The following is a 56,573-nucleotide window of genomic DNA, read 5'->3' as shown; positions in this document are numbered from 1 at the left end:
TCGGGCTTCTCGCCGCCGAGCTGCTCCTTGCCCCACGGGCCGATGCCCTCGGGGAAGTCCGGGCCGATGTCGAACACGCCGACGGGCTTGACGCCGAGGGCGACGACGACGTCCTGGTCGCTCCAGCCGAGCGTGACGACGCGCTTCGGCGCCTCCTTCACGGTCGCGTCGCCGAAGGCCCCTCCCGTCACGGTGACGGGGAAGGCGGACGACGATGCGCGGCCGCTCGGCGCGGCCGCGTCGGAGGACTCGTCGTCGGAGCCGCAGGCCGCGAGGGCCAGGCAGGCGGTGAGCAGGAGCGCCACGAGCAGCGCAGTGCGTGCACGGAGCAGGCGAAGTGGGAGCGACACGGAGGACCTCGGTTTCGGGGGTCGACCCCGGGGACGACCCGGGGAACGAAGACGGAGGGCACCCTAACGGACGACGGCACCCTTGGTAGGGCCACCGAACTCGAGGGGCCGAAGCCCTCCGACGAAGGCGCTTTCCGGCCCGGGCGGCCCCGCGCCGGCGGCCCTACGCCACGCCGGGTGCGGCAACCGGCAGCGGCTCGGCCGCCACCCGCCGCCGCGCCGCGGGCACCACGAGCGGCGTCCCCGTCTCGGGATCCGGGATCACGCGGCAGCGCAGGCCGAAGACGCGCTCGACGAGCTCGGCGTCGACGATCTGCGCCGGGTCGCCCTCGGCGACGACCTCGCCGCCCCGCATCGCGACGAGGTGGGTCGCGTAGCGGCAGGCGTGGTTGAGGTCGTGGAGGACCGCCACCATCGTGCGGCCCTGGTCGCGGTGCAGGTCGGCGCAGAGGTCGAGGACCTCGATCTGGTGCGCGATGTCGAGGAACGTCGTCGGCTCGTCGAGCAGCACGATCGACGTCTCCTGCGCCAGGACCATGGCGAGCCACACGCGCTGGCGTTGACCGCCGGAGAGCTCGTCGACGGCACGGGAGGCGAGGTCGGTGACGCTCGTGGCCTCCATCGCGGCGGCGACGGCGCGCTCGTCCTCGCGGGACCACTGGCGCAGCAGCCCCTGGTGCGGGTAGCGGCCGCGCGCCACGAGGTCGGCGACGGTGATCGCGTCCGGGGCGATGGAGCTCTGCGGCAGCAGCCCGAGCCGGCGCGCGACCTCCTTCGACGGCAGCTCGGTGATCTGGCGGCCGTCGAGGACGACCTGCCCGGCACTCGGCTTGAGCATGCGGGCCAGAGCGCGCAGCAGCGTCGACTTGCCGCAGGCGTTCGGGCCCACGACGACCGTGAACGAGCCGTCCGGGATGGCGACGGAGAGGTCCTGGGCGACCTGGCGCTCGTCGTAGCCGAGCGTCAGGCCGTCGCCGTGCAGCCGCGGACCGCCGTCCTGCCGGTCGTGGTCGGTGTGCTTCATGCTCGTCCGTCCCTCCACTCGTGGTACAGCAGCCAGATCAGGTACGCCCCGCCCGCGACGCCCGTGACGACGCCGACGGGCAGCTGGCTGTCGGCGAAGACGCGCTGGGCCGCGAAGTCGCCGCCGATGAGCAGCACCGCCCCGGTCAGCGCGGCGCTGCCGACGCCCGGCCCCGTCGCCCGGGTCAGCCGCCGGCCGATCTGCGGGGCGGCGAGCGCCACGAACAGCACGGGCCCCGCGGACGCGGTCGCGACCGCCGTCAGCGCGACGCCGATCGCCAGGAGCCCCCCGCGGGCACGCGCCACGGGGACGCCGAGCGCCACCGCGGCGTCGTCGCCCATCTCCATCATCCGCAGCTCGCGGCTCATCAGGGCGGCCAGCGGCAGCAGCAGCGCGAGCGCCAGGCCGACGGGCACGACGTGCTCCCATCCCCGGCCGTTCAGGCTGCCCGTGATCCAGACGTTGGCGACCGTCGCCTGCTCGAGCTTGGCGTGCGTGAGCAGGTAGTCGCGCACCGCGAAGAGCACGAAGGACAGGCCGATGCCCACCAGCACGAGGCGGTAGCCCTGGACGCCCTCGCCGCCGCGGAACGCCAGCAGGTAGACGAGGACCGCCGTGACGACGCCCCCGCCGAGCGCGCCGCCCGCCACCGCCGCCGCACCGCCACCGAAGAGGACGATCACGGTCAGCGCGCCCGCGGACGCGCCGGCGGTGAAGCCGATGACGTCCGGGCTGCCCAGGGGGTTGCGGGTGATGCTCTGGAAGATCGCCCCCGCCGCGCCGAGGGCGGCGCCGACGAGGATCGCGGTGATCGCACGTGGCAACCGCAGCGTCTCGACGACGAACTGCGTACCCGCGTCGCCCCCGCCCAGGAGCGTCGCGACCACGTCGCCCGGCGGGATGGAGTACTCGCCCGTGCCGACCGCGAGCACCAGCAGGACGAGCAGCAGGCCGACGAGGACGCCGGCGACGCCGATCGCCCGGGGCTCGACGCGGAAGCTGATGCCGCCCGGCAGCCGCACGGTCCGGCCCAGGCCGTCCGGGCGCACCGGATCCGCGGACCGCGGCGGCCGGACCGGCGAGGAGGGGCCGCGGGGCGGCGAGGCGACGGGGGGCGCGGCGCTCACAGCTGGGCGATGCGCCGGCGGCGCACGATCGCGATGAACACGGGGGCGCCGAGGACGGCGGTGACGATGGCCACCTGCAGCTCACCCGGCCGCGTGACGATGCGGCCGACGATGTCCGCCACGAGCAGCAGGATCGGCGCGAGCACGATGGAGTACGGCAGCACCCACCGCTGGTCGGGACCCGTGATCGCCCGGGCGACGTGCGGGACGGTCAGGCCGACGAACCCGATCGGCCCCGCCGCGGCCACGCTCGCGCCGCACAGCAGCGTGATGGCGAGCGCGCCGAGGAACCGGGTGCGGGCGACCTTGGCGCCGAGCGCGCGGCTGACGTCGTCGCCGAGGGCCAGCGCGTTCAGTGGCCGCGCCAGCACGAGGGCCAGGAGGACACCGACGAGCACGAACGGGGCGACCTGGCCGACGACGTCGGCGTCGTGGCCGCCGAGGGAGCCGACGGCCCAGTAGCGGTACTGGTCGAAGACCTTGGGCTGCAGCGTGGTGATGCCCTGCACCACGGAGTACAGCGCGAACGTCAGGGCGATCCCGGCCAGCGCCAGGCGGACGGGTGTGGCGCCGGAGCTGCCGCGCGCGGCCACCCCGTAGACGAGCAGCGTGGCCAGGCCGGCGCCGACGAACGCGACCCAGACCTGGATCTGCGGCCCCACGCCGCCCGTCAGCGCCATCACGACGACGACGGCCGCGGCGGCGCCCGCGTTGATCCCGAGGATGCCCGGGTCGGCCAGCGGGTTGCGGGTCAGCGCCTGCATGAGCGCACCGGCGAGCCCGAGGGCCGCGCCGACGAGGAGCCCCAGCAGGGTCCGCGGCACCCGCAGCTCGCGCACGACGATCGCGTCGTCCGAGCCGTCGGGGTGCAGGACGAGGTCCCACACGCGATCCAGCGGGATCTGCCGCGAGCCGATGCTGATGCTCAGGAGGACGACGAGCCCGAGGACGGCCAGCGCCACCAGCAGCCCGACCGCCCGGATCGACCGTGGGCGAGCGGCGGCGGCCGGAGCGGCCGGCGACTCGGGGACCGGCGCGCGGGTGGTGGTGGCGACGCCCACGCCTACTCGACGTCGGCCGGGGTGTCCCGGTGCTTCCAGTAGCCGATCGCCTGCAGCGGGCCGATCGTCAGGCCGCGCTCGCCCTTGAGGTGCTCGCGCAGCCGCCGGACCACGAGCGACTCCCCCGCCACCCAGACCTTGCCCTGGCCCTCGGGCAGCTCGGCGGCGCGCACGGCCTCCTCCAGGCGCGTGCAACGCCCCGGGGCCTCGCCGTCGCGGTGGATCCACTCCAGCGTCAGGTCCGCGGCCGACCACAGGGTCGTGTGGCAGCTCGCGTCGGCCACCTCCACGAACACGCGGGTCGGGTGGCCGGCGGGCAGCCGCTCGAGGGTGGCGCTGATCGCGGGCAGCGCGGTCTCGTCGCCCGCCAGCAGCGTCCAGTCCGCGTCGGGCTCCGTGATGAAGTGGATTCGCGGGCCGGCGAAGCCGAGCACCTGCCCGGGCCGGGCGGCGGTGGCCCAGCGCGACGCCGCGCCGTGGTCGCCGTGGAGCACGAAGTCGATCGTCAGCTCGGGACGCGAGCGGTCGTAGGACCGCACGGTGTAGTTGCGGCAGTGCTGCTCCGGGCAGCCATCGGGGAACTTCCAGCCGGCGGCGGGCAGCACGGGCTCGTCGCGGCCCTCGGCCGGCCAGATCAGCGTGATGATCTCGCCCGGCTCCTCGTCGGGCAGGTCGCGCAGATCCTCGCCGCTGAAGACGATGCGGGCGACGTTCGGCGTCGGGCGGGCGACGTGCCGGACCTCGATGCGTCCCGTCCGCAGGGGGAACGGCCGGTCGCGTGCCCGGGCTGCGGCCGGGGAGAGCTGGGCCTGCGCCATGTAGGCCACCCTAAAGCATCCGGCGGTGATCGTCCGCCTCCCCGTGCCAGACTCCCTGGTGGATGCAACGACCGTCGCTCCAGGCCGCCGGCGCCCGCCGCTGGGGTCTGCTCCTCCTGACGACGGCGGTCGCGGGTTTCGGGGGCGCGGCGGTCGGGGTGCCCTCCCCCGCGCTCTTCGCCGGCCTGTTCGTCGGGTTGGTCTTCGCCCTGCGCACCCCGTGGGGCCTCGACGTGCCGGGCCCGGCCGCCCGCCTCGCCCAGGGCGTGCTCGGCGTCTCGCTCGGGGTGCTCGTGCAGTCGTCGACGCTGACGGAGATCGGGCAGAACGCCGGGCCGATCGTCGGTGTCACCCTCGCCACCCTGGGCGCCACGGTGCTCGCCGGACTGGCGATGAGCCGGCTGACCGGCCTGGACCGGCCCACGGCCTCGTTCGGCATGGTCGCCGGCGGCGCCTCGGGCATCGTGGCGATCAGCCGCGAGCTCGGCGCGGACGAGCGGCTCGTCGCGGTCATGCAGTACCTGCGGGTGCTCGTGATCGTCGTGCTCGCGCCCGTCGTCGCCGGGATCGCCGGGGGCGGCGGAGGCGGACGCCCGGTGGCGGACGGGGTGGCCGGCGGCTGGGTCGAGGGGACGGTCGCCCTCGTGCTCTGCGTGGTCGTCGGGGCGGGTCTGGCCCGGCTCGTGCGCCTGCCGGCCGGCTCCCTGCTCGGCCCCCTGCTCGTCGCCGCCACGCTCGCGCTGCTCGACGTGTCGCTCATGGCCCCGGTTCCGCCGGCCGTCCTCGAGGCCGCCTACGTGGCGATCGGGCTCTCCGTCGGCCTGCGGTTCACCGTGGCGAGCCTCCGCCACGCCGCCCGGATCCTGCCCGCGACGCTCGCCATGATCGCCCTGCTGATCCTGGTCTCGGCCGGGCTGGGTCTGCTGCTCGTCCCGCTCACGGGCGTGGGCGCGCTCGACGCCTACCTCGCCACCACGCCGGGCGGCCTCTACGCCGTGCTGGCGGCCGCCGCCACGAGCGACGTCGACGCCACCTTCGTCCTGGCGGTCCAGGTGCTGCGGCTGTTCGCGATGCTGCTCGCCGCGCCGCTCCTGGCGCGGTGGCTCGCCGGCCGCGAGGGCGCGGCGCCCCCGAGGGACGCCGCGCCACCGCCCGCGGGGTAGCCCCTACGCCCGCGGCGGGCCGTCGACCCGCTGGGGCACGAGCCGGACGGGCCCGAGCAGGCCGGAGGGCTCCGGCCCCCAAGTCTTCGGGTCGAACGGCTTGTAGTTGATGTTCACGATGTAGAAGCGGTCCCAGACCTTGCCCTTGAGCGAGAGGTCGCGGACCGCGTTGGCCGCGAGGTTCGTGACCTCGAGCTCGAGCACGTTCTCGCCGCGGCGCAGCCCGTCCTCGATCGTGACCTCGAACGGGATCCGCCACGCCGTCTCCAGCTCGCGGCCGTTCAGGCGCACCCGCACGGACTCGCGCACGTCGCCGAGCTCGAGCAGCCACTCGTCCGCCCGACCCTTCGGCGCCTGGAACCGCAGCGTGTAGCGCGCCGTCCCGGAGAACGCGGCCGCCTCGGCGCCCAGCTCCGTCCACGAGACGAGCTCCGGGAGCGTCCGCGGCGCGCCCGGCTTGCCGTCGCCGTCGAGGAACCGCAGCTCCCACGGGCCGGTCAGGTCGACGGCGCGGCCGGCGTCGCGCGGCAGCGCCCAGCGCAGGCCGTGGACGCGGCGGCTCGTGAACGTCCGCACGAACAGCGAGTCGCCGGGCTCGAGGCGCAGGCGCACCTCGGTCCGGCCGCCGCGGCGGCGCAGGTCCGCGACGCCCGAGGCGCCGTCGGAGGGATCGAGGATCGCGGCCGAGCGCGCGTCGTCGGCCAACGGGAGCCAGCCGTCGACGGGCTGGGCGCCGAGGTTCGTGACGAACAGGTGGCGGCCCTGCGCGTGGCGGCGCCGCAGCACGCGGACGCCGAGGTCGGCCGCGGCCTCGCGGCGCGCGCCGGCCTCGACGAGCCCGGCGTCGACGTCGCCCGTCACCACGAACCGGCCGCGGCCGATGCGGTGCTCCGTGCCGATCCGCGTGCGGCGCTCGGAGCGGCGGATCTCGGTGAGCAGGCCCGCGAGCTCCTTCCGGCGCGCCTCGAGGTCGGCCAGGCCCGGGACGTCCTCGGGGAGTCCGCCGCGGAAGACCACGGTCGCGCCGCCCGCGGCGAGGTCGCGCAGGCGCCGGAGCGTGGCCAGCGGGACGATCTTCGCCCCCGGGACGAGCACGGTCGCGTAGTCGCCACCCTTCGTGTGCACCGCGCCGTTCCGCCCGGCCGAGATGCCCTCGAGCATGCGGTCGGAGACGTAGTCGAACTGCCAGCCCTTGGCCTCGAGTCCGACGGTGACCTCGCCGAAGCCCGTCGGGTGCTCGTGCAGCCACTCCTCGGCGCCGTGGACCGTGAACTGCGGGACGAGCGGATCCTTCGCCGTGTGCCACAGGTCGTGCTGCGGGAAGTACACGAGCACGTCGTTGTCGTGGGTCCCCTCCTGCAGGAGCGACTGGGCGCGGGTGACGTAGTCCGTCAGCTCGGGCAGGTCGCGCCAGAGCGGGTTCTGCGGGTTGAGGTCCGTCGACGCGTAGAAGTTCAGCCCCGGGAACGGCTCACCCGGGGGCGAGTACGTCGTGCCGTGGAAGAACACGTGGTTGATGCCGGCGGCGAAGAGCTGATCGAGCTCGGGCTTCATCTGCGCGAGCGAGACGTGGAAGTGCTCGCCGAGCCACGTGCAGCTCTCGGAGGACGCCAGCGGCTTGCCCTCCACGTGCGCGGCGGAGGACGCGAAGCGCATCACGAGCGGGTCGGGCCGGCCGAAGTCGTCCGTGGAGTAGTTCTGGTCCGCGCGCAGCCCCGGGATCGGGAACGCGCTGGGGCCGAAGCTCTCCGTCTCCGGGATGTCGACGCGGGCGTAGAGGTCCAGCAGGTTGGCCGGGGAGCCGTGCGCCTGGTTGCGCGTGAGCCAGCCGTGCTCGTGGTTCCAGTCCGACCAGCGGCTCGTGAAGCGGGTGAGCAGCAGGTCGGCGAACGTCTCGCGCACGTCGGAGCGCACGCGGGCGCGGGTCTCCTCGTCGCCCTGACCCGTGACCTCGGGGAGGAACGGCACGAGGTCGTAGCCGCGGAGCTCCCGGAAGTCCTCGAGCATCGTGTCGGTCCAGTTCGCGGCCCCGACCTCGTAGGAGTCGTGGAACATCGACCGCAGGCCGTGCGAGCCCTTGCCGAGCGCCTGGTCGAACCGCGCGAGGTAGTTCGGCAGCGAGCGCTCGCTGATGTAGTCGATGACGAGACCCTCGCTGCCCGGCGCGGCGCGCTTGACGGCCATGCGGACGCGGCCGACGAAGACGGCGGTCAGCTCCCAGCCGCCCTCGGGGGCGACGGCGTCGAGCGTGCCGTCGGCGCCGACCTTGTCGGTCAGGTCGACGGTGGTGCCGTCGGGGGCGCGGGCGACGATGCGGTCCAGTGGCGGGATCGGCTTGTTCGCCGGCGGGTTCTTGACCCGGACGGGCTCGGCCAGGCGCCCGCCGGCGGCGAGCGTCCAGCGCTCCGTGAGCACCTTCGCCGCGCTGTCGTCGTCGGCGACCCACGGGCCGCCGAAGGGCCAGCCCGAGCCGGTCGTCATGTCGACGCCGAGGCCGAGGTCCTTCGCGATCCGACTGGCGCTGTCGACCGCCTCGACCCACGACGGGCTGAGGAACGGGCGGTTCTTCGCCTCGTCGCCCTTCGCACCGTAGATCGCCTGGATCTCGACGCCGCCGATGCCGGCGTCCCGGTACGCGCCGAGGTTGGCCTTCAGGCCGGCCTCGTCGACGTTGCTGCCGAGCCACCACCAGCGGGTCCACGGCTTGGCCTGGCTCGTCGCCTGCGGCCAAGCCAGCGGGGCCGGCGTGCGGCCCGGCTTGGGACCGCGGGTGGCGCGGGCCGCTCCGGGCCAGGTCGCGAGCGCACCCACGCCCACGGCCGTGGCCGATGTCCTCTGCACGAACTCCCTGCGACGCATCTCTGCTCCTGAACTTCGGGGGACGGCCGCGCGGGGGGAAGCGAGACCGGCCAATGTTCGAACCTGGGCGTTTTCACCATGTGCGGGGCAAACCGCTCATGGATGCCCGGGTTCGACCAGTGGCGCTACGACCTTAGCGTGCTCGCAGTCACAGTGCAGGTCTTTGCGGGGTGGCGACGGGGTTGCAGCGGCGCCCCGGTCGGCGCTGCCGTCACCCGTCACCAGGCCGCGTCGGCCCCGCCCGGGATCGTGCGCGGAGTCCCGCCGCCGTCGAGCGGCACCCGCATCGCGACGCGGCGGGTGCGGGAGCGGCCCTCCCCTGAGGACCAGTCGACGCGGACGACGGCGCTGCGGCTCGCCCGCTCGTAGCCGAGGACCCGGAACTCGGACGCGTAGTCGAAGGACCCCGCATCGGGCAGCGCCTCGATGAGGTTGCGTGCCGTCGCCGAACGACCGCCCACCTGCACGGCCCGGGGCCGGCCGTCGTCGCCCATCGTCGCGAGCACCCCGTCCGGGGCGAGGCTCGCCGGATCCTCGAAGGCGAATCCGACCCAGCCGCCGTCCGAGCGGCCCAGCCTCGGCACGAACGGCCACCGCGGAACACCACGGATCCGCTTGCGAGCCGTGCCGTCGAGATCCCTCCGGGGGATCCGCACGCGCGGCGCGGGTCCCGTACGTGCCTCCCCGTTCGGGGCCACGGTGAGCAGCCGCGGGCCGCTGCCGCGCTGGGCCAGCCGGATCCGTCCGTCCGCGCGGCGTCGCACCCGGGTGGTCAGCGTGTACCGGAGGGCGAGGGCTCCCGACGGGCCCCCGGTCAGCCCGAGCGTGTAGGGCAGGCCGTCGGCCGCGCGGCCGACGAACCGGCCGACGGTGCGCGGCACCACCCCCTCGATGTGCGTCGCCGACACCCGGGTCGCTCCGTGCAGGTTCCGGACGAGGCGCCCGTCGGCGCCGCCGGGACGGACCCAGTCGGGCCTCGGCGTGTCGCTGATGCCGGCGAAGAGGTACTCAGCGGGGAACAGCGAGAAGGGCGAGGAGCTGACCAGCGCCCCGCCGGGCACGCCCACCGCGCTGCCGGCCGGCCCGGGGAGCTCGGCGCAGACCGCCGACGCGACTGGACAGCGCAGCGCCGTCCACGTGAGCGTCGTCTCGTCGGCGTCGTCCGGGCGAGGCGTCGACCGTGCTGCGTCGCCGATGATCACCTCGGATCCGTCGGGCGTCCACGAGAGCTCGGAGTAGGGCGGCGCCGCCGCGACGTTCGTGGGCATCGTCAGCGGCACCAGCGGACCCCCGGCGCTGGCGACCACGTACGCCCGCCCCTCCCCGTTTCCGTCGTCGGAGGGCAGCACGAGGAGGTGACGTCCGTCCGGCGACGCCACGAGCCCGCTCGGCGCCTCCACGGTCGTGAACGGGCCGAGCCTCCGCTCCGCACCTGCGCCGTCCGTCACCGTGATGCGCACGGTGCTGGGCTGCCGCGGGTCGTTCGGCTCGTCCACCGCCATGCGTGCGACGTCGGCTGCCGCAGGTGCGGCGCCGGCGAGCAGCGCTGCGAGGGCGAGCGGAACGGCCCGCCCCCCGACGAGGAGGGAGGACGCGGCGGGACCGCGCGACCGGGACAGGCGGGACATGGGACTCCAGGGGACGGCCCCACCGCGCGGCGGGGCGGACGGGGGACGCCCCGCACGCTACCGCGGACCGCGTGGGGCTTTGTGGGTGCCCCGAGCCGTGCCGCAGTCCGACGCGGCCCGGCCCGAGAAGCTCGGGGCGGGGCCCGCCCCCCATGCGGGTGCCCCGAGCCCTGCCGCAGTCCGACGCGGCCCGGCCCGAGACGCTCGGGCGGGGCCAGCCTGGGTTTACTTCGCGTCGACCCAGGTCTTGCCGATGCCGCCCTCGACCTTGAGCGGCGGGTCCTGCGTCCACGGCGAGACCATCTCCCGCTCCACGAGGGCGCGGACGCCGTCGGGGCCCTCCATCTCGCTCGCCGGGCCCTCCACGAGGAGCTCATCGTGGATCGTGAGGACCATGCGGGAGCGGACGCCGGCGTCGTCCAGCGCGCGGCGGACGTTGATCATCGCCAGCTTCATGATGTCCGCGGCGGTGCCCTGGATGATCGTGTTGACGGCCAGGCGCTCGCCCAGGCCGCGCATCTGCGGGTTGCGGGCGCGCAGCTCGGGGATGAGCCGGCGGCGGCCGAACATCGTGCGGACCTCGCCGGCCTCCTTCGCCTGCTCGATGGTGGAGTCGATGAAGCGCTTGACGCCGGTGAACTGGGCGAAGTAGGCGTCGATGACCTCCTTCGCCTCCTCCCGCGGGATGTTCAGCCGCTCGGCGAGGCCGAAGTCCGTAAGGCCGTAGGCGATGCCGTAGTTGACCATCTTCGCCTTCGACCGCAGGCCGGCGTCGAGCTCGTCCTCCCCCACGCCGAAGACCGTCATGGCCGTCGCGGTGTGGACGTCGCGGTCCTCGCGGAAGGCGTCGCGCAGCGTCTCCTCCTCCGCGTAGAAGGCCAGGATCCGCAGCTCGACCTGGGAGTAGTCGCAGGACAGCAGCACGGTCTCCTCCTCCGCCTCGAAGCAGCCGCGGATGCGGCGGCCCAGCGCGGTGCGGACGGGCACGTTCTGCAGGTTCGGGTCGGTCGACGAGAGCCGGCCCGTCTGCGCGACGGTCTGCTGGAACGTCGTGTGGATGCGGCTGCGCGGGTCGGCCTGGGCGAGCTGCGGCAGCACGTCGAGATACGTCTTGGCGAGGGTCGAGAGCTCGCGCCAGCGCTCGATGAGCGGGATGACCTCGTGCTCGTCGCGGATCTGTTGGAGCACGCGCGCGTCGGTGGAGAAGCCCGTCTTGCCCTTGCGCTTCTTCGTCAGCCCGAGCTCCTCGAAGAGCACCTCGCCCAGCTGCTTGGGCGAGCCGATCGTGAACTCGCGGCCGGCGTGCTCGTGGATCTTGGCCTGCAGCTCGAGGATCTCGGCGTGGACCTCGTCGCGCACCTCGCTCAGGCGCGGGACGGACAGCCGCACGCCCTCGCGCTCCATCTCGCGCAGCACGTCGACCAGGGGCAGCTCGACGTCGCGCAGCAGCTCGGTGAGCCCGGCGTTGTGGACGAGGCCCCGCTGGTGGACGGCCAGCAGCGCGACACGCCCGGCCGTGGCGGCGGCGAGGTCGCCCACGGTGTCGGCGACGGCGACGTCGGCCTCGTCGGCCAGCTCGTCGAGCGGGTAGCCGCGGCGCTGCGGCTCGAGCACGTAGGCGGCGAGCAGCGTGTCGTGGGCCAGACGGGGCGCGGGCGGACGGTCGGCCGCCGCGCCGCGGTCCGGGTCGCCGCCCTCGGCCAGGGCCTTGCCGTCGTGGCAGACGAGCGGGCGGCCCTCGAGTGCCGCGAGCACGTCGGCCGAGCTCGCGCAGCCGCCGGCGAGGAGCTCGACGGGCCGGCCGCCGTCGTCGAGCCGGGCGACGGCGAAGCGCAGCGGCAGGGCGGGCGTGGGTGCGGCTCCGGCGTCGCCGGGCACGTCGAGGGCCAGTTGCCCGGGGTCGCCCTCGCTCGCGGCGTCCGCATCCTCGGCGGGTGCCTCGACCGTCGTGTCGGGGTCGAAGAGCTGCCCGGACTGCTCCTGCTCCGCGGCGACGGGTTCGACCACGGCGACGGCGACGGGGAGCGGCGCGGCGCCCTCGGGCGCGGCCGCGTCGGCCTCCTCCAGGATCCCGCGCAGCTCGTCCAGGGCCACCTCGCGCAGCGGCGCGTCGACGACGCTGGCGGTGACGGGGCCGTCGCCCGCCTTCGCGGACGGGCGGCCGTCGGACTCGAGCAGCGGTTCGAGGCGGCGCCACGGGTCGCGCAGCTCGAAGCGCATGAACGTCTCGCGCAGCGCGTGGGCGTCGGGCTTGGCGACGAGCAGCGCGTCGAGGTCGTAGTCGACGGGGACGTCCGTATGGATGCGCGCCAGCTCGCGCGAGATGCGGGCGTTCTCGGCGTGCTCGGCCAGGTTCTGCTTCCGCTTCGCGCCCGAGATCTGGTCGATGGACGCGAGCACCGTCTCGAGGTCGCCGAACTGCTGCAGGAGCTGCGCGGCGGTCTTGTCGCCGATGCCGGGGACGCCCGGGATGTTGTCCGACGTGTCGCCCTTCAGGCCGTAGAAGTCGGGGATCAGCTCGGGCTTCAGGCCGTAGCGATCGATGACGGCCTGATAGTCGTAGACCTTCGTCTCGGTGATCCCGCGGGCGGTCGCCATCACACCGACCCAGTCGTCGGGGTCGATGAGCTGGAACTGGTCGCGGTCGCCCGTGACGATGACCGTGCGCAGCTTCCGCTCGCGCGCGTGCAGGGCGAGGGTGCCGATGACGTCGTCCGCCTCCCACCCCTTCGAGGACACGTTGGCGTAGCCGAAGCCGGCCGAGATCTCGGAGAGGAACGGCCACTGCTGGCGCAGCAGGTCGGGCTTCTTCGCCCGCTGCGCCTTGTACTCCGGGTAGACCTCGGTGCGCCCCGACATGCCGGCGTCCCACACCACGGCGGTCGGGACGGGGCCGAGGTCCTGGTAGAGCTTGACGAGCATCGACGCGAAGCCGAAGAGCGCGTTCGTCGGCTCGCCCGTGGAGGTCGCGATGGACTCCGGGAGCGCGAAGAACGCCCGGTACGCGAGCGAGTTGCCGTCGATCAGGAGCAGGGCGGGTTCGCGCGAGGCCACCCCGGCACCATAGCCCGCCGGGCGGCGCGGACCGGGTCCGCGAAAGCCGCCTCCGGGGTGAGGACTCCGGCGGAGACGAACGGCCCGGGCACCGGTGCTTGCATACTACGAACGGCCCGCAAACCCGCTCCAGCACTGGGGACTTGCATACTAGGTCGGCCCTCCGGCGGCGCTCCTGCGTACTACTGTTTCGCCGCGTGAGCGTCACGCCGTCCGCGCAGTACTCCATCGTCGTCCGGGTCGAGATCGACCACCGCCCGGGGGCCCTGGGCGAGGTGGCCTCGGCCATCGGCCACGCCGGAGGCGTCATCGGCGACGTCGCGCTCGTATCGGTCTCGGGCGACACGCTGATCCGCGACATCACGGTCTCCGCGGGCGCGCAGGCGGCGTGGGACGAGATCTCCCGCGCGATCACGGAGCGGGCCGGCGCACGGGTCCTGGCGGTCACCGACCGCACGTTCCAGGTGCACGAGGGCGGCAAGCTCGAGACCACCCCGAAGCACCCGCTCAAGACGCGCGACGACCTGGCGATGGCCTACACGCCGGGCGTCGCCCGCGTGTGCGACGCGATCGCGGCCGACCCGTCCCTCTCCCACGACCTGACGATCCGTAAGAACACCGTCGCGGTCGTGACGGACGGCACCGCGGTCCTGGGCCTGGGCGACATCGGCCCGGAGGCGTCCATGCCGGTCATGGAGGGCAAGGCCGTCCTCTTCAAGGAGTTCGCGGGCGTCGACGCGTTCCCGATCGCCCTGGCGACGAAGGACCCGGACGAGATCGTCTCGATCTGCAAGGCGATCGCGCCCACCTTCGGCGGCATCAACCTCGAGGACATCTCGGCGCCCCGGTGCTTCGAGATCGAGGACCGCCTGAAGGCCGAGCTCGACATCCCCGTCTTCCACGACGACCAGCACGGCACGGCGATCGTCACGCTCGCCGCCCTCATCAACGCGTGCAAGATCACCGGCCGGCGGCTCGAGGACGTCTCCGTCCTGGTCACCGGCCTCGGCGCGGCGGGCATCGCCGTCACGAAGATCCTGCTCTCGGCCGGGGTCACCGACATCATCGGCGCCGACTCGCGCGGCCTCGTCTCGACGAGCCGCGAGGACTACGTCGACGGCACCATGAACAGCGTGAAGCGCTGGTACGCCGAGATGAGCAACCCCCATGGCCTCACGGGCCACCCCGGGGACCACCTCGCGGGCCGCGACCTCTTCATCGGCCTCTCCGGCGCCCGCATCTTCCCGGCGGAGAAGCTCGCGGCGATGAACCCCGACGCGATGGTCTTCGCGATGGCCAACCCGAACCCCGAGGTCTCGCCGGAGGAGGCCGCGCCCTACGCCCGCATCATCGCCACGGGCCGCTCGGACTACCCGAACCAGATCAACAACGTGCTGGCGTTCCCGGGCATCTTCCGCGGGGCGCTCGACGTGCGCGCCACGCAGATCACCGAGGGCATGAAGCTCGCCGCCGCCCACGCCATCGCGGGACTGGTGCGCGACGAGGACCTGCGCGAGGACCACATCATCCCCTCCGTCTTCGACCGCGACGTCGCGCCCGCCGTGGCCGCCGCGGTGGCGGAGGAGGCGCTGGCCGCCGCCGGCGCCTGAGGTCCGGTGGGGGCGGTAGGGCGGTAGGGCGGTCGCCCCTCCTCCGCGAGGGATGAGCGGTTGGACCGGCCGGAGGACGGGCGGGAGGACCGGCGTGCCGGCCCGCTTGGTCCCGGACGCACCACCCGCGACAATGCCCCCATGCACGTCACCATCACCGGCGCCACCGGGACGATCGGCACGCGGATCGTCGCGCGCCTCCTCGAGCGGGGCGACCGCGTCACCGTGCTCTCGCGGAACGCCGCGAAGGCCCGCGCGGCGCTCGGCGACGTCGAGGCCTTCGACTGGGACCCGCAGTCGGGCCCGCCGCCCGCGGCGTCGTTGACGGGCCGCGACGCGGTCATCAACCTGGCCGGCGAGCCGGTCTTCCAGCGCTGGACGGCGAGCTCGCGCCCCCGCATCGAGGCCTCGCGGATCCGCACCACGGAGCACCTGGTGCAGGCGCTGGCCGCCCTGGGCGACGACCGACCGGCGACGCTGGTCAGCGGCTCCGCCTCGGGCTACTACGGCGACACGGGCGACGCCGAGGTCACCGAGGCCCGGGGCCCGGCCGACGACTTCCTCGGCACGCTCGCCCGCCGCTGGGAGGACGCCGCGCACGGCGCCGACGCGCTGGGCATGCGGGTGGCGGTCGTCCGCACGGGCATGATCCTCGCGGCCGACGGCGGTGCGCTGCCGGTGATGGCCCGTCCGTTCCGCCTGGGCCTCGGTGGCTGGTTCGGCGCGGGCCGCCAGTGGGTGCCGTGGATCCACGTCGACGACCACGTCGGCCTGTTGCTGGCGGCGCTGGACCACCCGGACTTCGCGGGCGCGATCAACGCCGCGGCCCCGGAGTCCGCGACGAACAAGGCGTTCTCGAAGGCTGTCGGCCGGGCGCTCAGCCGTCCCGTCCTCGTCCCGGTCCCCGCGATCGCGCTACGCACCGCCCTGGGCGACATGTCCGCGCTCGTGCTCGACAGCTGCCGCATGGTCCCGGCCCGCGCCGAGGAGCTGGGGTACCGCTTCGACCACCCGGGCCTCCACGGGGCGCTCGACGATCTCCTGGGGTCCTGAAGGTGAGCGCCCCGTGGAGCGGGGCCCTGGACGACCTGCTCGGTTGCGTGGCGCGCCCGGCGTCGAGCGCCGCGATGACCCGTCGGGGTCCTAGCCGGCGTCGAGCGGGCGGACGGCGCGCCAGCCGTACGCCTCGGGGCGCGCGAGGCTGACCGTCGGGTTCGTGACGGTGCCGTCCGGGTTCTGGCGACCCTCGGCGGGCGGGCCCGGCACGGCGACGCGCACGAGGGCGTCGGACACGCCGTCGCGGCGGTTGCCCTTCGGACCGGCCTCGTTGATGGCCCGGAGCATGAGCTTCATGCCGCGCCACCCGGCGAGCACGCCCACGGGCGCCGGGGTGCCGTGGACCTCGCGGTACGCCGCGTCGATGCGGCGGCCCTCCTCGGTGGCCTCGGGCACGCCGTCGTCGACGACGGCCTCCATCTCGAGGTCGGCGGAACGGGCCAGCGCCGCTGTGCCCTGCGAGGCGGCGCCGCGGCTCAGGAGGATCGTCGTGTCGCGCAGATCGGGGAGGACCTCGCGCAGCAGCCGGGCAGGGTCGCCGGCCGTCGGCTCGCCCGCCACGACGACGCAGTCCGCGCCGCCGTCCAGCGCGTCGCGCAGACCCGACACCAGACCCGGGTCGGCGTAGCTCTTGCCGCGCACGGTCGTCTTCGGGTCCAGGCCCGGGGCGCCGCGCAGCGCGCCGCCCCCGGCGTCCGGGGCCACCACGAGCACGGTCGACCGGCACGACGCCGCGTCGGCCCGCCGCGCCAGGCCGCGGGCGACCGCCGCGTCGCCCGGGGCCAGGCCGACGGAGAGCCGGCGACCGCGGGGGTTGAGGTCGTCCGGCGTGGCGTCGACCTGATCGCCGGAGACGGAGACGAACGCCGCGCCGGTCTGCGCGGCCGTCAGGCCGAAGGAGCGGACGGTGACGGGCGAGAGGCCCGTCAGCACGCCGACGGTCCCGCCGTCGCGAAGGAAGTTGCCGGCCTCGCGGGACGCGCCCGCCACGCCGACCGTGCGGCCATCGTCGTCGGTCACGTCGCGCTCGGAGAGGCGGACGCTGAACGGTCCGGCGCCCCCGCCGGAGTCGGCGAGCGCCAGCTCGGCGCCGCGGGCCAACAGCTGGCCCTGCACGCCCCAGGGGCCGCGCGTCGGGATGCCGACGTAGACCGCGACCTTCGTCTCGTACGCCTTCTCGCCGGTGGGGTCGTCCCCACAGCCCGCGGCGCCGGCGACGAGGGCGGACAGCGACAGGCCGAGGGCGACGCGGCGGGCCGCGCGCCTCACGCGCTAGAGGCGGTGGGCGTCGGCGTCGTGGCCGGAGGTCTCGGTGCTGCGGTTCGTGGCGTAGCCGAGCACCCGCCAGATCGCGATGGCGGCGACCATGAGACCGGACGCGATGAGGATCGCGTCGAAGGACTTGAGGCCGAGCGCCCAGAGGACGATCCAGACCAAGACCGCGATGGTGAGCGAGTAGATGAGGCCCATACGGCCCGTCAATCTACCGGAGCGGACGGCGCGCCGTCCGCCCTGTCCCGCGCGTCAACGGCCGAGGCCGGAGACGAGGTCGGCCATCACGGCCGCAACGGACGCGACGGGGTCCTCGTCGCCGGCCGCGCGCACGAGGCGCGAGCCCACGATCACGCCGTCGGCGCCGGCCGCCACGGCCTGCGCCGCGTGCTCGCCGGTCGCGATGCCGAAGCCCAGCCCGACGGGGATCCCGGTGTCCCCCGCGTCGCCACCGGAGGCCTTCGCGCGCCGGACGACCTCGCCGAACTGCTCGGCCATCGAGCCGCGCTCGCCGGTGGTCCCGGTGACGGAGACGGCGTAGAGGAACCCGCGCGCGGCCTGCCGGACCTCGCGCACCCGGTCCTCGGCCGTCGTCGGCGCGACGAGCGGGATGAACGCCAGGCCGACGGCGTCGCAGGCCGCCATGACGTCCTCGGCCTCCTCGCCGATCGGCAGGTCGGGCACGATGAGGCCGCTGAAGCCCGCGTCGGCCAGGCGCTGCAGGAAGACCGGGGCCCCGGGGTGCAGCACGAGGTTCGCGTACGTCATGAGGACGACGGGCACGTCGGGCGAGAGCTCGCGGCCGAGCTCGATCACGTCGTCGACGACGATGCCCGCGCGCAGGGCGACGGTGCCCGCGGCGTGGATGATCGGGCCGTCGGCGAGCGGGTCGCTGTAGGGGATGCCGAGCTCGACGACGTCGGCGCCACCGTCGACGTAGGCGCGGGCGATCTTCCGCGACGTCTCGAGGTCGGGGTAGCCGCCCATCATGTAGGCGACGAGGGCGGCGTCGCCGGGGGCCTCGGAGAAGGCGCGCCGAATCCGCTCCTCGCCCGCGCCGCCGCGCAGGGTGGTGCCGGTGGTCTCCTCGGTGCTCATCGGATCTCCGCTCCGTCCTGGGGGCCGTCGCCCTGCTGGTCCGCGACGGGGTCCTCGCCGAGCGGCTCCGCGACGGAGTCGTGCCCGTCGTGCTTGAGGAAGTCGGGGCCCTCGAGCTCCTCGAGGCCCTCCAGCGCGTGGGCCATGTCCTTGTCGCCACGGCCCGAGAGGCAGACGATCTCCATCTCGACGTCCGGCGCGGGCTCGTGGAGCACGTAGTGCAGCGCGTGGCTCGTCTCGAGCGCGGGGATGATGCCCTCCAGGCGGGCGACCTCGCGGAACGCGCGCAGCGCGTCCTCGTCGCGGACGGCGACGTACTCGGCGCGGCCCGTGTCGCGGAGCCACGCGTGCTGCGGCCCGACGCCGGGGTAGTCCAGGCCGGCGGAGACGGAGTGCGCCTCGAGGATCTGGCCGTTGTGGTCCTGCAGCACCGGGGACAGCGAGCCGTGGAGCACGCCGGACTGGACGCCGCTGGTCAGCGCCGCGCCGTGCTGGCCCGAGTCCAGGCCGTGGCCGCCGGCCTCGACGCCGATCATGCGCACGCCCTCGTCGTCCATGAAGCCGGAGAAGAGACCGATGGCGTTCGAGCCGCCGCCGATGCAGGCGACGACGCGGTCGGGCAGGCGGCCCGCGATCTCGAGGACCTGCTCGCGCGCCTCGTCGCCGATGACCCGCTGCAGGTCGCGGACGAGGGCCGGGTAGGGCGCCGGGCCGGCGGCCGTGCCGATGACGTAGTGCGTGTCCTCGACCGTGGCGACCCAGTCGCGGATGGCCTGCGAGGTGGCCTCCTTCAGCGTGCGGGCGCCGGACTCGACGGGCTGGACCGTCGTGCCGAGCAGCCGCATGCGCTGGACGTTGGGGCCCTGGCGGCGCATGTCCTCGACGCCCATGTAGACGACGCAATCCAGGCCGAGCAGGGCGGCGGAGGTCGCGGTCGCGACGCCGTGCTGGCCCGCGCCGGTCTCGGCGATCACGCGCTTCTTGCCCATGTACTTCGCGATCAGGCACTGCCCGAGCGCGTTGTTGATCTTGTGGGCGCCCGTGTGGTTGAGGTCCTCGCGCTTGAGGTAGATCTCGCGGCCGACGGCGGCGCTCATGCGCGTGGCCAGGTAGAGCGGGGTGCGACGCCCGACGTAGTTCGTCAGCAGGCCGTCGAGCTCGCTCCGGAACGTCGTGTCGTTGCGCAGGCGGCTCCACGCGGCCTCGAGCTCGTCGAGGGCGGGGATCAGCGTCTCGGGGACGTAGCGGCCGCCGTAGGGGCCGAAGCGCCGCTCGCTGCCGATCTCGGGGCTGTGGGTGGCGGGCGTCATCGGGTCTCCGTCGTCGGGGTCGGGCTCGTCCGGGGACCGCCGGGCTCGGCGGGGCTCCCGGAGGACGGTGCGTCGGCCGCACCCGTCCCGGTTGCGGGCGCCGCGTCGGCCTGGTCCTCGTACCGGAACGCGCCGCGGACCTCGCGGACGAACGCGCGGACGAGCTCGGGGTCCTTGCGGCCCGGGGCCGCCTCCGTGCCGCTGGCGACGTCGACGGCGTAGGGGCGCACCTCGCGCACCGCCTCCGCGACGTTGTCCGGGCGCAGGCCGCCGGAGAGGATCAGCGGAGGCTGCTTCTCCCCCGGGGCCGCCCGCCGGACGGCCGCGAGCTCCCAGTCGAAGCTCTCGCCCGTGCCGCCGGCGACGCCGGGGACGTAGGTGTCGAGCAGGTGGAAGTCGGTCGAGAACGTGCGCAGCGCGGCGACGTCGGACCCGGTGCGCACGCGGACGGCCTTGATGACCTTCGCGCCCGTGCGGCGGGAGACCTCGGCGCAGTAGGCCGGGCCCTCGTCGCCGTGGAGCTGCACGAGCGTCAACCCGACCTGGTCGACGGTGCGGTCGATCTCGTCGAGCGTCGCGTTGACGAACACGCCGGCGATCTCGACCTGCCGCTTGAGCGCGGCGCCGATCTGCTGCGCGTGCGTGATCCGGCAGCGCCGCTTGGAGTCCCGGAAGAAGATCAGGCCGATCGCCCACGCGCCGGCCTCGACGGCCATCTCGGCGTCCTCGAGCCGCGTGATGCCGCAGACCTTGATGCGGGTGCGCACCGGGCCCTTGGCGGGCGGCGGCCCGGAGGGCGCCCCTCCGGGCTGGTCCGGGGCCGGTGCGACGGCGGTGCCGGCCGGCATGCGCACGGGGCGCGGCCGGGCCTGCGGGGCCGGATCGGCGGGGCGTTGGGGCTGGTCCTCCACCCCTCCATCGTAGGCCGTGCGGCCCGTCGCCGCCGGGCCCCGGGCCTCAGGGGGTGGTGAACGGGTCGGCGCTGCCGCCGCCCTGCCCGTCGCCGGTGCTTCCCGCGGCGTTCGCGTCGTCGGAGCGGCGGGTCAGCGTGACCGTCACGGTCTCCGGCTCGCCGTTGCGCCGCAGCTCTACCTCGATGCGGTCCCCCGGCTTGCGCTCGGCCACGACGGCGGTGAGATCGTCGGCGTCCTCGATCGCCCGGTCGGCGATCTTCGTGATCAGGTCGCCGCCGATCTGCACGGGGCCCTGCGTGGTGTTGACGGTCACCCGGCCGCCGCGGATCCCGGCCTTCGCGGCGGGCGATCCGGGAGCGACGGTCTGAACCCAGGCGCCCTTCCCCGTCGGGGCGTTCAGCTCGGCGGGGAGCGCGCCCTCCTCCGGGGCGTCCGTCGTGCTCACCCCGAGGTAGGCGATGTTCGCGCGCCCCGTCTTCTTCAGGTCGAGAAGGATCCGCTTGATCGTGTCGATCGGCATGGCGAAGCCGATGCCGACGGATCCGGTGGACCCGCTGCCGCCCGTGGCGATCTGGCTGTTGATGCCGATCACGCGCCCGGCCCCGTCGAGCAGCGGCCCGCCCGAGTTCCCCGGGTTGATCGACGCGTCCGTCTGGAGCACGTTCTCGATGGGGAACCCGTTCGGCGCCTGGATGCGCCGCGCCTTCGCCGAGACGACGCCGGTGGTGAGCGTGCGGTCGAGCCCGTAGGGGTTGCCGATGGCGAGCACCGGGTCGCCGACCTGCACGTCCTTCGCCGACCCGAGCTGCAGCGGCTTGAGGCCCAGGCCCTTCGGGTCGACCTTGAGCACCGCGACGTCGTTGGATTGGTCCGCGCCGACGACCTTCGCGTCGACGGTCTTCTCGTTGCTGAAGGTGACCTGCACCTTCGTGGCGCCCTCCACCACGTGCTCGTTGGTGAGGATGGTGCCGTCGCCGTCGATCACGAATCCGGAGCCGGTCGAGTTCCCGTCCTGCTCCTGCGGCAGCCCGAACGGGCTCGTGGACTGGCTCGTCTGCCGCACCGCGGCCTTGACGAGGACGACGCCCGGGGCGTCGCGCTCGTAGATCTCGCGGGCGGTCGGCGCGGCCTCCCCGTCCGTCTGGGCGGCGTTGGCCGCGATCGGCGCCTGGCGCAGGACGGTGGTCGTGGTGCCGCCGCCCCCGACGCCGAGCGCCCCGGCCCCCAGGGCGAGGCCGGCCCCGAGGACGGCGGAGACGCCGACGACCGCAGGAGTGGCGAGCTTCGTCATGAAGCCAGTATGCGCCGGGTTCTGAAAGCGCAGGTCAAGCGCCGGTACGTCCGCCGTGAGACCTGCGCGGGGCGGCGCTCAGACGCTGCCGGTGAGCTCTCGGACGGCGGCCTCGATGTCGGGCTGGCGCATGAGGTGCGTGCCGACGAGGACCGCGTCGACGCCCACGCGCTCGAGCTCCTCGAGCTGCTCGCGCCGGGTGATCCCGGACTCCGAGACGACGACCTTGCCGGCCGGCACCTGGCTGAGCAGGTCGAACGTCGTGTCGAGGTCGACGGAGAGGTCGCGCAGGTTGCGGTTGTTGATGCCGATGACGTCCGCGTCGACGACCTCGAGCGCGCGCTCGAGCTCCTCGCCGTTGTGCACCTCGACGAGCACGTCGAGGTCCAGCTCGTGCGCGTCGCGGTAGAGGTGCAGCAGCTCGTCGTCCTCGAGCGCGGCGACGATCAGCAGCATCGCGTCGGCGCCCGAGACGGCCGTCTCGACCACCTGGTACGGGTGGACGATGAAGTCCTTGCGGATGATCGGCAGGCTCGAGGCCGCCCGCGCGGCGGCGAGGTCCTCGAGCGCCCCGCCGAAGAACGGGCCGTCCGTCAGCACGGACAGCGCCGTGGCCCCGGCGCGCTCGTAGGCGCCGACGATCTCGGGCAGCACCCCGCCCTCGCGCAGCGGCTCGGACGCCGAGGGCGCCCGGCGCTTGTGCTCGGCGATGATCGACACCCCCGGCTGCGAGGCGAGGGCCTCCGCGAAGGGGCGGCCGTCCTCCCGTGTGCTCAGGCGCGCGCGGAGCTGGTCCTCCGGGACCTCCTTGCGGCGCCGGCGGACCTCCTCGCGGGTGCGGTCGACGATGTCGTCCAGAACGCTCATGCGGGCGTGCCCTCGAAGGGTTCGGTGGTGCGCTTCACGTACTGCTCCATGACCTGGTGCGCGGAGCCGGAGGAGATGGCCTCGCGGGCGCGCTCGACCCCCTCGGCCAGCGTGTCGGCGCCGCCGCCGACGAGGATCCCAGCGCCGGCGTTCGCGACGACCAGCTCCGTCGCCGCGGCGGTCGCGGCGGTGCGGTCGTCGGCGAGGACGCGGCGGGTGACGTCGGCGTTCTCCGCGGGGCTCGCGCCGCGGACGGCGTCGAGGGCGTGCGTCTGGACGCCAAGCTCCTCGGGGGTGACGGTGTAGGACCGCACGCCCTCCGGGGTGACCTCGTAGACGGTCGTCGGCGCGGCGATGGAGATCTCGTCCAGCCCGTCCTCGGAGCGCACGAGCAGCGCCCGCTCCGTCCCCAGGCGGTGGACGGCCTCGGCCATCCGCTCGATGACGTTCGGGTAGCCCACGCCGATGACCTGGCGCGGCGCGCCGGCGGGGCTGGTGAGCGGGCCGAGGATGTTGAAGACGGTACGGACCGCGAGCTCCTTGCGGACCGGGATCACGAACCGCGTGGCGGCGTGGTGGCGGGGAGCGAAGAGGAACCCGAAGCCGACGTCGTCGAGCACCGTGCCGACCTGCCCCGGGAGGAGGTCGATCTGCGCGCCGAGCGCCTCGAGCAGGTCGGCCGCGCCCGACTTCGAGGTCGCGGAGCGGTTGCCGTGCTTGGCGACCGCGCAGCCGGCGCCCGCGATCACGAACGCGGCCGTCGTGGAGACGTTGAAGGTCAGCGCGCCACCGCCGGTGCCGACGATGTCCACGAGGTTCTCGCGGACGGTCGTGACCTTGGCGGCGTGGGAGCGCATCGCGGCGGCGAGGCCGGCGATCTCGTCCGGGGTCTCGCCCTTGGCGCGGAGCGCGATCAGGAAGCCGGCGATCTCGACGTGCGAGGCGTTGCCGGCCATGATCTCGTTGAGGACCCGTTGGGCCTCTTCGAGCTCGAGGTCCCCTCCGGACGCGACCCGTTCGATCGCGGGCGTGAGCACGGGGTGCGGCATACGGTGCGGAGAGGTTAAAGGATCCGGGGGCGGTGTCCGCAGAGGACGTCCGCCCGAAGGGGGATGGGGCGTCTAGCGGGTCACGCCGTCGGCGAGGAACCGCCCGAGCATGCCCATCCCCACGGGGGTCAGGACGGACTCGGGATGGAACTGCACGCCCTCCGCCGGGAGCTCCCGGTGGCGGACGCCCTGGATGACGCCGCCGCCGCGGGCCGTGACCTCGAGGCTGTCGGGCAGCGCCGCCTCGTCGAGCACGAGCGAGTGGTACCGGCCGACCTGGACCTCGTCGTCGAGCCCGCGGTAGATCGAGAGCCCGTCGTGGCGGATGTCGCAGGTCTTGCCGTGCACGGGCTCGTGGCGGATGACCTTGCCGCCGAACGCCTGCCCGAGCGCCTGGTGGCCGAGGCAGACGCCCAGCAGCGGGATGCCCTCCTCGGGGAACCGGCGGACGGCCTCGAGCGAGATCCCGGCGTCGTCCGGCGTGCAGGGGCCCGGCGAGACGACGACGCGGTCGGGCTTCGTCTCCAGCAGCTCGTCGACGGTCGCCTTGTCGTGGCGCACCACGTCGACCTCGGCCCCGAGCTCGCCGAGCTCCTGGACCAGGTTGTAGGTGAACGAGTCGTAGTTGTCGATGACGAGGACGCGGGTCATGTGGGAATTCCTGGAGGACGGTAGCGCGGACGGGCCTAGGGCCAGTCCGGCTGCTCCAGGGCGACCTCGACCGCGCGGCGGATCGCCCGCGACTTGTTCACGGACTCCTCGTACTCGTACTCGGGCAGCGCGTCGGCGACGGTGCCGCCGCCGGCCTGCACGTGCGCCTTGCCGTCCTTGAAGACGGCGGTGCGGATGTGGATGCAGGAGTCGAGGTCGCCGTCCCACGAGAGGTAGCCGACCGCTCCCCCGTAGCCCCCGCGCTTGACGGTCTCGAGCTCGTCGATGATCTGCATCGCCCGGACCTTCGGCGCGCCCGAGAGCGTGCCGGCGGGCAGGACGGAGCGCAGGGCGTCCGTGGCCGAGACGTCGTCGCGCAGGCTGCCGGAGACGGCCGAGACGATGTGCAGGACGTGGGAGTACGTCTCGACGACCATCAGCTCGTCGACGGAGACCGTGCCGTAGTCGCAGACGCGTCCGAGGTCGTTGCGGGAGAGGTCGACGAGCATCACGTGCTCGGCCCGCTCCTTCTCGTCGTCGAGCATGCCTGCGGCCAGCTCGGCGTCCTCGGCCGGGGTGGCGCCGCGCGGCCGGGTGCCGGCGATCGGGCGCATCGAGATGTTGCGGTCCCGCACCGTGACGAGCGGCTCGGGGCTGGCGCCCACGACCTGCCAGTCGCCGAAGTCGAGGTAGTACATGTAGGGCGACGGGTTGACCACCCGCAGCCCGCGGTAGACGGAGAACGGGTCCGCGTCGACCTCGGCCGTCCAGCGCTGGGAGGGCACGACCTGGAACGCGTCGCCGGCGCGGACGTACTCGATAATCCGCGCGACCATCGCCTCGAACTCGGGGCGGGTGCGGTTGGACTCCCAGGTGACGTCGGTCGACCGGTCCGGACGCAGCGGCGTCTCGGGCGCCGGGCGGCGCAGCGCCTCGCGCAGCTCGCAGATCCGCTCGACCGCGGCGACGTAGGCCGCGTCGAGGTCGTCGGGCGCGGCGCCGGACGGGGCGGCGGTCTCCCCCGCGGCCGCTGCGCCGACGTCCGAGGCCTCCCCCGCGGCGCCCGTGGCGTGGACCGGCGAGAGCAGCGTGACGGTGTGCTGGAGGTGGTCGAAGACGACCATCGCGTCCGTGACCTGCAGGGCCAGGTCGGGCGTGCCGAGGACGTCCTCGTTGGGCTCCGCCAGCGGCTCGACGGTGCGCACGAGGTCGTAGGCGAACACGCCGACCGCGCCGCCGACGAACGGCGGCAGGCCCTCGATCTGCGCCACGCGTCGGCGCCCGCCGACGGCCTCGCTCGCCAGCGCGTAGGGGTCGCCCTCGTCGCCCAGGCGCCACTCGATCGTCCGGGCGGGACGCACGCCGAGGAACGAGTAGCGGCCGAAGCGGCCCTGCTCGGCGCTCTCGAGCAGGAACGACGGCTCGCCCGGGTGGGCGGCGCGCAGCTTGAGGTACGCGGAGACCGGGGTCTCGGTGTCGTCGATCGTCCGCGCGATCACGGGGACGACGTCGTGGTCGGCGGTCAGGCCGCGGACCTCGTCGAGCGTCGGGTGGATCCGCAGGCCCAGGGCGGCGGCGCGGGTGAGCGCGGCGTCGACGTCGGAAACTGGGCCCCCGGCCGGCGCGGTGCCCGCGTCACTGGAGGCGGCCCCGGCGGACTCAGGCGCGGCGCTCACGGAGCACCTCGAGCACGTCGTACAGCGTGCGGTCCCGGCCGCGGATGAGCGCCAGCAGGTGGTAGAGGACGTCGGCGGCCTCGTTGTCCACGCGGTCGTCCGTCTCCTCGCGCGCGGCGCGGAAGACCTCCTCCGCCTCCTCCTCGACCTTCGCGCCGGCGAAGGCGCGGTCGTTCAGGAGCTGCGCGGTGTAGGAGCCCTCGGGCGCGTCGGCGCGGCGCGCGGCGAGCACGCGGACGAGGTCGGGCAGGACCTCGTGGGGCGCCAGCGTGCGCGGCGTCGGGGTGCCGTCGGCCGCGGGCGATCCGACGTCGTCGCCGGCCGGGCCCTCCGGGGCGCCGACGGCGTGGAAGCAGGTGCGGGCGCCCGTGTGGCAGGCGGGACCGGCCGGCTCGACGAGCGCGAGGATCGCGTCCTGGTCGCAGTCGATCCGCAGGTCGCGGACGCGCTGGACGTTGCCGGAGGTCGCGCCCTTGTGCCACAGCTCGTTCCGGGAGCGGGACCAGAGGTGCAGCTCGCCCGTCTCTCGCGTCCGCCGCAGGGCCTCGTCGTTGGCGTAGGCCAGGGTGAGCACCTCGCCGGTGCTCCAGTCCTGGATCACCACCGGCACGAGGCCGGCGTCGTCGAAGCGCACGGTGTCGGTCAGGTCCGGCAGCTCGGGCACGCCGGCGATTCTGACAGTGGGCGGGGCGGCGCGCCCGGCGCATGCCCCGGCGGCTCGGCTCCGACTCCGGGTCACCGGCCGCAGAACGCGCGGACGCGGTCCCAGAACAAGGCGGCCGCGTCCGCGTCGTACTCCGCGGGGAGCGACTCGTCCGTGAAGAGGTGGCCGGTCCCCGGGTAGTCGTCGTGCAGGTCGAGCGGGGCGGCCCCCCGCACGGCGGCGGCGACAGCGTCGAGCCAGACCTGGTCCCGGAAGGCGTCCCCCGCCGCGGAGTGGATCTGGGCGCGGACGCCCGCCGGCCAACGCGTCGCACCCAGCATCTCGAGGGGCAGCGCCCCCGACGCCATCACCACCCCGCCGACGGAGCGGTTGAGTGCGACGTGCTCCGCCATCCCCGCGCCGTTGGAGAAGCCCATCGCGATGAACCCGTCGGCGAGTCCCTCGCACCCGGCCAACGCGCGTCGCATAAGTTCGGGGAAGCCGATCTCGTCGACGAACGCGGACGCTTCGCCGTAGTCGTCGAACACCCGGCCCGCACCGTAGTAGTCGACGACCTCGACCTCGTGGCCGTCCGCCTCGAGCCGCGCGGCGGCGTCCGTGATGCCGGCCCGGATCCCGAGGGCGGAGTGCAAGAGAGCGATCTGCGTCATGTGGCGAGTGTCGCCGCCTCCGCGGCCAACTCCTGTCCGCATGTCGGGCCTCCGGCGGCACGGGGTCCGGCGGTGCCGGAAACGGCCGATCGGACCGCGGATGACGGCGCGGAGCCCGAGCTGCCCGCGGGGCGGCGCGCCCGGCGGCTCTCCCCTCATACGATGGATCCCGATGAGGGTCGCGCCGAACGTCCGGCGGCTGGTCGCCGCCGGGGCGCTGGCCGTGCTCCTGTCCGGCTGCGGCGGCGGAGGGGACGACACCCCGGCCGCCTCGCGGGGGACGACGACCATCGAGAGCGGTCCCCCGCCCGAGTCCGACGACCGCGGGGACGCCGACGAGGTCACGACGGACCCGCGCTTCGACGCCGCCGGCCGCGCGGCGGAGCGGCGCCTGCGGGCCGTGGCCTCCGACGACGCGTGGGCCGTCCCCAACGCGGTGCTCGAGCCCGTCGACCGGTTGTGGGACGACCGCGTCGGCGCGTACGTGTCGCCCGGCGGCCGCGTCAGCACGCGCCTGAACTCCGAGCTGCTGCGGATCCACGCCGCCGCGGCGCAGGCCGGCTACACCGGGGCGGCGCGCAACGACGACCGCGTCCGCCGGATCGCCGCCTACCTCACGGGACCCGCCTACGTGGGGTCGCCCGACGGGGAGCGCTTCGGGTCCTCGCGCCACAACGCGATTCACATCCCGGGCTGGCGCCAGTCCTCGGCCGACATCGTCAACCAGCACCCGAGCATCGACGCCGCCGTCGCCCGCAGCCTGCGCGCCGCGTGGCTGGCCCGCCGGCCGGCCTCGCTGCCGGGGACGACGGAAGAGGCGATCCGCGCGACCGTCGGCGCCGTGGCGTCCTCGCGCGCGTTCCGTCACCCCGCGCGACTGCTGAACCAGATCAACTGGAACGCCGACCTCTACGCGGCCGCGGCGACCGTGACGGGCGACGCGGAGCTCCTGCGCGAGGACTACCGGGCGCAGCTGGAGTGGTTCGTCGACCACGCCCACACGCCCGTCCGCCCGGGAGGCACCCCCAATCTGAGCGGCGGAAACGGGTTCACCTACCAGCCCGAGGCGGACCGCACCGCGACGCTGAACCGCAGCGACACGGTGGAGTACGCGAGCATCGTGCTGGGCAGCCTGCGCTACTACGACGAGGCCGTGCGCGCGGGCATGGAGCCGCTGGAGCCCGAGGACCGCGCCACCCTGCGGGCCTGGGCGGAGCACACGCTCGACGCGGACTGGACGGCGTCGGGCTACCTGAACTGGGAGACGGGCAAGGCGGGCAGCCGCCTGCACCTGCGCCAGTACTGGGCGCTCGCGCTGGACGGCGCGGTCGCGGCGGCCCGCAGCGCCGCCGACCTGACGGGCCTGCCGCCGTCGGAGGGCGACGAGCTGCTCAGCCGCGCCGACGCGCTCTTCCGGCGCTGGTCGGCCCGCGAGGGCTCCGTGCTGCTGCCCGCGACCGCGTTCGGCTTCCCCTCCCGGTTCGCCAGCGTCCGCAACAACCGCACGACGGCCAGCGTGCGCCTGGCGGCGACCGTCGCGGAGTGGGCCGCCTCCTGCGGCTGCGGCGGCCTGCTGCCGTCGGCGGACCCGTCGACCTCGCCGCTGCACGTGGCGCTGGACGGCGACCTGCGCCGCCTCGCGGTCAACGGCCCGTCCTACTCCACGGCGATCTCTCCCGTGGCCGTCCCCACGGGCGGCGGGCTCGAGCCGGGCTGGCTGCTCGACCACCAGGCGCGCCCCCTCGGCGCCCTTGGCGGAGGCGGCCCCGGCACCCTGGGCCTGAAGCTGTCCCGTGGCGCGCGCGAGGTGCTCGACACCCAGCCGGGCCAGGGGCGCTCCGCGGCGCTCGGCCTGCGCCCGGTCGACGGCGAGCCCCGCACGTTCTCGGGCCGCGTGGTGGGCCGTGACGCCGTGGTGCGCGTGACGCACCGCTTCGAGGTCGACCGGATCGTCACCCGCTACGTCGTCGACCCGCAGCGCCCCGTCGACGTCGAGGTGCGAATCCCGTCCGCCGGAGGCGAGGGCACCGTCCGCTGCGCCGGCAACACCGTACTGGACCACGCCGTGACGATCCCGGGCTGCCGCCCCGGCCGCGACCTGCTCGTCCAGGCCGCCGGCGGCGCCTCGATGCACGTCGCCTTCGAGGGCCTCCCCCGCCGGGCCGACGTCTCGCTGCGCCGCGCCCGCCAGCGCTCGACCGTCCCCGAGCCGGGGCGGCAGGCGACGCTGCGGTTCCGTCTCGACCGCCGCACGACGATCACGCGGACGCTGCGGCCGGACACGGGCTGAGCCCAGCCCTCAGTCGATCTCGAGACGGTCCAGCATCGTGTCGTCCGAGCGCCAGTTGCGCCGGACCTTGACCTGCAGGTCGAGGTGGACCTTCGTGCCGAGCTCGCGCTCGAGCTCCTTGCGGGCCGCGGTGCCGATCGTGCGGACCATGCGGCCGCCGGCGCCGATGAGGATGCCCTTCTGGGACGGCGACTCGACCCAGGCGTTCGCGACGATGACGTGAAGGTCGGCGCCGGGGCGGTCGACCTCCTCGATCGCGACCTCGACGGCGTGCGGCACCTCCTGAAAGGTGCGGCGCAGGATCTGCTCGCGGATCAGCTCGGCCAGCAGCACGTGCTGCGGCTGGTCGGACTTCTCGTCCGTCGGGAAGTAGAACGGGCCCTTCGGCAGCAGCTCGACGAGGTGCTCGAGCAGCGGCTGCACGCCGACGCCGGTCCGCGCCGAGATCGGGAAGACGTCCTCGCCGATCTCGAGCTCGGCCGCGGCCACGAGGACGGCGATCGTCTCGGCGCGGCTCAGCTTGTCGACCTTGTTGACGGCGATGACCGTCGGCGCGCGCTGCTCGCGCAGCTGGGCGGCGATGTAGCGGTCGCCGGGGCCCACGCCCTCCTGGCCGTTGAGGACCATGAGCTGCACGTCGGCCTCGCGGATCTCGGAGTCCACGCGCCGCTGCATGCGGCCCGTGAGCGAGTCCTTCGGGCGCTGCACGCCGGGCAGGTCGACGAAGACGATCTGCGCGTCGGGGCGCGTCAGCACGCCCCGGATCGCGCGGCGGGTCGTCTGCGGCTTGTCGGAGGTGATCGCGACCTTCGCGCCGACGAGCGCGTTGGTCAGCGTCGACTTGCCGGCGTTCGGGCGGCCGGCGAACGCGACGAAGCCCGAGCGCTTGGCGTTCGGATCGAGGTCCGGGTCCGTCAGCGGCGCCTGGTTGGGGTCGAAGACCGGGACGGGGAGCTCGACGCCGACGTCCGAGTCGTACGTCGGCTCGCGGGTCGGGCCGTCCTCGAGATCCGGGCCGTCGACCTCGTGACCGTCCTCGAAGTCGTGGCCGTCCTCGAGATCCGGGCCGTCCGAGGCCCCGGGGCCGTCGCTCATCACGCCATCCCCCGGGTCGCCGGCGGGTCGCCGGGAAGCCAGTCGAGGATCTGCGCCTGCACGGCGAGCATCTCGCCGTGGTCCGTCTCGTGATCGAAGCCCACGAGATGGAGGATGCCGTGCACGACGGCCTCGCGCAGTGACACCGTGTGCTCGGGGCAGATCACGACGTCGCCGATCTCGCGCGGACCGGCCACCGGACCGGCCCCGTCGATGGGGAACGAGAGCACGTCGGTGGGCTTGTCCTTGCCCCGGTGCTCGAGGTTCAGCTCGTGGATCGCACCTGGGTCGACGATGGTGATCGCGACGTGGCCGTCGGTCACGCCGGCGGACGCGGCGGCGACCTCGACGAGCTGCCGCAGGTCGTCCCCGACCGGCAGCTCGGCGAGGGCCGGGTCGTCCAGGCCGTCCTCGGGGTGCTCGACCTCGAGCTCGATCTCGAGGCCCGGCGCGGACTCCGCCCCGTCGACGGGGGCCTCGGCCCGGCCGTCGGGGGCGGGGTCTGCGGGGCTCACGCCGGCCGGCGCTCCTTGCGCCGCTCGGCCGGACGCAGCTCAGGCGCCAGCTTCTCGGCGTGGTTCTCGTACGCCGCCACGATCTTCTGGACCAGGTCGTTGCGGACGACGTCGCCGCGCTGGAAGCGCACGAACTCGACCTTCTCCACGTCGTCGAGCACGTCGGCCACGGTGACCAGGCCGGAGCGCTGCTCCCGCGGCAGGTCGACCTGCGTGACGTCGCCGGTGATGACCATCTTCGACCGGTAGCCCAGGCGCGTCAGGAACATCTTCATCTGCTCCGGCGTGGTGTTCTGCGCCTCGTCGAGGATGATGAACGCGTCGTTGAGCGTCCGGCCGCGCATGAACGCGAGCGGGGCGACCTCGATGACGCCGTTCTCCATGTACGCCGTGACGCGCTCGGGGTCGAGCATGTCGTGCAGCGCGTCGAACAGCGGCCGCAGGTACGGGTCGATCTTCTGCATGAGGTCGCCCGGCAGGAAGCCGAGCTGTTCCCCCGCCTCGACGGCGGGGCGCGTCAGGATGATCCGCTTGACCTCGTGGCGGGCGAGCGCGTCCGCGGCCGCGGCGACGGCCAGGAACGTCTTGCCGGTGCCGGCGGGGCCGATGCCGAACGTGACCGTGTTCTCGCGGATCGCGTCGACGTAGCGCTTCTGCAGCGCGGTCTTGGGCGCCACGCGCACGTCGCGCGACGGGTTCTGCCAGACGACGTCCGTCAGGACCTCGGCCGGTTCCTGGGCTGCGCCCAGCGCGGACCCGACGGCCGGGATCGTCCCGGCCTCGAGCTTGTGGCCGCGCCCGACCAGCGTGATGAGCTCCCGGACCACGGTGGCCGCCTGCTGCACGGCCTCCGCTTCGCCGTCGAGCGTCAGCAGGTTCCCGCGCAGGTGCACGTCGCAGTCGACGTGCTCCTCGAGCGCGCGAAGGCCGGCCTCGCCGGCGTCGCTGAGCTGGACCGCGACCTCATACGGCACTTCGAGCCGTCGCCTCAGAACGTTCTCCCTGAGCTCGTCGCGTCGCGGTGCGCCCCGCCGAAAGGGTCGGAGGAGCGGGGCTGCCTCGAGCCGGCCGCAACGCAGTTCATCCGCCATGGATCATACGCCTCTCCCCCGGACGGATCGAGGGGTCGGTCCGCGGGGGCGGTCGGGTCGTAGGACGGGCGTCCGGCGACCCGAAGCCGATCGTCCAGGAGCCGGCCCTCAGGCGCGCCGGAGCAGCAGCCCGCCCCAGTCGCCCAGCGTGCGACGGTCCGCCTCGACCAGCCCGAGGCGGGCGAAGGCCGCGGCGACGCCGTCGAGCTCGTGGACGAGCAGGCCCGAGCCGATCAACGCGTGGGGCGGCGTGCCCGTGAAGCCGTCCGCCGCGACGCGGAGGAGCAGCGGGCGCAACAGGTTGGCGAGGACGAGCGGCGGGCGGCCGTCGTCGAGGGCGCCCATGCCCGAGGCGCCCTGGCGCAGCAGGTCGAAGCGGTCCGCGGTGACCGCGACGCCGTTGACCCGGGCGTTCTCGATCGTCGCGGCGACCGAGGCCTCCTCGTGGTCCACGCCGTGGACCGGGCCCCAGCCCAGCTGGGCAGCCGCGACCGCGAGCACGCCGGAGCCCGAGCCGAGGTCGAGGACGGGACCACGGCTGTCCGCAGGCGCCTCCGCCTCGTCCGCCAGCTCGACGAGCAGCTCGAGGCAGAGCCGCGTCGTGGCGTGGGCGCCCGTGCCGAAGGCCTGGCCGGGGTCGACGACGAGCTCGAGGACGTCCGAGGCCACCACGTCGTCGTTCGTCGCGATGTCGCCGGCCGGGGTCTCCGCGTACGGCGGGCACCACGGGGGCCGCACGTACAGGCGGTCCTTGATGAGGATCGGCTCGTGGAACTGGCGCCAGCGGTCGGCCCAGTCGTCCGCGACCTCCTCCGAGACGACATCGACGAGCGCGTCGCCGATGAGCGCCCGGACGGCGGGCAGCGACGGGAGCTCACCCTCGGCGCCGTACACCGCGTACTCGATGGTCTCGCCGAGGTCGCGCTCCTCGACGCCCGTGGGCGCGAGCTCGGTGAGCTCGGCCAGCACGGTCTCCGCGTCCGCCGGGCGGACGCGGAAGGCCAGGCGGATCATCCCTTGCGCCAGAGCCGGCGCAGGCGGCTCACGACCGACTCGTCGGCGTCCTTCAGCTGGCGCTCGTCGAGCGAGTCGTCGAGCTCGCGGAGGAGCTCCTTCTGCCGGTCGTTGAGCTTGCGGGGGATGGACACGTCGACCACGACGTGCAGGTCGCCGCGGCGCCCGCCGCCGATGCGCGGCATGCCGCGGCCGCGCAGGTTGATCGTCTTGCCCGGCTGGGTGCCGGCGGGCACGTCCACGTCGATCGGCTCGTCGAGCGCGTCGACGGTGATCGTGGCGCCGAGCGCGGCCTTCGACGCGGAGACGGGGACGACGGTGACGAGGTCGTCGCCGTCGCGCACGAAGCGGGCGTCGGGCAGCACGGTGACGACGACGTAGAGGTCGCCGTCGGGCGCGCCGGGCTCGCCCTGGTGGCCGCGACCGCTCAGGCGGATCCGCTGGCCGTCGGCGATGCCCGCCGGGACGTCGACCTCGATCGTGCGGGTCGTCGGCTTGAGCCCGCGGCCGTGGCAGTCGGTGCACGGCTCCTCCGGCACGCGGCCGCGACCCGAGCAGGTCTCGCACGAGGTGCGGCGGACCATGTCGCCGAACGGGGTGCGGGAGACCTGGTCGACGACGCCGTGGCCGCCGCACGTGGCGCAGGTCTTCGTCTTCGTGCCCGGCTTCGCGCCCGAGCCCGTGCACGTCTCGCAGCGCGCGATGAGCTCGTACTCCAGCTCGATGCGGGCGCCGGTGAGCGCCTGGTGCAGCGACATCTGGGCGTCGACGGCGAGGTCGCCGCCGGCGCGCGGGCCGCCCGCGGAGGCCCCGCCCCCGCCGCCGCCGAACGCCTGTCCGAAGACGGCGCCGAAGAGGTCGGACATGGAGCCGAAGCCCTCGAAGTTCGACCCCATCCCCCGCTGCTTCAGGCCATCGTGGCCGTAGCGGTCGAAGGTGGAGCGGCGCTCGGCGTCCGACAGGATCTCGTAGGCCTCGGCGACCTCGCGGAAGCGGTCCTGCGCCTCCGGGTCGTCCGGGTTGACGTCGGGGTGCAGCGTCCGCGCCAGGCGGCGGAAGGCCTTCTTGATCTGCGCGTCGTCGGCGTCGCGTTCGACGCCGAGCACCTCGTACGGATCACGCGGCACGGTCTGACTCATACGTTCTCGTACAGCTCCTCGACATACCGGGACAGCTGGAAGGCGACGTCACGCACCGCACGGATGGCCTGCGGGTAGTCCATCCGGACGGGACCGATCACCGACACGCTGCCCAACTTCCGCTGCGGGGGTCCATATCCCGCGGCAACGACCGTCAATGATCGCAGAGCGGGGATCGGGTTCTCCGCCCCGATGCGCACGACCACGTCCTGACCCCCCAGCGCCTGGCGCAACAGGCCCAGCAGCGTGGCCCGGCGCTCGAGCTCGTCGACCAGCGCATCGAGGTGTGCGACCTCGGCCGCGCGGGACTCGTGGAGCAGCCGCGCCGCGCCCGACACGTAGACGCCGCCGCTCTCGCCGCCCGTGGCACCGAGGCCGTCGAACGCGGGACGCAGGGCGGTCAGGAACCGCTGCTCCGTGGCGCCCAGGCCGGGGTCGTCGAGCCGCGCGCGGAGCATCCGGGCGCCCAGGCCGATGCCCGCGAGGCGCTCGTTGAGGTACTCCTTCGCCCAGGCCGCCAGGCCGGGGTCGACCGGGGACTCGAACTGGAGGATGCGCTTGGCGATCTCGCCCGCCGACGTGATCACGACGACCATGACGGTGCGCGCCTGCAGGGGGAGCACCTCGACGTGGCGGATCGTCGCCGTCGACACCGGGGGCGCCGTCACGACGGCCAGCAGGTCGGTGACGGTGGAGAGCGTCTCGCTCGTCACCCGCATCGCCTCGTCGACCTCGCGCTGCACGAGCTGCAGCTCGACGCCGGGGCCGCCCGCGGTGGCGGGCAGCAGGTGGTCGACGAAGTAGCGGTGGCCCCCGTCCGTCGGCACGCGGCCGGCGGACGTGTGCGGGTGCATGAGCAGCCCGAGCTCCTCGAGCTGCGAGAGCTCGGAGCGGATGGTGGACGGCCCGAAGGTGATCTCCGGGTCCGAGGCGAGGTTCTTGCTGCCGACCGGCAGGCCGGTCTCGCGAAAGCGGGCCACGACCTTGCCGAGCACCAGCTCCTGGCGTGGAGTCAGCATGGGTCGACCCATCCTACCGAGCGTCATCGCGCCAACCGCCGCGCCTCCGGGTGCCCCGAGCCCCCTCCCCTCAGCCTGGGCTCAGGAGGGCCTGCGATCGTCCCCGACCGATGGTCGTCCTCGGCATCCTCGCGCTCGAGCTCCTGTGCGTCTACGTGCTCGGCCGCCGCCTGCTCGACGGCCTCGTCTCCCGCGCGGCGCGCTCCGGGCCTCTGCGCCGGTGGGCGACCTGGACCGTCCTCGCGCCCGGCGTGACGCTTCACGAGGCCTCGCACGCGGTGACGGCCACGGCGCTGCTCGGCCGGGTCGTGCGGTTCGTGCCCTTCGCCCCGCGACCCCTGCCCGACGGTGGCGTGCTGCTCGGCGAGGTGCGCTGGAAGCCGTCGCGGCTGCCCGTCCTGGGCGGGGCGATCGGGCGCGCGCTCGTGGGCCTCGCGCCGCTCCTGCTCGTGCCCGCCGTCGTCTACGCCGCGGGCTGCGTGCTCGTCCCGGGTGTCGCGCTCGGCGACCCGCCGGTGGACCTGGTGGGCGGGCTGTTCGGGGACGGCGCGTCCGTCGGCGGCGTCCTCTGGCTGCTGCTCGCCCTGAGCGCCTCGATCGGCCTGCTGCCCTCCCCCGTCGACCACCAGGACCTGCCGCGCGCGCTCATCCTGCTCACGCTGGCGGCCGTCGCCTGGGTCGCCTGGCGCGGCGGGGTCGACGCGGGCGACGGCACCCGGCTGCTGACCGACGCGGCGGCGCCGCTCAGCTTCCTGGCGCAGCTGCTCGCGCCGCCGGCCGCGGTCGCGCTGGCGGGCGGCGCGCTGCTGCGCCGCTGAGGCCGCCGTCCTCGACGCGCGGTTGGCGGCGTGTGGGAGGGGTACGGGTGGACCCCGCGGCGCTCGCCGGGCGCTCACCCGTCAAGCTCCGCCGGTCCGAATGCGCCGCGCCCTCGCCGTCATCAAACGCACCGTCGTCGCCTTCTACGACGACCAGATGACGCAGCACGCCGGGGCGATCACCTACTACAGCCTCATGTCGCTGTTCCCGGTGATCCTGCTGGCGCTGTCGATCCTGGGCGTCGTGGGCGAGTACCCCCGCACGTACGACGCGATCGTCCGCTACCTCAGCGACGTCGCCCCCGACTCCGTCGTGCAGCCCATCGACGACTCGCTCCGCGACGCGTTCCGGCACAAGAGCACCGCCACGACCGGGCTCGTGCTGTCCACGCTGTTCGCGCTCTGGGGCACCACGGGCGTGCTCGAGTCGATGCGCCGGGCGCTGAACGTCGCCTTCCGCGTGCAGGGCGGCCGCAGCTTCTTCCGGCGCAAGACGATCGACGTGCTCTCGACCTTCGTCCTGCTTGCGCTCGTGCTCGCGACGCTCGTGTTCGTGGTCGTCGGGCGCAGCCTGGCCGAGGACATCCTGCGGCTCGTCGGGGCGGATGAGAACGCCGCCGCGGTCTGGACCGCGCTGCGCTGGCCGGCGGCCGTGGCCAGCGCGCTCCTCGGATTCTCCTACGTCTACTACGTGACCCCGGACTACCGCCGGCGCGCGTTCCACCTCGTCACGCCCGGCGCGGTGCTGGGCGTCGTGGGCTGGCTCGTCGTCTCCTGGGGCCTGTCGGAGTACATCTCGAACGTCGTCAACGTCGGCGCGCTGTACGGCGCGTTCACGGGGGCGATCGTCGTCGTGATCTGGCTCTGGCTCTCGAGCTGCGCGCTCCTGCTCGGGGCCGAGCTCAACGCCTCCATCCTCATCGTCGCGGGCCGGTCCCCCGACGGCGGACCGCTCGGCCCCGACGGCGAGCCGGTCTCGATCCGCGAGCCGCGCGCCCGGCGCCGCCTGCGCCGCACCGCCCGCGGCGACGACGGCCTCGACGACGACGAGTGGCCGGACGGCGAGGACGAGGACCGCCCGGTGCGCCGGCAGGACCTCGCCGGCGACCGGCCGACGAGCGAGACGCGAAGGCCCGGGGCCCAGGTGGACGAGCCGGCGACCGAGGTGCACGAGCGGCCGGCCGGGGGGCGCCAGCCCGTGGCCGCGGCGCACGGGCCGGCGACCGAGGTGCACCAGCCCGCGGCCGAGGTGGACGAGCCGGCGACCGAGGTGCACCAGCCCGCGGCCGAGGTGGACGAGCCGGCGACCGAGGTGCACGAGCCCGCGGCCGACGACGCCGGGGCGCCCGACGACACCGAGACGGCGAACGGGAGCCGTCCCGCCGAGGACCAGCCGACCGTGGCGTTCCGCCCGGCCGCCGGGTCGCACCGCGCGGCCCGCGACCGCGACGGCGACCCGCCGCGCTGAGTCAGCCGCGGTCGGGGACGCGCACGTGGGCGCTGCCGCCCCGGACGACGCGCGTCGAGCCCTGCTTCGCGGTCGAGGTGACGACGGCGACGCCGTCCTCCACGGCGGTGACCTTCGAGGTGACGACGATCTCCTGCTCGGGGAACGCCATGCCGCGGAAGCCGACCTCGAGCCGCTGCAGCGCACCCGGGCCCTCCGCCCCGCCGACCGCGTCGGTCTGGGCGCGCGCGACCTGGGCCATCGTCCACAGGCCGTGCAGGATCCGCCCCGGCAAGCCGACCTGCTGGGCGAACTCCTCGTCGATGTGGATCGGGTTGAAGTCGCCCGACGCCCCGGCGTAGCGGACCGTCACGTAGCGGTCGGGGGTGATCGTCAGCGTCGGCAGCTCCGCGCCGGGCTCCCAGCGCACGGGCTCCGTCGCACCGTCCGTCGTCGTGTCCGTCATCGACCCGCTCCCCGCACGATGTTGCTCCAGACCCCGGTGGAGACGACGGCGCCCTCGCTGTCCGTCGTCGTCGCGCCGAAGACGTAGTAGGTCAGGTCCGCCGTCTCGACGTAGCGGACCTCGTCGAGCGCCACGACCGTCGAGACCTCCTCGCCGGCCACGAGCACGCGCTCCCAGGCGAACTCCTGGGCACCGTGGACCAGGCGCTGCATGTCGATCCCGACCTCGGGGTCGTAGAGCGCCGCGCCGATCGCGGCCGAGGAGTAGACGACGACGAACATCGGCGGCGCCACCACGTCGTCATAGCCCGCGGCGCGCGCGGCGGCGACGTCGAGGTACAGCGGGTTCGTCTCGCCCACGGCACGGGCGTACTCGCGGATCTTCTCGCGCCCCACCGCGTAGGTGACGGCGGGGTAGCGCTTGCCCACGGGGGCGGTCGTCTCGGCCACGGGGGCTCGTCCTTCGGTGGTGATCGCCGCGGCCCGCCGGGCGGCGGACGCGGGGGCGGATCGTACCCCGCGCCCGTCCGGCGGCCCATCCCCGGACCGTCGGGTCGGTGGGGCGGTGGCCCGGCGGCGCGCGCCTCCTGCGCCGAAGGTGTGACGCCCCGAGCAGGCACTTTGCGCCACCATGGCCGTTCGTGCCCGTGCCCCCTGCCCCCCGACGGACCGCCGCCCTCGCCGTGCTCGCCGGCGCACTCGCCGGCCTCCCGACGGACGCGACGGCCGCCGGGACCGACGTCTCCTCGCCCGCCGCGCCCGCTGCGGCGGTCGTGCGCCCACAGTCGGAGATCGACCCGCCCGACGCCGGCGACGGCGCGGCCGCCGACCCTGGGGCGCTCGCGTCGGCCGAGGACCGGCTCCAGGACGCCGACCCGGGCGACCTGTGGGCGGCGGCCGGGGCGGTCATCTCCCCGATCGACCCGCTCTGGAGCCCGGGCGAGGGCGCCTACGTCGTCTCCGGCGTCGCCCGCGCCCGGCTCAACGCCGAGATGCTGCTCGTGCACGCCTACGCCGCCCTGGCGGGGCGCGAGGGGTCCGCGTCGCACCCCGAGCGCGTCGAGCCGCTCGTGCGGCTCCTGACCGGCCGCATGTACGTGGCGCGGCTGAACGGCAGGGTCGCCAAGGCGCCGGCGCCCGGCCACAGCGTCACCGTGCACGCCCCCGGGTTCTCCGACCCCGGCGGCGACGTGCGTTCCATGCACCAGGCGCTCGACGCCGTCGTGGCGCGTGCGCTGGCCGTCGCCTGGCGTGCCCGCGACGTCGTCGGCCTGTCCGCCGAGGCCCGCGAGCTGATCCAGGACCGGGTCAGCGCCGTCGCGCGCTCCCCGTTCTGGCGCTCCCCGAGCCGGCTGCTGAACCAGATCAACTGGAGCGCCGACCTCTACGCCGCCGACGCGACCGTCACGGGCGACCCGCGGCTGCTCAAGCAGGACTATCGCCGGCAGCTGATCTGGTTCGCCGACCACGCCCGCAAGGCCGCCTACCCCGGTGGCGCCCCCAACCTCGGGTCGGGATTCGCCTTCCGCTACCTCCCCCAGCGGGCCGCCACGAACCCGACGAACCGCTCCGACACCGTGGAGTACGCGAACATCGTGCTCGGCGCGCTGGCGTACGTCGACGAGGCCCGCGCGGCCGGGATGCCGCAACTGCCCAAGCGCACGCGCGACGTCTTCCGGCGCCTCGCCCGCCGCGTGACCTGGGGCGACTGGACCGCCGCGGGCTACCCCAACTGGGACTCCGGCAAGGGTGTCGGGCGCCTGCACCTGACCCAGTACTGGCTGCTGGCGCTGCGCGGCTACGCGGCCGGCACGGAGGGCTCGGCGAGCGCGGGCTACCTGCCCGCCCAGGTCCCGACGACCCGCTGGCTCGTGCGCCGCGCCGTCGAGCTGTACCAGCGCCGCGCCGACACCGGCGGGTCCGTGATCCTGCCCGCCAGCGCGTTCGGCGTCTCCGGCAGCGCGCTCGTGAAGAACACCTTCGACGGCCTCACGGGCACGGCACGCTTCGCGTCGACGCTGGCCGAGCTGGCCGACCGCGGACTCGCGAGCCCGCCGGGGGCGCGCGCGCCGGTCACCCCGCTCCCCGCCGCGTACTCCCACGACAGCGACATCGGCCGCCTCGCGGTCACGACCCCGCGCTACTCCACGGCGTTCCTGCAGCCCTGGACGCCCCTGCGCGTCGGCGGCCTCGAGCCCGCACGGCTGCTCGACGCCCGCGGCCGGGCGCTCACGGGCGTCGGCGGTAGCGGCCAGGGGGCGCTCGGGCTGACGATCACGGCCGGCCCCCGCCGGCTGATCGAGACCCAGCCGGGCGTCCGCCGCAAGGGGCACACCGAGCTCGCCGTGCCGAAGTCCCGGCGCGACCACGCAGCGCCGCTCTCCGGGGAGATGACGGTGCGCGGCGGCGAGGCGAGCGACGGCGTCGACCTCGACGTGACCCACCGGATCGCGTCCGGGTCGCTGCGCACGACCTATCGCGTGCGCAACGCTCGCTCGACGGCCGTGCAGGCCGAGCTGCGGATCCCCACGTACGGCCGCGGCGCCCGCGGCTCGTTGCGGGTCGGGCAGACGCTCGGCCCCAAGGCGCTGCGCCGGCTCCTGCGCATCACCACCCCGGTCGGGGCGCGGTTCACCGTGCGGCTCTCGGGCCTGCCGTCCGGCGCGACGGGGCGTGTGGTCCGGGTGGCGACGCAGGCCGGCAACCCCACCCCGGGGCCGCAGCTCCGGGTGCGCGTGCTGCTGCCCGGGGAGCGGACCACGACGCTCGAGCGCTTGATCCGGGTCCCGGCCGCGACGGACTAGAGGATCGTCGCGACGGCGCCGCCGTCGGCCGACCACGCCGACCCCGTCGTGAACGCGGCGCGCGGCGAGGCCAGCAGGACGATCACGTCGGCGATCTCCTCCGGCGTGCCGAAGCGCCCCGCGGGCACCCGGGCCCGCGCGGCCTGCAGCGCCTCCTCCCGCGAGGCGCCCGACGCCTCCGCCGCCTGGTCCGCCAGCCCGCCGGGCTGCAGCCACATCTCGCTGTCGATCGGGCCCGGGGCGACGGCGTTGACGCGCACCCCGCGGCCCGCGAGGTGCTGCGCCCACGCCCGCGAGAGCGAGAGCTCGGCGGCCTTCGTGACGGAGTAGGCCATGTTGCTCAGCGACGGGCGCTTGCCGGAGGAGGACGAGACGAGCACGGCGCGACCGCCGGCCGGCGCCGCGGCCAGATCGTCGGCGGCGGCGACGAGCAGGGCGTGCGGGCCGAGCACGTTCATCCGCCACTGGGCGTCCCAGTCCTCCGGGGTCAGGTCCTCCGGGGCGACGTTCGTGGAGAACCCGGCGCAGGCCACGACGGCGTCGAGCCGGCCGAACGCCTCCCTCGCCGCGACCACGATCTCACGACCCGAGGCGACGTCCGTGACGTCCGCCGACAGCACGGCGTGCGGGCCGCCCGACAGCTCGTCCCGGGTCGTGGTGAGCCGGTCCTCGTCGCGCGCGACGAGCAGCACGCGGGCGCCCTCCGCCGCGAGCCGCTCGGCGACGGCGCGCCCGATCCCGCTCGTCGCCCCCGTGACGGCGACGGCCTCTCCGGTCAGTCCCAGGTCCATGGGCGCATCGTGGCAGGCGGCGCGGGTCCCGCCCTCACACCCGGCGCACCAGCACCTCGGTCACCTCGTGCCCTGCGCCCTTGCGCAGTACGACGTCGGCGTGCTCACGCGTCGGCAGGACGTGGTCGCGGACGTTCGGGGCGTTCACGGCGTCCCAGACCCGCAGCGCCAGGGCGTCGGCCTCGACGTCGGGCATGGCGCGCAGCGGGTGGAGGAACGCGCCGGGGTCGTCCGCCGCGTCCACGCGCCAGGACCGGAACCGCTCGAGGTACCAGCCGCGGGCGTGCTCGTCGGCGGCGTCGACGTAGATCCCCAGGTCGACGCGGTCGCGGACGCCGACGGCCTCGCCGGCCTCCGGACCGGCCAGCGAGCGCAGGCCCTCGATGATCAGCACCCCCGGCCGGTCGACCGTGGTGGTCTCGCCCGGCACCCGATCCTGCAGCCGGTGGGCGTAGACGGGGACCGCGACGGGACCGTGCCCCGCGCGCACCGCATCGAGGAGCGCCACCAGCGCCGTGTGGTCGTAGCTCTCGGGGAATCCCTTGCGCTCCTTCAGCCCTCGCGCCTCGAGCTCGGCGTTGGGCAGCAGGAAGTCGTCCGTCGAGATCCGCGCGACCGGCCCGGCGCCGTGGTCGGCGAGCAGCGCGGCCAGCTCCCGCGCGATCCGGCTCTTGCCCGCCGCCACCCCACCGGCGACGGCCACGACGTACCCGCGCGCCCCGCCACCCCCGCGGACGAGCGCGCCGGAGAGCTCGGCCACGGCCGAGCGGCGTCGCAGGTCCTGCTCGCGGCGGACCGCCACGAGGCGCGCGAGCGGGCCGAGGACGTCGTCGCCCGGACCGCCCGCGGCGAGGGCCGCCCACGCCGCGCGGTCCAGGGTCGCGAACGGTGCGAGCGACGGTGCGGTCATCGGCGGCAGGCTAGCGGCGCCGTCCGTGGCGTACGGTCCGTACGTGCGCCGGCGCCGCGTTGCTCGGGGGAGCGGTGCCGCGATCGCGACCCGCCGCACGGTCACACGGCAGCCACACCGTCCTTAGCTCGCCGCGATCCGCGTGTGGTCGGCTGACCCCACGATGCCGACGCCCTGGAAGACCGCCAACGCCATCCGACGGGCGTCGCGGGAGTCGCGGGAGGCGCGGCAGCGCGGGGACGCCGTGGCGCTGCGGCGGCAGCTCGAGCGGGCCGTCGCCTTCCGCGCCCCGGCGGACGCGATCGCCATGATCCTGCGCGAGACCCGCGGCCTCACCACGCACGGGGTGCCCGAGGCGGTCGCCGCCGTCCTGGAGGACCGGACCAACACACGCCACGTGCGGCGCTCGGCGGCCTACACGCTCGGGACGCTGCCCTGCGCCGTCGCGCGGGATGCGCTGCGCCGGGCCGCCGACGGCACCGATCCCGACCGCGGCATGCGGTCGCAGGCCTCCGACGCGCTGCAGGCGATGCGCGACCGCACCGCCGCCTACTGACGCGTGGCCCGGGGACGACTCACGCGCCGCCGGGGAGCGGCGGGGTCGCCCGGGACGGACGACGCGGCCGAGGCGTCCTGAGCGCCGCGGCCTCCCCAGCCGCGGCGAAGGGGTCCGCCCTCAGGCGTCGCCGAGCTCGAGCACCGCGAGGAACGCCTCTTGCGGCACCTCGACGTTGCCGACCTGCTTCATGCGCTTCTTGCCGGCCTTCTGCTTCGTCAGCAGCTTCTTCTTGCGGGAGATGTCGCCGCCGTAGAGCTTCTCCGTGACGTCCTTGCGGTACGCCTTGACGGTCTCGCGGGCCACGACGCGGGCGCCGATGGCGGCCTGGATCGGCACGTCGAACTGCTGACGCGGGATCTTCTCCTTGAGCTTCTCCGTGAACTTCTTGCCCATCTCCTGCGCCTTCGTGCGGTGCACGAGCAGCGACAGGGCGTCGACGGGGTCGCCCGAGAGCAGGATGTCGAGCTTGACGAGGTCGCTCTCGCGCAGCCCGATCGGCTCGTAGTCGAAGGAGGCGTAGCCGCGGGTCCGCGACTTGAGCTGGTCGAAGAAGTCCAGGACGATCTCGACGAGCGGGACGTCGTAGGTCAGCTGCACGCGGTCGGCCGAGATGTACTGCATCCCCTGGTGGACGCCGCGCTTGTCCTGGCACAGCTCCATCGTCGTGCCGACGTACTCCGTCGGCGTGAGAACGTTGAGCTTCACGAACGGCTCGCTGACCGTCTTGATGAACGTCGGGTCCGGGTACGCCGACGGGCTGTGGATCTCCTGGATCGTCCCGTCCTGGAGCTCCAGCTCGAAGCCCACGGAGGGCATCGTCGCGATGAGGTCCAGGTCGTACTCGCGCTCGAGCCGCTCGCGGACGATGTCCATGTGCAGCAGGCCGAGGAACCCGATGCGGAAGCCGAAGCCCAGGGCGTCGGAAGTCTCGGGCTCCCAGGCGAGCGCGGCGTCGTTCAGCGAGAGCTTCTCAAGGGCGTCGCGCATGTCGGGGTACTGCGCGTTGTCCGTCGGGAACAGGCCGCAGAAGACCATCGGCTTGATCTCGCGGTAGCCCGGGAGGGCCTCCTCGGCGGGGACGAGCTTCTCGCCCGCGCCGCGCACGCCGGAGCGGTGGGTCAGCGTGTCGCCGACCCGCAGCAGCATGACGTCCTTGATGCCCGTGATGACGTAGCCGACCTCGCCCGGGCCGAGCTCCGTGATCGGCACCATCTGCGGGCTGAAGATGCCCAGCTCGTCGACGTCGGCCTCGGTGCCGGCGGCCATCGCGGCGATCTTGTCGCCCTTCTTGAACACCCCGTCGACCACCCGGATGTAGGCCACCACGCCGCGGTACTGGTCGAACTCGGAGTCGAAGATCAGCGCGCGGGCCGGCGCGTCGCGGTCGCCTTCGGGCGCGGGAACGGTCTGCACGAGGCGGTTGAGCACCGCGTCGACGCCCTCGCCCGTCTTGCCCGAGATCCGCAGGATCGTGTCGGGGTCATCGCCCAGCAGCTCGGCGACCTCACCCCCGACGCGCTCCGGCTCGGCGCCGGGCAGGTCGATCTTGTTCAGGCAGGGGATGATCTCGAGCCCCGCCTCGACAGCGAGGTACGTGTTGGCGAGCGTCTGCGCCTCGACGCCCTGGGAGGCGTCGACGACGAGCAGGGCGCCCTCGCACGCCTGCAGGGAGCGCGAGACCTCGTACGTGAAGTCGACGTGCCCGGGGGTGTCGATGAGGTGGAACATGTACGTCTCGCCGTCGTCGGCGTCGAAGTACACGCGCACGGCCTGCGACTTGATGGTGATCCCGCGCTCGCGCTCGAGCTCCATGGAGTCCAGCAGCTGGTCCTGCATGTCACGGTCGGCGACCGTGTCGGTGAGCTCGAGGATGCGATCGGCCAGCGTCGACTTGCCGTGGTCGATGTGGGCGATGATCGAGAAGTTGCGGATCTTGGACTGGTCGCTCATGCGGAACCCCCAAGAGTACGGGTGTCGCGTCGTCCGCCCCTCCGCGACCGCTGCGCGTACGCTCGCGACCATGCCCGCGTCCCCCGCCGTCGCCACGCCCGGGCCCCGCGGCGCGGCCCACCGCCGGGCGCGGGACTGAGGACGCGGCGTGACCGACCCCGGGCCTGACGCGACCGACGGCGCCCCCTGGCGGGACCCCGCGACGGACGAGCCGCTCGTCGGGGGCGGGTTCGTGCGCGAGCTCGTCGTCCGCCCCGGAAAGGGGATCGAGCACGAGGAGACCGTCCCGGCGCTGTCGGCGTTCCGCACCGGGCTGGCGCTCCACCCGGCGGTGACGTTCCTCGTCGGCGAGAACGGCTCGGGCAAGTCGACGCTGGCCGAGGCGATCGCCATCGCGATGGGCATGAACCCGGAGGGCGGCGGCTCGACCTGGTGGTTCACGACGCGGGCGTCGCACTTCGACGTCGGGCGGGACCTGCTCGTGCTCCGCGGCACCCGCACGCCGCCACTGAACCGCTTCTTCCTGCGGGCCGAGAGCGTGTTCACGCTCGCCACCGCGATCGAGCAGGACCAGAACGCCGGCGAGGGCGGACTCGAGGCCTACGGCAACGTCTCACTCCACGAGCAGTCCCACGGCGAGTCGTTCCTCGCCCTCCTCCACCACCGCCTGGGCCCTCGGGGGTTCTTCGTGATGGACGAGCCGGAGTCGGCGCTGTCCCCGCAGAACGAGCTGACGCTGTTGCGGGGCGTCCACGAGCTGGTGCAGGCGGGCGGCCAGCTCGTGATCGCCACCCACTCCCCCATCCTCGTGGCCTACCCGCACGCGACGATCCTGCTGTGCGACGAGGACGGGGTGCGGACCGTCGCCTACGACGACGTGCCGGCCGTCCGGGTCACGCGATCCGTGCTCGCGGCGCCGGGACGCGCGCTCGACGAGCCCCGGGCCGCAGCCCGGACCGAGCCGGCCCCCCGGGGCCGGGCTCGTCCCGGGTCTGGGGCGGGAACCGACCCCGGCCCCGAGGCCTGACGACCCCGGGATCCGACGGGCCGGGCGTTACGCCACGGGCTCACCGGGCGGCGGATCCGGCGCCTCGGCCAGCCGCTTCAGGGCCGCGAGCCGGGCGTCCCAGCGTGCCGCCACGGCGTCGAGCTCGCGCGCCGCGCCCGCCAGCCGCTCGGGCCGGACGGCGAAGCGCACCTCGCGCCCCTGCCGCCGTCCCACCACGAGTCCCGCCCGGTCGAGCACGCCGAGGTGCTTGACGACCGCTACCCGGCTCACGGGCAGCCGCTCGGCGACGGCCGTGGCCGTCGCCTCGCCGTCCTGCGCGACGAGCTGCAGGACCCGCCACCGCGTCGGGTCCGCCAGCGCGGCCAAGACCTGCAGCTCGGGAGCGTCGGGGTCGAGGAGCTCAGGCACCCGCGGTCGCGCCCGTCGCGTACTCCGCCAGCTCGCCGAGCTCCGCCTGCCACCCGCGGACGTTGCCGTCGCGGTGTCGGCCGCGCGCCTCGTCCGCACCGGCGAGGGCGGCAAACCCCTGCTCCACGACGCGCAGCCGGGTGCCCGCGCCGTGCGGGGTGAGCGCGAACTCCACGAGGGTCGAGTTCTCCGGGCCGAGGGGCCCCTCCCCGTACCCGAACTCGCCGGGGGCGCGCCAGCGGAACGTGAACCGGTGCGGGGGCTCGACCGCCTCGACGCGGCCGTCGGTCTCGCCGTGCTCCGTCCACCGGAAGGCCAGCGCGCCGCCGGGCCGGAGGTCGACGGACGCGCCGGCGTCGCCGAACCAGCGGCCGAGGTGCTCCGCCTGGGTGACGAGCGCCCAAACCCGCTCGGGCGGGGCCTCGATGTCGATCTCGCGTTCGATCGTGTCCTGGATCATGGTGTGCCTCCGGTGCTCGGGGATTGATGTGTAACCGCGAACTTACACATTGCGCCGACGTCGTGCAACCTTTCGGTTACGCATTCTGGGCGGGGCTCCTGCGAGGATGCCCGCCATGGCCCTGCACAGCCGCGCCGAGCGGGAGGCGATCCTGCGCGAGATCCGCACGCGCCGCGGCGGCGTGGAGCAGGCGATGGTCCGCGAGGTGCGCCTGATCGACGGCACCCCGGACGCCCAGCTCGGGCACGCCGCCCGGGTGCCGGCGGTGGGTGCGCTGCGCGACGGCGTCGCGTTGCACCCGCAGGTCACGTTCCTCGTCGGCGAGAACGGCTCGGGCAAGTCGACGCTGGTCGAGGCGATCGCGGTGGCGTGCGGACTCAACGCGGAGGGCGGCGGCCGCAACATGCGCCACGCCACCCGCGAGTCGCACGCACCGCTCGGCGACCACCTGCAGGTGGTGCGCGGGACGCGGCGGCCGAAGAGCGACTTCTTCCTGCGCGCCGAGAGCGTCTTCACGCTCGCCACCGCGCTCGAGGAGCTCGGGGTGCTCGACTCCTACGGCGGGCGCTCGCTGCACGAGGTCTCGCACGGCGAGTCGTTCCTCGCGATCGTGCTGCACCGCTTCGGCCCGCAGGGCTTCTACGTGCTCGACGAGCCGGAGGCGGCGCTCTCGCCTCAGAACGTGTTGACGCTGCTGCGTCGTATGCACGCGCTCGCGGGCGAGGGCTCCCAGTTCGTGGTGGCGACGCACTCGCCGCTGCTGCTCGCCTACCCCGGCGCGCGCATCCTGCTCTGCGACGAGGACGGCCTGCGCGAGATCGCGTTCGACGACGCACCGCCGGTGCGGCTCACCCGGACGTTCCTCGCGGATCCGGGGCGCGTCCTCGACGGGTTGTTGGCCGAGGACGACTGAGACCCGCCGCCCGTGGCCGCGCGGCGGGCGCGACGCCGACGGAGCCTCCCGGCCGCGCCCCCGGGGGAACGGCGGGTGCGAACGTCAGGTCGAGACGGACGGGTCCTGCGGCTGCGGGTCCGGGATCGGGTCCGGCGGCGTCGTCGGGTCCGGGTCGGGATCCGGGTGCGGACCGGGCGGGTCCGGGGTGGTCGCGGGGCCGCGGTCCGGGTCGTCCTCGTCCGGACCGGGATGCTGGGCCGGCTCGCCCGCATGGCGGTTGGGCATCACGGTCTCGCGGCCCGTGTCGGGGGTGGGGACCTCGGGGTGCTGATCCGGATCGACACTGGCGTCGGGTGCGGGGGTCATCAGGGCCTCCATCGTGGTTCGGCCCGCGGGTACCCCGGTGCGGCCCCCGGCGAAACGCTCGCCGCGCGCTCGCGCGCCCAGCAGCCTGCCGGCACCGGCCGGGACCGGCAGCCGGCCTCAGTCGCGGCGGCGGCCGCGACGGCCGCGACGCTCGTCCTGCGCCTTGCGACGACGCTCGCGCTCGGCCATCCGCTCCAGCGCGGCCTCGCGGGCCGCGATCAGCCGCTTGGCCTGCTCCCGCTGCGCGGCGCGGGCCTCCTGCTCCGGGGTCCGCTGCGTGCCCTCGGGCAGCTCGATCCCGTAGACGTCGAGCCGCGACGGCGCGACGTCGTCGCCCCATTCCGGCTCGGCGTAGGGGTCGTCGTCCTGGGCCCGCTCCACGCCGGGCCACGGCACGTCGAGGGTCTCTCCCCCGCGCTGCCCGATCGTCGGCCAGTCCTCGGCGGCGTCGTAGAGGTCGGGGGCCTCGTCCTCGAGGGGCTCCGGTTCCGGGGCGGGCTCCGGGGCGCGGCGGCCGAACCGCCGCGGACGGCGGGACTCGGGGGACGGGGCGTCGTCCTCCCACGGTCCGTCGGCGGGCGGGACCGCCCGGGCCGACGCGTCGGAAGCCCGGTCGTCGCGGTGGCGCAGCGTCTCGTCGTCCGGGCCGGCGGCCGGGGCGTCCTCGACGGGCGGCGCGTTCTGGCGCCCCCGGCCGCGCGGCTGCGACGGCGGCGCGACGGGACCAGACGGCCCAGACGGTGTCGGCGCGGTGGGTCCCGGCCCGGCTCCCGCGGTGGCGGGCCCAGGGCCCGCCGGCACCAGCGCCACGAGCGCACGGGACAGGACCTCGGCCACGCGGGCGAGCCAGCCGATCGGCAGCGCGAGGACGGACAGGACGGCGTCGGCGCGACGACCGGCGCTGCGGACGACCGGCCGGCGGACGACCGCGACGGCCTGCCGCACGCCGGGGAGGCGGAGCAGGAGCCGCTCGACGCGCGCCCACAGCCGCACGAACCGACCGCCGGCCTGCTCGAGCTCGCTCAGGCCGAGCTCGCGCGCCAGACCGACGTAGACGACGCCGCCCGCGAGGATGGCCAGGCCGAGGTACAGGACGGTCACCACGGTGGCGGGCGTGCCGACGCCCAGGGCGTCCGTCGCGATCCGGCCGACGAGCGCGACACCGGAGGCGGCCAGCGCGGCCACCACCGAGGCCACGAGCACCTGCAGCAACGAACGCAGGACCGGCAGCAGCCCGAGCGCCCCGCCGGTCTCCTTGCGCAGGAGCCGGATCTGCAGGCCCACGAGCACGACGTTGCCCACGAACGTGCCGATCACGATGCCCGCGAGGCCGAGCGGCCGGTACAGGGCGAAGGACACCGCGATGTTCACGGCCAGGCTGCCGAGCGCCAGGCCCGTGTTCGCCCACGGGCGCTGCAGCGCGAAGAACGTGCGGCTCATGAGCAGGCTCACGCCGTTGAGCGCGAGACTGAGGCCGAGGAACGACAGGACGGTGGCCGCGGCGTCGGTGTTCGCGTCCGTCCACTTCCCGTACTGGTAGAGGGTCTGGATGATGTCGTGCGCGATGACAGGGCTCGCGAAGAGCATCCCGATCGGCACGAGCAGCACCAGGATCTGGCCCATGCCGCTGCCGATGAGGCCCCGCAGGCCGGGCCGGTCGCCCCGGGCCACCGCGCGACTCAGCACCGGGAACAGCACCGTCACGATCGCGACGCTGAACACCCCCTGGGGCAGCATGTAGAGGCGGAACGCCGCCTCGATCGCGCGGGGTCCGTCGTCCGACACGCGGGAGGCGAGGATGGAGTCGATGAGCGCGCTGAAGTTGATCAACCCGAGCGAGAGCGCAACGGGGACCATGAGCGTCAGGACCTGGCGCAGGTGCGGGTCCTGGAGGTTGACCTTCGGCACCAGGCGGATCCCGTAGCGCCGCAGCACGGGCACCGCCATGCCGAGCTGGACGGCCGTGCCGACGAGCACGCCGATGGCCTGCGCGTAGATCGCGTCGGTCTCGCCCGATCCCCCGAACGCCGGGAGCAGCGCGAGGTTCACGACCACGATGACGACGTTCCACACCAGCGGCGAGAGCGCCGGGATCGTGAAGTGGTCGTAGGCGTTGAGGGCCCCGACGAACAGGCCGTTGATGCCCAGCAGCAGGACCGTCGGCAGCATGACCTGCGAGAGCCCGACCGTGAGGCTGTCGGCCTGCGAGCCGAGCTTGTCGCTCACGGCCTCGCCCACGAACAGCGGCATGTACAGCGGGGCGGTCACCATCGCCACCGCGGTCAGGATCGTGAGGCCGCCGAGGAGGACCCAGAAGAGGGTCGACATGAGCAGGAGCGCCTCGCGGCGCTTCTTCTGCTCGAGCAGCTCGGAGAACACCGGCACGAACGCCGCCGAGAGCGCCATGTCCGCGAACAGGCTCCGCAGCAGGTTCGGCACCGCGTAGGCGAGGGTGAACGCCGAGGCCGCGCCCGACGCGCCGTAGAGGAAGCTCGCGAAGATCTCGCGGATCAGGCCAGCGACACGCGAGAACCCCGTGGCGACCGAGAAGATGATCGTGTTCCGTGCGCGGCCCGCCGCGCCCCCGGCGTCCTCGTTCTCGGACAGGACGCCCTCGGCGGCGCCGCCGACGGGCGACGGATCCGCGGGGACCGCGGCGTGGAGTCGGTCCTCGGTCTCACGCACCGGTGCGGCATCCTACGCTCCCGGAGCGGACGAGCCGCACGCTCGCCCCCAGGCCGCCTCGACCCGGGGAGGGCCCTCCGGCGACGGGCCCGTCCCCGGCGACGCGGGCGTCGCGCCGCCCACCCCTCGCCCGCGCGGGAGGGGCGGCACGCACGGACCGGGGGGTCGCCGCTACTATCCCTCGTCGGCTTATGGCAAACATCGCATCGCAGAAGAAGCGCATCCTCCGTTCCGAGCGGGAGCGCCTGGAGAACCGGCGTTACACGTCGGCACTGAAGACGCAGTTCCGTCACCTCGAGGACGCGGTGAAGGCCGGCGAGGCCGACGCCATCGCGACCGCGCACTCCAAGTACGTGAGCCTCGTCGGCAAGTCCGTCAAGTCCGGCGCGCTGCACCGGAACACGGGCTCCCGCAAGGTCGCGCGCGCCACGCGCCTGGCCAAGCGCGCCTCCGCCTCCTGAGTCTCCTCGCGGGCCCCACGCCCGCACCCGCGCCCCTGAGCGCCCGCATGACGGCTCGTCCACGACGGGCCGTTTCGTCGTTCCGGAAGGCCGGCGCACCCCGCCCGCCGGCCCTTCGACGGGCCACCCACCCGATGCGCCGACGGACCACGCCGTGAGCTTCTCGTTCACCCCCGCCCATCGTGGCGGCAGCGGCGAGCCGCTCGTCCTCCTCCACGGGTTCATGGACACGTGGCGCACCTGGGAGCTCGTCCTTCCGACCCTCGAGCGTCATCACGACGTGCTCGCCCCCACGCTGCCCGGCCACGCCGGCGGACCGCCGCTTGAGGACGCCGTCTCCCACGCGACCATGGCCGACGCGGTCGAGCGGGCGATGGACGACGCCGGGTTCGAGACCGCGCACGTGGCAGGCAACTCCCTCGGGGGCTTCGTCGCCCTGCAGCTGGCCGCGCGCGGCCGAGCCCGCTCCGTCGTCGCCCTCGCCCCCGCCGGCGGCTGGGAGCCGAACGACCCCACCCTCGGCCGGACGTTGGCGGCGCAGACCGCGATGCACGAGGCGACGAAGGCCCTGGCACCCCACGCCGGGGCGATCGCCGCAACCGCGGCCGGCCGTCGTCGCGCCACGGAGCTGTTGACCTCGCGCCCCGAGCGTCTGCCCGCCGACCTCGTGGCGCACCTCGTCCTGGGCGTCGCGCGCTGCGACGCGCTGCCGATGCTCGCCTTCGCCGCCAGCGATCCCTACGTCGTCGAAGCGGAGCGGATCGACTGCCCCGTGCGGATCGTCTGGGGCACCGCCGACCGCCTGCTCCCGTGGCCCACGGCCGCCCGCCGGCTCCGGCGCGTCATGCCGCAGGCGGACTGGATCGAGCTCGAGGGCGTCGCCCACGCCCCGCAGCTCGACGTGCCGCTCGAGACGGCGCAGCTGATCCTCGGGCACACCGGCGGCTGAGCGCCAGGCTCCCGCGGGCCTGCGCCCCGGTGTCGCGCCGGGTGCCGTCAGCGCCGGGGCCTCAGCACGGGACCCTCAGCGCCGCGCGGTCACCGCACCGATCGTGCGGATCGCCTCGGTGTCCGGGTCCAGCGTGCTGTCGCCACGAGCCGCGAGCTCCAGGCGGGCCAGGCGATCCACGGCCGTCGAGAGTGTGGCCGACCCCGCGTCGCGGGCCTCGGAGATCCGGCGATCGAGCTGCCAGGGCGGCATCCGCGCCGACTGGGCGATCTGCCCTCGGTCCTCCCCCGCGTCCAGCCGGCGCGCGATCTCGAGCGCCGTCCGCATGCGCGAGTTGAGCAGGCCGGTCAGGCGCGCCAGCGGCTCGCCCTGGGCACGGAGGGCGAGGTACGACGCCACGGCGGCCTTGCGGTCGCCCGTGACGATGGCGTCGACGAGCCCCCACACCTGCTGCTCGGCGCCGTCGGCGACGGCCTCCTCGACGTCGCGCGTCGACAGCCGCGCGCCCTGGCCGTGCTCGAGCGCCAGCTTCTCGAGCTCGCGCTCCAGCCGCACGCGCCGCTCGCCGACCTGGGCCACAAGTGCCTGGGCACCCGCGCCGTCGAGCTCGATGCCGAGCTGCGCCGCGCGCTCCTTCGCCCACCGCGGCAGGTCGCGGGCCTTCAGGGCCTCCTCCGTCACCTGCGCGCCGCCGAGCTTGTCGACGGCGGCCACGAGCGCGGGTGCGACCTGCTGGCGCTTGTCCTCCATCGCGACGAAGGCGACCGTGGTGGTCGCGCCGTCGAGGACCTTCAGGACGGGCACGAGGTGCTCGACGACCTCGGCCTCCTTCCACTTCTCCACCCCGTCGACGAGGACGAAGCGGCGGCCGATGCCGAGCGTCATCGCGGAGAGCGTCGCGGCGATCGCTGGCGGCGTGGCGGCATCGCCGTCCAGGTGCTCCACGCCCTCCGGGCCGACCTCGAGCTCGGCGGAGGCCTTCATCCGGTTGCGCCGCTCGCCGACGCGGTCGTGGTCGTCGCCGTGGATGAGGTACGCGGGCAACCAGACGGCCATGGCCCCGGAGGCTACGGCCTGCGGCCCGCCGGCGCCCTCGGGGCGGCGGCGGGCCACGGGCGGGCGGTCAGCCCTCGCGGGGCGAGGGGTCGTACGCGTCGCCGGGCACGACGGCCTGCTCGCGCGTGGGCTGGTCCGGGCCTGTCGCGGCGGGCTGCGCGTGGTAGACGGGCGGCGCGGCGACGGTGCCCTCGATCGTGCCCAGCACCTGGCGGACGAGCAGTCGCTCGCCGCAGCTCCAGCAGAACTCGGCCGAGCGGCCGTGCGGCGCGCCGCAGAACCGGCAGTGCCCGCCGATGCCCTCGTGGTCGGCGACGAGGCGCTCGACCTCGCTCAGGCGCGCGTCGAGGCGCTGCAGCTCGGCGGCCCGCTGGGTCAGGACGTCGACGCGGAAGTGGTCGCGGACGGCCATCTCGTAGACGAGGCCGCCGAGGTCCCACGTGCTCTCGGCGACGAGCTCGGCCAGCCGGCGGCGCTCGTCGTCCAGGGCGGCGCGCTGGGGCGTCACCGACGGGACGTGGACGGGTTCGGGAGCCTTGCTCCACGGCATGCGGGGCGCCATCTCAGTCCCCCGTCGAGACGACGTCGGGCAGGGAGTTGGACGCCTCGCGCGCCTTGTCCGGGTCCTTGCTGTCCAGCGCCTTCGAGGCGGCGTCGCTCAGCGGCTTCGCCTTCGGGACGGTGGCGGGGATCTTCTTCAGCTCCGCCGCCTCCTTCTTCTCCTCGGCGTTGAGGTTCTTGGCCGGCTCCGGCTCCGAGACGTCGGTGTCGGACGCGTCGGCCTCCTCCTCCTCCTCGTCGTCGCCCGCGCTCGCGGAGGCGTCCTCCTCGACCTCCTCCTCGGGGGTCGTGGCGGTGGGCGCGGCGGCCGCGGCGGGGGCTCCCGCCCCCAGGACGATGGGCTGCTGCGGGTCGTCGTTGCCCCCGGCCACGAGGAACCCGAGGCCGAAGGCGAGCAGGACGCACGCGAGCGCGGCGAGCATCGTCTGCGCGGACGGACCCGTCGTGGGCGGCGCCGCCCAGAGCGCCGGCGGGACCCCGGCGTGCCCGGCCGGACCGACCGGGGTCGTCTGCACCAGGGCGTCCTGGAACGGGAGGCGCGCGTGGGTGCGCCGCGCGCCGCAGGAGAGGCAGTAGCGCTGGTCCGCGGCGAACGGGGCGCCGCAGGTCGCGCACGTGCCGGCCCGCGGGTCGTCGGCGGGGAGGAACGGGCTGGTGCTCATCGGGAGGACCTCGGGGATTGCGGCTTCGTGGGCAGGGCGACGGCGCTCAGGCGCCCGGTGCGCCCGTCGCCGACCAGGAACGCCTCGAAGCGGGCGCTCTTCCGTGCGGGCAGCGAGACGACGCGGCTGGTGCCGGCCGCCACGGTCCGTCCGCCTCGGCGGACGGTCAGGTAGATGGGGACCTCGGTCTGCTCGCGGCGGCCGTCGTTGTGCACGACGCCCTCCACGGCGACCCCGGACTCGCCGGAGTCCCCGGCCACGCGCTTGACGCCGGTCACCCGGAGCGGCTTCATGCCCGCGCGGGCCGTGCCCTTCGCGGCGCCAAGGCGCACGACGACGTCGGCGCCCTTCGGCAGCGGCGGCAGGTCGGCGTTGACCCAGGTCGTGCGCGTCCGCGGCGGCAGCACCGGGACGCGGAGCAGCAGCTCGTCCGAGCCCTCGCGGTCGTTGGAGTACTGCTCCTTGCCGGTCACGACGACCCGCACGGACACCGGGACGCGGCGCATCGCGCGCCCCGTCGTGTTCTGCAGCTCGACCACGAGCGCGGCGCGGTCGGGAGCGCGCAGCTCGGTGCGGGCCCCGACGCGGACGCCCGACTGTGGCCGTCCGACCTTGACGCGGCCCGGGCCGTCGACCGCGGCCGCCTTGCTCCGCAGGGCCGCCGAGCGATCCTGCGTGGTCTGGCAGCCGGTGAGGGCCACGAGGCCCAGCGCGCCGGCGAGCACGCCCGGGGTGACCCGGCGGATGCGGCGGCCGTGGCTCAACCGAAGCTCCCCTGCACGTACTCGCGGGTGCGGTCGGCGCGCGGGCGGGTGAAGAGCTCCTCCGTCGGCGCGTACTCGACGAGGTCGCCGAGGTACATGAACGCCACGTGGTCGCCGACGCGGCGGGCCTGCGCCAGGTTGTGCGTCACGATGACGATCGCCAGGTTCTCGCGGAGCTCGTGGATGAGCTCCTCGACCACCCCGGTCGAGATCGGGTCGAGCGCCGAGCACGGCTCGTCCATGAGCAGCACGTCGGGCTCGACGGCCAGCGCCCGCGCGATGCACAGTCGCTGCTGCTGGCCGCCCGAGAGCCGCAGGGCGGGACGCCCGAGGTCGTCGGCGACCTCGTCCCACAGCCCGGCGCGGCGCAGCGCGGTCTCGACGCGCGGCATCAGCGCGGCCTTGCCCGGGCGGCGCATCGCCTGCTCGCGGATGGCGTAGGCCACGTTGTCGAAGATCGACATCGGGAACGGGTTGGGCTGCTGGAAGATCATCGACACCCGGCGGCGCAGGCGCGTGATCTCGAGATGGTCCACGTCCTCGCCGTCGAGCAGGATGCGACCCTGGCGCGAGGCCCCGGGCGTCAGCTCGACGAGCCGGTTGAGCGAGCGCAGCAGCGTCGTCTTGCCGCAGCCGGACGGGCCGATCAGCGCGAGCACCTCGCCCTGCCGGACGGGCAGCGTGACCGCGTTGACGGCCGGGCGCTCCGTGCCGGCGTAGTGGATGGAGACGCCGTCGATGCGCAGGCGCTCCGGGCCGTAGGACGGACGCGTGGCCCGGGCGATGGGCTCGGGCATGCCCTGGCGGTCCGCCGGGTCGACGACGTTCGGCGACCCGTTCGGCGTGATCCGGCGGACAGGGGGTGGGAACTCGACCATGGTCACCTCGGGAGGTCGGTGCCGGCGCGGCGGCGACCGATGCCCGCGACCAGCAGGTTGAGGCCGATGATGAGCAGCATGAGCACGAAGGCGGCCGCGTAGGCCTTCTCCGGCGCGTTGCCCTCACCCGTCGGCGAGTTGTTGTAGACGTAGCTCGTCAGGGTCGAGCCGGTGCCCTGGAGCGTGCCGACGCCCGGGATGCCGCTGCCGGCCTGCAGCTGCAGGGTGGCGCCGAGGAGGAGCACGATAATCGCGGTGTCGCCCGCGATCCGGCCCATGCCCAGGGCGGTGCCCGTGGCGATGTCGGGCTTCACGGTCGG

The 56,573-nt window shown here is 74.6% G+C and carries 52 protein-coding genes and 1 pseudogene (2 of these 53 running past the window's edge); 12 read left to right on the top strand and 41 right to left on the bottom strand.

Going from position 1 to position 56,573, the window contains the following annotated elements:
- The 5 genes from F593_RS22815 to F593_RS0106010 form a co-directional block, all read right to left on the bottom strand.
- Positions 1-350 carry the beginning of an iron-siderophore ABC transporter substrate-binding protein gene (locus tag F593_RS22815; RefSeq protein WP_084629521.1) on the bottom strand. The gene continues 703 nt to the left of window position 1, outside the view, so 350 of the gene's 1,053 nt are visible here — the first part of the coding sequence; the start codon lies at positions 348-350; its stop codon lies beyond the left edge, outside the window.
- Between the two features lie 163 nt (positions 351-513).
- Positions 514-1,374: an ABC transporter ATP-binding protein gene (locus tag F593_RS22810; RefSeq protein WP_022927858.1), complete on the bottom strand. Its 861-nt coding sequence runs from the start codon at positions 1,372-1,374 to the stop codon at positions 514-516.
- Positions 1,371-2,501 (bottom strand): FecCD family ABC transporter permease, encoded by a 1,131-nt coding sequence (locus tag F593_RS0106020; protein WP_022927857.1) that lies wholly within the window; start codon positions 2,499-2,501, stop codon positions 1,371-1,373. The genes F593_RS22810 and F593_RS0106020 overlap by 4 nt, the downstream gene beginning before the upstream one ends.
- Positions 2,498-3,562: a FecCD family ABC transporter permease gene (locus tag F593_RS0106015; protein ID WP_022927856.1), complete on the bottom strand. Its 1,065-nt coding sequence runs from the start codon at positions 3,560-3,562 to the stop codon at positions 2,498-2,500. Before F593_RS0106015 ends, F593_RS0106020 begins: the two co-directional genes overlap by 4 nt.
- A 2-nt stretch (positions 3,563-3,564) precedes the next feature.
- Positions 3,565-4,380 (bottom strand): siderophore-interacting protein, encoded by an 816-nt coding sequence (locus F593_RS0106010; protein ID WP_022927855.1) that lies wholly within the window; start codon positions 4,378-4,380, stop codon positions 3,565-3,567.
- 62 nt (positions 4,381-4,442) lie between these two features.
- On the opposite strand from F593_RS0106010, the gene F593_RS0106005 reads away from it, so the two are divergent.
- Positions 4,443-5,543 (top strand): AbrB family transcriptional regulator, encoded by a 1,101-nt coding sequence (locus tag F593_RS0106005; protein WP_022927854.1) that lies wholly within the window; start codon positions 4,443-4,445, stop codon positions 5,541-5,543.
- A 3-nt stretch (positions 5,544-5,546) separates the two neighbouring features.
- Here F593_RS0106005 and F593_RS0106000 read toward each other — a convergent pair whose 3' ends face one another.
- The 3 genes from F593_RS0106000 to F593_RS0105990 form a co-directional block, all read right to left on the bottom strand.
- Positions 5,547-8,402, bottom strand: a complete 2,856-nt coding sequence (locus tag F593_RS0106000; RefSeq protein ID WP_084629518.1) for a glycosyl hydrolase — start codon at positions 8,400-8,402, stop codon at positions 5,547-5,549.
- Between the two features lie 218 nt (positions 8,403-8,620).
- The gene (locus F593_RS0105995; protein WP_022927852.1) at positions 8,621-10,030 is read right to left on the bottom strand and encodes a hypothetical protein; all 1,410 of its coding nucleotides are present in this window, start codon (positions 10,028-10,030) and stop codon (positions 8,621-8,623) included.
- Positions 10,031-10,255: 225 nt separating this feature from the next.
- Positions 10,256-13,084 carry a DNA polymerase I gene (locus F593_RS0105990; RefSeq protein ID WP_022927851.1) on the bottom strand — a complete coding sequence of 943 codons (2,829 nt, stop codon included), beginning with the start codon at positions 13,082-13,084 and terminating at the stop codon, positions 10,256-10,258.
- Between the two features lie 197 nt (positions 13,085-13,281).
- Here F593_RS0105990 and F593_RS0105985 point away from each other — a divergent pair, with 197 nt between their 5' ends.
- Positions 13,282-14,694, top strand: coding sequence for an NAD-dependent malic enzyme (locus F593_RS0105985; protein WP_022927850.1), 1,413 nt, complete (start codon positions 13,282-13,284; stop codon positions 14,692-14,694).
- Between the two features lie 141 nt (positions 14,695-14,835).
- Positions 14,836-15,747 carry a TIGR01777 family oxidoreductase gene (locus F593_RS0105980; RefSeq protein WP_022927849.1) on the top strand — a complete coding sequence of 304 codons (912 nt, stop codon included), beginning with the start codon at positions 14,836-14,838 and terminating at the stop codon, positions 15,745-15,747.
- Between the two features lie 90 nt (positions 15,748-15,837).
- Here the strand turns inward: F593_RS0105980 and F593_RS0105975 are convergent, their stop codons facing one another.
- The 12 genes and pseudogenes from F593_RS0105975 to F593_RS0105920 all read right to left on the bottom strand — a co-directional run bounded on the left by F593_RS0105975 (position 15,838) and on the right by F593_RS0105920 (position 27,192).
- A complete protein-coding gene (locus tag F593_RS0105975) occupies positions 15,838-17,019 on the bottom strand; it encodes an ABC transporter substrate-binding protein (RefSeq protein ID WP_022927848.1) in 1,182 nt (393 codons plus the stop codon).
- Between the two features lie 3 nt (positions 17,020-17,022).
- Positions 17,023-17,220, bottom strand: coding sequence for a hypothetical protein (locus F593_RS0105970; RefSeq protein WP_022927847.1), 198 nt, complete (start codon positions 17,218-17,220; stop codon positions 17,023-17,025).
- Between the two features lie 54 nt (positions 17,221-17,274).
- Positions 17,275-18,120, bottom strand: a complete 846-nt coding sequence (gene trpA / locus F593_RS0105965; protein WP_022927846.1) for a tryptophan synthase subunit alpha — start codon at positions 18,118-18,120, stop codon at positions 17,275-17,277.
- Positions 18,117-19,430: a tryptophan synthase subunit beta gene (gene trpB, locus F593_RS22805; RefSeq protein ID WP_022927845.1), complete on the bottom strand. Its 1,314-nt coding sequence runs from the start codon at positions 19,428-19,430 to the stop codon at positions 18,117-18,119. Before trpB ends, trpA begins: the two co-directional genes overlap by 4 nt.
- 128 nt (positions 19,431-19,558) lie before the next feature.
- Positions 19,559-20,197, bottom strand: a pseudogene (locus tag F593_RS22800) (phosphoribosylanthranilate isomerase); the annotation flags it as partial.
- Positions 20,198-20,387: 190 nt separating this feature from the next.
- Positions 20,388-21,635 (bottom strand): S1C family serine protease, encoded by a 1,248-nt coding sequence (locus F593_RS22795; RefSeq protein WP_022927843.1) that lies wholly within the window; start codon positions 21,633-21,635, stop codon positions 20,388-20,390.
- A gap of 78 nt (positions 21,636-21,713) precedes the next feature.
- Positions 21,714-22,502, bottom strand: a complete 789-nt coding sequence (gene trpC, locus F593_RS0105945; RefSeq protein WP_022927842.1) for an indole-3-glycerol phosphate synthase TrpC — start codon at positions 22,500-22,502, stop codon at positions 21,714-21,716.
- Entirely contained in the window at positions 22,499-23,551 is a 1,053-nt protein-coding gene (gene trpD, locus F593_RS0105940) for an anthranilate phosphoribosyltransferase (RefSeq protein ID WP_022927841.1), read from the bottom strand. Before trpD ends, trpC begins: the two co-directional genes overlap by 4 nt.
- 72 nt (positions 23,552-23,623) lie before the next feature.
- Positions 23,624-24,202 carry an anthranilate synthase component II gene (locus tag F593_RS0105935; protein WP_022927840.1) on the bottom strand — a complete coding sequence of 193 codons (579 nt, stop codon included), beginning with the start codon at positions 24,200-24,202 and terminating at the stop codon, positions 23,624-23,626.
- Between the two features lie 35 nt (positions 24,203-24,237).
- On the bottom strand, positions 24,238-25,878 hold the full coding sequence (locus F593_RS0105930) for an anthranilate synthase component I family protein (protein ID WP_022927839.1): 1,641 nt from the start codon (positions 25,876-25,878) through the stop codon (positions 24,238-24,240).
- Entirely contained in the window at positions 25,862-26,542 is a 681-nt protein-coding gene (gene hisIE / locus F593_RS0105925) for a bifunctional phosphoribosyl-AMP cyclohydrolase/phosphoribosyl-ATP diphosphatase HisIE (protein ID WP_022927838.1), read from the bottom strand. Before hisIE ends, F593_RS0105930 begins: the two co-directional genes overlap by 17 nt.
- Before the next feature lie 71 nt (positions 26,543-26,613).
- Entirely contained in the window at positions 26,614-27,192 is a 579-nt protein-coding gene (locus F593_RS0105920; protein ID WP_022927837.1) for a dienelactone hydrolase family protein, read from the bottom strand.
- Positions 27,193-27,364: 172 nt separating this feature from the next.
- Between F593_RS0105920 and F593_RS0105915 the strand changes: the two genes are divergently transcribed.
- On the top strand, positions 27,365-29,482 hold the full coding sequence (locus tag F593_RS0105915) for a hypothetical protein (protein ID WP_022927836.1): 2,118 nt from the start codon (positions 27,365-27,367) through the stop codon (positions 29,480-29,482).
- A 9-nt stretch (positions 29,483-29,491) separates the two neighbouring features.
- Here F593_RS0105915 and era read toward each other — a convergent pair whose 3' ends face one another.
- The 6 genes from era to hrcA all read right to left on the bottom strand — a co-directional run bounded on the left by era (position 29,492) and on the right by hrcA (position 35,355).
- Positions 29,492-30,577, bottom strand: a complete 1,086-nt coding sequence (era, locus tag F593_RS0105910; RefSeq protein ID WP_022927835.1) for a GTPase Era — start codon at positions 30,575-30,577, stop codon at positions 29,492-29,494.
- The gene (gene ybeY, locus F593_RS22790) at positions 30,577-31,092 is read right to left on the bottom strand and encodes an rRNA maturation RNase YbeY (protein WP_022927834.1); all 516 of its coding nucleotides are present in this window, start codon (positions 31,090-31,092) and stop codon (positions 30,577-30,579) included. The genes era and ybeY overlap by 1 nt, the downstream gene beginning before the upstream one ends.
- Positions 31,089-32,066, bottom strand: a complete 978-nt coding sequence (locus tag F593_RS22785) for a PhoH family protein (protein ID WP_022927833.1) — start codon at positions 32,064-32,066, stop codon at positions 31,089-31,091. The genes ybeY and F593_RS22785 overlap by 4 nt, the downstream gene beginning before the upstream one ends.
- Positions 32,067-32,291: 225 nt before the next feature.
- Positions 32,292-33,197 (bottom strand): 50S ribosomal protein L11 methyltransferase, encoded by a 906-nt coding sequence (locus F593_RS0105895; protein WP_022927832.1) that lies wholly within the window; start codon positions 33,195-33,197, stop codon positions 32,292-32,294.
- Positions 33,194-34,336: a molecular chaperone DnaJ gene (gene dnaJ, locus F593_RS0105890; protein ID WP_022927831.1), complete on the bottom strand. Its 1,143-nt coding sequence runs from the start codon at positions 34,334-34,336 to the stop codon at positions 33,194-33,196. The genes F593_RS0105895 and dnaJ overlap by 4 nt, the downstream gene beginning before the upstream one ends.
- The gene (gene hrcA, locus F593_RS0105885; protein WP_022927830.1) at positions 34,333-35,355 is read right to left on the bottom strand and encodes a heat-inducible transcriptional repressor HrcA; all 1,023 of its coding nucleotides are present in this window, start codon (positions 35,353-35,355) and stop codon (positions 34,333-34,335) included. The genes dnaJ and hrcA overlap by 4 nt, the downstream gene beginning before the upstream one ends.
- Before the next feature lie 110 nt (positions 35,356-35,465).
- Between hrcA and F593_RS0105880 the strand changes: the two genes are divergently transcribed.
- Together F593_RS0105880 and F593_RS0105875 are read left to right on the top strand one after the other, a co-directional pair.
- Complete coding sequence (locus tag F593_RS0105880; RefSeq protein WP_022927829.1) at positions 35,466-36,173, top strand: hypothetical protein; 708 nt, start codon at positions 35,466-35,468, stop codon at positions 36,171-36,173.
- 100 nt (positions 36,174-36,273) lie between these two features.
- Positions 36,274-37,641, top strand: a complete 1,368-nt coding sequence (locus F593_RS0105875; RefSeq protein WP_022927828.1) for a YihY/virulence factor BrkB family protein — start codon at positions 36,274-36,276, stop codon at positions 37,639-37,641.
- A gap of 1 nt (position 37,642) precedes the next feature.
- On the opposite strand, the gene F593_RS0105870 is transcribed toward F593_RS0105875, so the two are convergent.
- On the bottom strand, positions 37,643-38,086 hold the full coding sequence (locus F593_RS0105870) for a MaoC/PaaZ C-terminal domain-containing protein (protein ID WP_022927827.1): 444 nt from the start codon (positions 38,084-38,086) through the stop codon (positions 37,643-37,645).
- Positions 38,083-38,535: a MaoC family dehydratase N-terminal domain-containing protein gene (locus F593_RS0105865; RefSeq protein WP_022927826.1), complete on the bottom strand. Its 453-nt coding sequence runs from the start codon at positions 38,533-38,535 to the stop codon at positions 38,083-38,085. The genes F593_RS0105870 and F593_RS0105865 overlap by 4 nt, the downstream gene beginning before the upstream one ends.
- Positions 38,536-38,726: 191 nt before the next feature.
- On the opposite strand from F593_RS0105865, the gene F593_RS0105860 reads away from it, so the two are divergent.
- On the top strand, positions 38,727-40,889 hold the full coding sequence (locus F593_RS0105860; RefSeq protein WP_022927825.1) for a hypothetical protein: 2,163 nt from the start codon (positions 38,727-38,729) through the stop codon (positions 40,887-40,889).
- Here the strand turns inward: F593_RS0105860 and F593_RS0105855 are convergent.
- Positions 40,886-41,680, bottom strand: coding sequence for an SDR family NAD(P)-dependent oxidoreductase (locus tag F593_RS0105855; protein ID WP_022927824.1), 795 nt, complete (start codon positions 41,678-41,680; stop codon positions 40,886-40,888). The two genes, F593_RS0105860 and F593_RS0105855, sit on opposite strands and share 4 nt — an antisense overlap.
- A gap of 34 nt (positions 41,681-41,714) precedes the next feature.
- Positions 41,715-42,590 (bottom strand): type I pantothenate kinase, encoded by an 876-nt coding sequence (locus tag F593_RS0105850; protein ID WP_022927823.1) that lies wholly within the window; start codon positions 42,588-42,590, stop codon positions 41,715-41,717.
- Between the two features lie 163 nt (positions 42,591-42,753).
- Between F593_RS0105850 and F593_RS0105845 the strand changes: the two genes are divergently transcribed.
- Positions 42,754-43,146: a hypothetical protein gene (locus tag F593_RS0105845; protein WP_022927822.1), complete on the top strand. Its 393-nt coding sequence runs from the start codon at positions 42,754-42,756 to the stop codon at positions 43,144-43,146.
- A gap of 120 nt (positions 43,147-43,266) precedes the next feature.
- On the opposite strand, the gene lepA is transcribed toward F593_RS0105845, so the two are convergent.
- Positions 43,267-45,099 carry a translation elongation factor 4 gene (gene lepA / locus F593_RS0105840; RefSeq protein ID WP_022927821.1) on the bottom strand — a complete coding sequence of 611 codons (1,833 nt, stop codon included), beginning with the start codon at positions 45,097-45,099 and terminating at the stop codon, positions 43,267-43,269.
- Between the two features lie 148 nt (positions 45,100-45,247).
- Between lepA and F593_RS22780 the strand changes: the two genes are divergently transcribed.
- Positions 45,248-46,126, top strand: coding sequence for an AAA family ATPase (locus tag F593_RS22780; RefSeq protein ID WP_022927820.1), 879 nt, complete (start codon positions 45,248-45,250; stop codon positions 46,124-46,126).
- Positions 46,127-46,153: 27 nt separating this feature from the next.
- Here the strand turns inward: F593_RS22780 and F593_RS0105830 are convergent, their stop codons facing one another.
- Both F593_RS0105830 and F593_RS0105825 read right to left on the bottom strand, forming a co-directional pair.
- Positions 46,154-46,516, bottom strand: coding sequence for an ArsR/SmtB family transcription factor (locus F593_RS0105830; RefSeq protein ID WP_022927819.1), 363 nt, complete (start codon positions 46,514-46,516; stop codon positions 46,154-46,156).
- The gene (locus F593_RS0105825; RefSeq protein ID WP_022927818.1) at positions 46,509-46,976 is read right to left on the bottom strand and encodes an SRPBCC family protein; all 468 of its coding nucleotides are present in this window, start codon (positions 46,974-46,976) and stop codon (positions 46,509-46,511) included. Before F593_RS0105825 ends, F593_RS0105830 begins: the two co-directional genes overlap by 8 nt.
- A 115-nt stretch (positions 46,977-47,091) precedes the next feature.
- Between F593_RS0105825 and F593_RS22775 the strand changes: the two genes are divergently transcribed.
- Complete coding sequence (locus F593_RS22775) at positions 47,092-47,889, top strand: AAA family ATPase (RefSeq protein WP_022927817.1); 798 nt, start codon at positions 47,092-47,094, stop codon at positions 47,887-47,889.
- Positions 47,890-47,973: 84 nt separating this feature from the next.
- On the opposite strand, the gene F593_RS0105815 is transcribed toward F593_RS22775, so the two are convergent.
- Entirely contained in the window at positions 47,974-48,237 is a 264-nt protein-coding gene (locus F593_RS0105815) for a hypothetical protein (protein WP_022927816.1), read from the bottom strand.
- A gap of 117 nt (positions 48,238-48,354) precedes the next feature.
- Positions 48,355-50,922 carry a murein biosynthesis integral membrane protein MurJ gene (murJ, locus tag F593_RS0105810; protein ID WP_022927815.1) on the bottom strand — a complete coding sequence of 856 codons (2,568 nt, stop codon included), beginning with the start codon at positions 50,920-50,922 and terminating at the stop codon, positions 48,355-48,357.
- 191 nt (positions 50,923-51,113) lie between these two features.
- On the opposite strand from murJ, the gene rpsT reads away from it, so the two are divergent.
- A complete protein-coding gene (gene rpsT, locus F593_RS0105805) occupies positions 51,114-51,383 on the top strand; it encodes a 30S ribosomal protein S20 (RefSeq protein ID WP_022927814.1) in 270 nt (89 codons plus the stop codon).
- A 154-nt stretch (positions 51,384-51,537) separates the two neighbouring features.
- A complete protein-coding gene (locus F593_RS0105800; RefSeq protein ID WP_022927813.1) occupies positions 51,538-52,332 on the top strand; it encodes an alpha/beta fold hydrolase in 795 nt (264 codons plus the stop codon).
- Positions 52,333-52,407: 75 nt separating this feature from the next.
- Here F593_RS0105800 and holA read toward each other — a convergent pair whose 3' ends face one another.
- From holA to F593_RS22770, 6 genes are all read right to left on the bottom strand, one after another.
- Entirely contained in the window at positions 52,408-53,388 is a 981-nt protein-coding gene (gene holA, locus F593_RS0105795) for a DNA polymerase III subunit delta (protein ID WP_022927812.1), read from the bottom strand.
- Between the two features lie 67 nt (positions 53,389-53,455).
- Complete coding sequence (locus F593_RS0105790) at positions 53,456-53,950, bottom strand: hypothetical protein (RefSeq protein WP_169449154.1); 495 nt, start codon at positions 53,948-53,950, stop codon at positions 53,456-53,458.
- Between the two features lies 1 nt (position 53,951).
- The gene (locus tag F593_RS0105785) at positions 53,952-54,611 is read right to left on the bottom strand and encodes a hypothetical protein (protein ID WP_022927810.1); all 660 of its coding nucleotides are present in this window, start codon (positions 54,609-54,611) and stop codon (positions 53,952-53,954) included.
- Complete coding sequence (locus F593_RS0105780; protein WP_022927809.1) at positions 54,608-55,375, bottom strand: hypothetical protein; 768 nt, start codon at positions 55,373-55,375, stop codon at positions 54,608-54,610. Before F593_RS0105780 ends, F593_RS0105785 begins: the two co-directional genes overlap by 4 nt.
- On the bottom strand, positions 55,372-56,121 hold the full coding sequence (locus F593_RS0105775) for a phosphate ABC transporter ATP-binding protein (RefSeq protein ID WP_028721464.1): 750 nt from the start codon (positions 56,119-56,121) through the stop codon (positions 55,372-55,374). Before F593_RS0105775 ends, F593_RS0105780 begins: the two co-directional genes overlap by 4 nt.
- Before the next feature lie 134 nt (positions 56,122-56,255).
- On the bottom strand, positions 56,256-56,573 hold the 3' end of the coding sequence (locus tag F593_RS22770) for a PstA family ABC transporter permease (protein WP_022927807.1). 672 nt of this gene lie beyond the right edge of the window; the window shows 318 of its 990 coding nt (coding positions 673-990); its start codon lies beyond the right edge, outside the window; it ends in the stop codon at positions 56,256-56,258.

The organism is Patulibacter americanus DSM 16676 (assembly GCF_000420025.1).
GTDB lineage: Bacteria > Actinomycetota > Thermoleophilia > Solirubrobacterales > Solirubrobacteraceae > Patulibacter > Patulibacter americanus.
Note: the sequence above shows the minus strand (reverse complement) of the source record. Positions and strands in the feature narration are given on the sequence as shown.

Excerpts from the sequence above, each read along its gene's own strand:
- F593_RS22810 (WP_022927858.1), bottom strand. The coding sequence starts at position 1,374 with ATGAAGCACACCGACCACGACCGGCAGGACGGCGGTCCGCGGCTGCAC.
- F593_RS0106010 (WP_022927855.1), bottom strand. The coding sequence starts at position 4,380 with ATGGCGCAGGCCCAGCTCTCCCCGGCCGCAGCCCGGGCACGCGACCGG.
- F593_RS0106005 (WP_022927854.1), top strand. The coding sequence starts at position 4,443 with ATGCAACGACCGTCGCTCCAGGCCGCCGGCGCCCGCCGCTGGGGTCTG.
- F593_RS0106000 (WP_084629518.1), bottom strand. The coding sequence starts at position 8,402 with ATGCGTCGCAGGGAGTTCGTGCAGAGGACATCGGCCACGGCCGTGGGC.
- F593_RS0105995 (WP_022927852.1), bottom strand. The coding sequence starts at position 10,030 with ATGTCCCGCCTGTCCCGGTCGCGCGGTCCCGCCGCGTCCTCCCTCCTC.
- F593_RS0105980 (WP_022927849.1), top strand. The coding sequence starts at position 14,836 with ATGCACGTCACCATCACCGGCGCCACCGGGACGATCGGCACGCGGATC.
- F593_RS0105970 (WP_022927847.1), bottom strand. The coding sequence starts at position 17,220 with ATGGGCCTCATCTACTCGCTCACCATCGCGGTCTTGGTCTGGATCGTC.
- trpA (WP_022927846.1), bottom strand. The coding sequence starts at position 18,120 with ATGAGCACCGAGGAGACCACCGGCACCACCCTGCGCGGCGGCGCGGGC.
- trpB (WP_022927845.1), bottom strand. The coding sequence starts at position 19,430 with ATGACGCCCGCCACCCACAGCCCCGAGATCGGCAGCGAGCGGCGCTTC.
- F593_RS22795 (WP_022927843.1), bottom strand. The coding sequence starts at position 21,635 with ATGACGAAGCTCGCCACTCCTGCGGTCGTCGGCGTCTCCGCCGTCCTC.
- trpC (WP_022927842.1), bottom strand. The coding sequence starts at position 22,502 with ATGAGCGTTCTGGACGACATCGTCGACCGCACCCGCGAGGAGGTCCGC.
- trpD (WP_022927841.1), bottom strand. The coding sequence starts at position 23,551 with ATGCCGCACCCCGTGCTCACGCCCGCGATCGAACGGGTCGCGTCCGGA.
- F593_RS0105935 (WP_022927840.1), bottom strand. The coding sequence starts at position 24,202 with ATGACCCGCGTCCTCGTCATCGACAACTACGACTCGTTCACCTACAAC.
- F593_RS0105920 (WP_022927837.1), bottom strand. The coding sequence starts at position 27,192 with ATGACGCAGATCGCTCTCTTGCACTCCGCCCTCGGGATCCGGGCCGGC.
- F593_RS0105915 (WP_022927836.1), top strand. The coding sequence starts at position 27,365 with ATGAGGGTCGCGCCGAACGTCCGGCGGCTGGTCGCCGCCGGGGCGCTG.
- era (WP_022927835.1), bottom strand. The coding sequence starts at position 30,577 with ATGAGCGACGGCCCCGGGGCCTCGGACGGCCCGGATCTCGAGGACGGC.
- F593_RS0105895 (WP_022927832.1), bottom strand. The coding sequence starts at position 33,197 with ATGATCCGCCTGGCCTTCCGCGTCCGCCCGGCGGACGCGGAGACCGTG.
- dnaJ (WP_022927831.1), bottom strand. The coding sequence starts at position 34,336 with ATGAGTCAGACCGTGCCGCGTGATCCGTACGAGGTGCTCGGCGTCGAA.
- hrcA (WP_022927830.1), bottom strand. The coding sequence starts at position 35,355 with ATGCTGACTCCACGCCAGGAGCTGGTGCTCGGCAAGGTCGTGGCCCGC.
- F593_RS0105880 (WP_022927829.1), top strand. The coding sequence starts at position 35,466 with ATGGTCGTCCTCGGCATCCTCGCGCTCGAGCTCCTGTGCGTCTACGTG.
- F593_RS0105875 (WP_022927828.1), top strand. The coding sequence starts at position 36,274 with ATGCGCCGCGCCCTCGCCGTCATCAAACGCACCGTCGTCGCCTTCTAC.
- F593_RS0105870 (WP_022927827.1), bottom strand. The coding sequence starts at position 38,086 with ATGACGGACACGACGACGGACGGTGCGACGGAGCCCGTGCGCTGGGAG.
- F593_RS0105855 (WP_022927824.1), bottom strand. The coding sequence starts at position 41,680 with ATGGACCTGGGACTGACCGGAGAGGCCGTCGCCGTCACGGGGGCGACG.
- F593_RS0105850 (WP_022927823.1), bottom strand. The coding sequence starts at position 42,590 with ATGACCGCACCGTCGCTCGCACCGTTCGCGACCCTGGACCGCGCGGCG.
- F593_RS0105845 (WP_022927822.1), top strand. The coding sequence starts at position 42,754 with ATGCCGACGCCCTGGAAGACCGCCAACGCCATCCGACGGGCGTCGCGG.
- lepA (WP_022927821.1), bottom strand. The coding sequence starts at position 45,099 with ATGAGCGACCAGTCCAAGATCCGCAACTTCTCGATCATCGCCCACATC.
- F593_RS0105825 (WP_022927818.1), bottom strand. The coding sequence starts at position 46,976 with ATGATCCAGGACACGATCGAACGCGAGATCGACATCGAGGCCCCGCCC.
- F593_RS22775 (WP_022927817.1), top strand. The coding sequence starts at position 47,092 with ATGGCCCTGCACAGCCGCGCCGAGCGGGAGGCGATCCTGCGCGAGATC.
- F593_RS0105815 (WP_022927816.1), bottom strand. The coding sequence starts at position 48,237 with ATGACCCCCGCACCCGACGCCAGTGTCGATCCGGATCAGCACCCCGAG.
- rpsT (WP_022927814.1), top strand. The coding sequence starts at position 51,114 with ATGGCAAACATCGCATCGCAGAAGAAGCGCATCCTCCGTTCCGAGCGG.
- holA (WP_022927812.1), bottom strand. The coding sequence starts at position 53,388 with ATGGCCGTCTGGTTGCCCGCGTACCTCATCCACGGCGACGACCACGAC.
- F593_RS0105790 (WP_169449154.1), bottom strand. The coding sequence starts at position 53,950 with ATGGCGCCCCGCATGCCGTGGAGCAAGGCTCCCGAACCCGTCCACGTC.
- F593_RS0105785 (WP_022927810.1), bottom strand. The coding sequence starts at position 54,611 with ATGAGCACCAGCCCGTTCCTCCCCGCCGACGACCCGCGGGCCGGCACG.